47 protein-coding genes and 1 pseudogene (1 of these 48 running past the window's edge) are annotated in these 57671 nt (G+C 53.5%); 25 read left to right on the forward strand and 23 right to left on the reverse strand.

Features of this window, described 5'->3' with window-relative positions:
* Positions 1-158 precede the first annotated feature (158 nt).
* Positions 159-1382, forward strand: a complete 1224-nt coding sequence (locus BZK40_RS13260) for a phosphoadenosine phosphosulfate reductase (protein WP_079934785.1) — start codon at positions 159-161, stop codon at positions 1380-1382.
* Positions 1367-1984, forward strand: a complete 618-nt coding sequence (locus tag BZK40_RS13265) for an IbrB-like domain-containing protein (protein WP_079934786.1) — start codon at positions 1367-1369, stop codon at positions 1982-1984. The genes BZK40_RS13260 and BZK40_RS13265 overlap by 16 nt, the downstream gene beginning before the upstream one ends.
* Here the strand turns inward: BZK40_RS13265 and BZK40_RS13270 are convergent, their stop codons facing one another.
* On the reverse strand, positions 1985-3145 hold the full coding sequence (locus BZK40_RS13270; protein ID WP_079934787.1) for a pyridoxal phosphate-dependent aminotransferase: 1161 nt from the start codon (positions 3143-3145) through the stop codon (positions 1985-1987).
* A gap of 132 nt (positions 3146-3277) precedes the next feature.
* On the opposite strand from BZK40_RS13270, the gene BZK40_RS13275 reads away from it, so the two are divergent.
* Positions 3278-4366, forward strand: coding sequence for an oxidoreductase (locus tag BZK40_RS13275; protein ID WP_079934788.1), 1089 nt, complete (start codon positions 3278-3280; stop codon positions 4364-4366).
* Between the two features lie 109 nt (positions 4367-4475).
* Here the strand turns inward: BZK40_RS13275 and BZK40_RS13285 are convergent, their stop codons facing one another.
* Entirely contained in the window at positions 4476-4673 is a 198-nt protein-coding gene (locus tag BZK40_RS13285) for a YbdD/YjiX family protein (protein WP_008784064.1), read from the reverse strand.
* A gap of 63 nt (positions 4674-4736) precedes the next feature.
* Entirely contained in the window at positions 4737-6842 is a 2106-nt protein-coding gene (cstA, locus tag BZK40_RS13290; protein WP_008784063.1) for a pyruvate/proton symporter CstA, read from the reverse strand.
* Between the two features lie 497 nt (positions 6843-7339).
* On the opposite strand from cstA, the gene BZK40_RS24940 reads away from it, so the two are divergent.
* Complete coding sequence (locus BZK40_RS24940) at positions 7340-11749, forward strand: autotransporter outer membrane beta-barrel domain-containing protein (protein WP_079934789.1); 4410 nt, start codon at positions 7340-7342, stop codon at positions 11747-11749.
* 38 nt (positions 11750-11787) lie between these two features.
* Here BZK40_RS24940 and entH read toward each other — a convergent pair whose 3' ends face one another.
* The 5 genes from entH to entC are packed head-to-tail and all read right to left on the reverse strand — an operon-like array spanning position 11788 to position 16647.
* Positions 11788-12201, reverse strand: coding sequence for a proofreading thioesterase EntH (gene entH / locus BZK40_RS13300; RefSeq protein WP_032944336.1), 414 nt, complete (start codon positions 12199-12201; stop codon positions 11788-11790).
* 2 nt (positions 12202-12203) lie between these two features.
* On the reverse strand, positions 12204-12959 hold the full coding sequence (entA, locus tag BZK40_RS13305; RefSeq protein WP_032942661.1) for a 2,3-dihydro-2,3-dihydroxybenzoate dehydrogenase EntA: 756 nt from the start codon (positions 12957-12959) through the stop codon (positions 12204-12206).
* A complete protein-coding gene (locus BZK40_RS13310) occupies positions 12959-13816 on the reverse strand; it encodes an isochorismatase (RefSeq protein ID WP_003831197.1) in 858 nt (285 codons plus the stop codon). The genes entA and BZK40_RS13310 overlap by 1 nt, the downstream gene beginning before the upstream one ends.
* 13 nt (positions 13817-13829) lie before the next feature.
* Positions 13830-15440: a (2,3-dihydroxybenzoyl)adenylate synthase EntE gene (gene entE / locus BZK40_RS13315; protein WP_079934790.1), complete on the reverse strand. Its 1611-nt coding sequence runs from the start codon at positions 15438-15440 to the stop codon at positions 13830-13832.
* A gap of 31 nt (positions 15441-15471) precedes the next feature.
* Positions 15472-16647, reverse strand: coding sequence for an isochorismate synthase EntC (gene entC, locus BZK40_RS13320; RefSeq protein WP_079934791.1), 1176 nt, complete (start codon positions 16645-16647; stop codon positions 15472-15474).
* Between the two features lie 187 nt (positions 16648-16834).
* On the opposite strand from entC, the gene fepB reads away from it, so the two are divergent.
* Entirely contained in the window at positions 16835-17791 is a 957-nt protein-coding gene (gene fepB / locus BZK40_RS13325; protein ID WP_079934792.1) for a Fe2+-enterobactin ABC transporter substrate-binding protein, read from the forward strand.
* A 60-nt stretch (positions 17792-17851) separates the two neighbouring features.
* Here the strand turns inward: fepB and entS are convergent, their stop codons facing one another.
* Positions 17852-19087: an enterobactin transporter EntS gene (gene entS, locus BZK40_RS13330; RefSeq protein ID WP_079934793.1), complete on the reverse strand. Its 1236-nt coding sequence runs from the start codon at positions 19085-19087 to the stop codon at positions 17852-17854.
* 109 nt (positions 19088-19196) lie between these two features.
* Between entS and fepD the strand changes: the two genes are divergently transcribed.
* Genes fepD through fepC form a run of 3 tightly spaced genes read left to right on the forward strand, consistent with a single transcriptional unit; the run spans position 19197 to position 21987 of the window.
* Positions 19197-20204: a Fe(3+)-siderophore ABC transporter permease gene (fepD, locus tag BZK40_RS13335; protein WP_032942654.1), complete on the forward strand. Its 1008-nt coding sequence runs from the start codon at positions 19197-19199 to the stop codon at positions 20202-20204.
* Positions 20201-21193, forward strand: coding sequence for an iron-enterobactin ABC transporter permease (gene fepG, locus BZK40_RS13340; RefSeq protein WP_079934794.1), 993 nt, complete (start codon positions 20201-20203; stop codon positions 21191-21193). The genes fepD and fepG overlap by 4 nt, the downstream gene beginning before the upstream one ends.
* On the forward strand, positions 21190-21987 hold the full coding sequence (gene fepC, locus BZK40_RS13345; RefSeq protein WP_032941813.1) for an iron-enterobactin ABC transporter ATP-binding protein: 798 nt from the start codon (positions 21190-21192) through the stop codon (positions 21985-21987). The genes fepG and fepC overlap by 4 nt, the downstream gene beginning before the upstream one ends.
* Before the next feature lie 46 nt (positions 21988-22033).
* On the opposite strand, the gene wzz(fepE) is transcribed toward fepC, so the two are convergent.
* The 4 genes from wzz(fepE) to fes all read right to left on the reverse strand — a co-directional run bounded on the left by wzz(fepE) (position 22034) and on the right by fes (position 28750).
* The gene (gene wzz(fepE), locus BZK40_RS13350) at positions 22034-23167 is read right to left on the reverse strand and encodes an LPS O-antigen length regulator Wzz(fepE) (protein WP_079934795.1); all 1134 of its coding nucleotides are present in this window, start codon (positions 23165-23167) and stop codon (positions 22034-22036) included.
* 229 nt (positions 23168-23396) lie between these two features.
* The gene (gene entF, locus BZK40_RS13355) at positions 23397-27287 is read right to left on the reverse strand and encodes an enterobactin non-ribosomal peptide synthetase EntF (protein WP_079934796.1); all 3891 of its coding nucleotides are present in this window, start codon (positions 27285-27287) and stop codon (positions 23397-23399) included.
* The gene (locus BZK40_RS13360; RefSeq protein ID WP_032941816.1) at positions 27284-27502 is read right to left on the reverse strand and encodes an MbtH family protein; all 219 of its coding nucleotides are present in this window, start codon (positions 27500-27502) and stop codon (positions 27284-27286) included. Before BZK40_RS13360 ends, entF begins: the two co-directional genes overlap by 4 nt.
* A 30-nt stretch (positions 27503-27532) precedes the next feature.
* Positions 27533-28750 (reverse strand): enterochelin esterase, encoded by a 1218-nt coding sequence (fes, locus tag BZK40_RS13365; RefSeq protein ID WP_079934797.1) that lies wholly within the window; start codon positions 28748-28750, stop codon positions 27533-27535.
* 253 nt (positions 28751-29003) lie between these two features.
* Here fes and BZK40_RS13370 point away from each other — a divergent pair, with 253 nt between their 5' ends.
* The 6 genes from BZK40_RS13370 to BZK40_RS13395 all read left to right on the forward strand — a co-directional run bounded on the left by BZK40_RS13370 (position 29004) and on the right by BZK40_RS13395 (position 36304).
* Entirely contained in the window at positions 29004-31298 is a 2295-nt protein-coding gene (locus BZK40_RS13370; protein WP_079934798.1) for a TonB-dependent siderophore receptor, read from the forward strand.
* A gap of 48 nt (positions 31299-31346) precedes the next feature.
* Positions 31347-32009 (forward strand): enterobactin synthase subunit EntD, encoded by a 663-nt coding sequence (gene entD, locus BZK40_RS13375; protein ID WP_079934799.1) that lies wholly within the window; start codon positions 31347-31349, stop codon positions 32007-32009.
* 117 nt (positions 32010-32126) lie between these two features.
* Positions 32127-33068: a D-ribose ABC transporter substrate-binding protein gene (locus tag BZK40_RS13380; protein ID WP_079934800.1), complete on the forward strand. Its 942-nt coding sequence runs from the start codon at positions 32127-32129 to the stop codon at positions 33066-33068.
* An 11-nt stretch (positions 33069-33079) separates the two neighbouring features.
* Positions 33080-33688, forward strand: a complete 609-nt coding sequence (locus BZK40_RS13385) for a DUF2291 family protein (protein ID WP_079934801.1) — start codon at positions 33080-33082, stop codon at positions 33686-33688.
* A complete protein-coding gene (locus tag BZK40_RS13390) occupies positions 33688-35214 on the forward strand; it encodes a sugar ABC transporter ATP-binding protein (RefSeq protein WP_172111171.1) in 1527 nt (508 codons plus the stop codon). The genes BZK40_RS13385 and BZK40_RS13390 overlap by 1 nt, the downstream gene beginning before the upstream one ends.
* Position 35215: 1 nt before the next feature.
* Positions 35216-36304 (forward strand): ABC transporter permease, encoded by a 1089-nt coding sequence (locus BZK40_RS13395; protein WP_048214725.1) that lies wholly within the window; start codon positions 35216-35218, stop codon positions 36302-36304.
* Positions 36305-36401: 97 nt separating this feature from the next.
* On the opposite strand, the gene BZK40_RS13400 is transcribed toward BZK40_RS13395, so the two are convergent.
* Entirely contained in the window at positions 36402-37748 is a 1347-nt protein-coding gene (locus tag BZK40_RS13400; protein WP_079934802.1) for a glycoside-pentoside-hexuronide (GPH):cation symporter, read from the reverse strand.
* 404 nt (positions 37749-38152) lie between these two features.
* On the opposite strand from BZK40_RS13400, the gene BZK40_RS13405 reads away from it, so the two are divergent.
* Positions 38153-39625: an apiosidase-like domain-containing protein gene (locus BZK40_RS13405; protein ID WP_079934803.1), complete on the forward strand. Its 1473-nt coding sequence runs from the start codon at positions 38153-38155 to the stop codon at positions 39623-39625.
* A gap of 49 nt (positions 39626-39674) precedes the next feature.
* Here the strand turns inward: BZK40_RS13405 and BZK40_RS13410 are convergent, their stop codons facing one another.
* Complete coding sequence (locus BZK40_RS13410; protein WP_079934804.1) at positions 39675-40625, reverse strand: sugar-binding transcriptional regulator; 951 nt, start codon at positions 40623-40625, stop codon at positions 39675-39677.
* A 316-nt stretch (positions 40626-40941) separates the two neighbouring features.
* Between BZK40_RS13410 and BZK40_RS13415 the strand changes: the two genes are divergently transcribed.
* The 4 genes from BZK40_RS13415 to BZK40_RS13430 are packed head-to-tail and all read left to right on the forward strand — an operon-like array spanning position 40942 to position 45707.
* On the forward strand, positions 40942-41772 hold the full coding sequence (locus BZK40_RS13415; protein ID WP_032942640.1) for a transketolase: 831 nt from the start codon (positions 40942-40944) through the stop codon (positions 41770-41772).
* A complete protein-coding gene (locus BZK40_RS13420; RefSeq protein WP_079934805.1) occupies positions 41765-42721 on the forward strand; it encodes a transketolase family protein in 957 nt (318 codons plus the stop codon). Before BZK40_RS13415 ends, BZK40_RS13420 begins: the two co-directional genes overlap by 8 nt.
* 26 nt (positions 42722-42747) lie before the next feature.
* Positions 42748-44166, forward strand: a complete 1419-nt coding sequence (locus tag BZK40_RS13425; protein ID WP_079934806.1) for an L-fucose/L-arabinose isomerase family protein — start codon at positions 42748-42750, stop codon at positions 44164-44166.
* 32 nt (positions 44167-44198) lie between these two features.
* Positions 44199-45707, forward strand: coding sequence for an FGGY family carbohydrate kinase (locus BZK40_RS13430; RefSeq protein WP_079934807.1), 1509 nt, complete (start codon positions 44199-44201; stop codon positions 45705-45707).
* 51 nt (positions 45708-45758) lie between these two features.
* On the opposite strand, the gene BZK40_RS24815 is transcribed toward BZK40_RS13430, so the two are convergent.
* On the reverse strand, positions 45759-46775 hold the full coding sequence (locus BZK40_RS24815; RefSeq protein WP_354085875.1) for an alpha/beta hydrolase: 1017 nt from the start codon (positions 46773-46775) through the stop codon (positions 45759-45761).
* Positions 46767-47456: pseudogene (locus BZK40_RS24820) on the reverse strand (GNAT family N-acetyltransferase); the annotation flags it as partial. The gene BZK40_RS24815 and the pseudogene BZK40_RS24820, both read right to left, overlap by 9 nt.
* A gap of 142 nt (positions 47457-47598) precedes the next feature.
* Here BZK40_RS24820 and BZK40_RS13440 point away from each other — a divergent pair.
* Together BZK40_RS13440 and BZK40_RS13445 are read left to right on the forward strand one after the other, a co-directional pair.
* Entirely contained in the window at positions 47599-48717 is a 1119-nt protein-coding gene (locus tag BZK40_RS13440) for a YbdK family carboxylate-amine ligase (RefSeq protein WP_079934809.1), read from the forward strand.
* Between the two features lie 67 nt (positions 48718-48784).
* Positions 48785-49033 carry a DUF1158 domain-containing protein gene (locus BZK40_RS13445; protein WP_032942634.1) on the forward strand — a complete coding sequence of 83 codons (249 nt, stop codon included), beginning with the start codon at positions 48785-48787 and terminating at the stop codon, positions 49031-49033.
* Between the two features lie 21 nt (positions 49034-49054).
* On the opposite strand, the gene BZK40_RS13450 is transcribed toward BZK40_RS13445, so the two are convergent.
* Complete coding sequence (locus BZK40_RS13450) at positions 49055-49396, reverse strand: RamA family antibiotic efflux transcriptional regulator (protein ID WP_003021996.1); 342 nt, start codon at positions 49394-49396, stop codon at positions 49055-49057.
* 17 nt (positions 49397-49413) lie between these two features.
* Positions 49414-50526 carry an MBL fold metallo-hydrolase gene (locus BZK40_RS13455; protein ID WP_079934810.1) on the reverse strand — a complete coding sequence of 371 codons (1113 nt, stop codon included), beginning with the start codon at positions 50524-50526 and terminating at the stop codon, positions 49414-49416.
* A gap of 190 nt (positions 50527-50716) precedes the next feature.
* Here BZK40_RS13455 and BZK40_RS13460 point away from each other — a divergent pair, with 190 nt between their 5' ends.
* The 4 genes from BZK40_RS13460 (at position 50717) to BZK40_RS13475 (ending at position 53749) form a co-directional block, all read left to right on the forward strand.
* Complete coding sequence (locus BZK40_RS13460; RefSeq protein WP_032942632.1) at positions 50717-51298, forward strand: TetR/AcrR family transcriptional regulator; 582 nt, start codon at positions 50717-50719, stop codon at positions 51296-51298.
* Positions 51298-51666, forward strand: a complete 369-nt coding sequence (locus tag BZK40_RS13465; protein WP_008784040.1) for an MmcQ/YjbR family DNA-binding protein — start codon at positions 51298-51300, stop codon at positions 51664-51666. Before BZK40_RS13460 ends, BZK40_RS13465 begins: the two co-directional genes overlap by 1 nt.
* Positions 51667-51785: 119 nt before the next feature.
* Entirely contained in the window at positions 51786-52439 is a 654-nt protein-coding gene (gene nfsB, locus BZK40_RS13470; protein WP_003831162.1) for an oxygen-insensitive NAD(P)H nitroreductase, read from the forward strand.
* Positions 52440-52504: 65 nt separating this feature from the next.
* Positions 52505-53749, forward strand: coding sequence for a mechanosensitive ion channel family protein (locus BZK40_RS13475; protein WP_048235920.1), 1245 nt, complete (start codon positions 52505-52507; stop codon positions 53747-53749).
* Positions 53750-53752: 3 nt separating this feature from the next.
* Here BZK40_RS13475 and BZK40_RS13480 read toward each other — a convergent pair whose 3' ends face one another.
* From BZK40_RS13480 to BZK40_RS13495, 4 genes are all read right to left on the reverse strand, one after another.
* Positions 53753-54733 carry a LacI family DNA-binding transcriptional regulator gene (locus tag BZK40_RS13480; protein ID WP_003831159.1) on the reverse strand — a complete coding sequence of 327 codons (981 nt, stop codon included), beginning with the start codon at positions 54731-54733 and terminating at the stop codon, positions 53753-53755.
* Between the two features lie 77 nt (positions 54734-54810).
* Positions 54811-55962 carry a Gfo/Idh/MocA family protein gene (locus BZK40_RS13485; protein WP_079934811.1) on the reverse strand — a complete coding sequence of 384 codons (1152 nt, stop codon included), beginning with the start codon at positions 55960-55962 and terminating at the stop codon, positions 54811-54813.
* Entirely contained in the window at positions 55959-56987 is a 1029-nt protein-coding gene (locus BZK40_RS13490) for a sugar phosphate isomerase/epimerase family protein (RefSeq protein WP_079934812.1), read from the reverse strand. The genes BZK40_RS13485 and BZK40_RS13490 overlap by 4 nt, the downstream gene beginning before the upstream one ends.
* A 15-nt stretch (positions 56988-57002) precedes the next feature.
* Positions 57003-57671, reverse strand: the 3' portion of a protein-coding gene (locus BZK40_RS13495; RefSeq protein WP_079934813.1) for an MFS transporter. Its footprint extends 573 nt past the window's final position; the window shows 669 of its 1242 coding nt (coding positions 574-1242); the start codon falls outside the window, past its right edge — the gene reads right to left on this strand; its stop codon occupies positions 57003-57005.

Here is a 57671-nt window from a genome sequence, read left to right on the forward strand (position 1 = left end):
ATGATTAAAAGCACATTATAATTCATATAAAATATACAATAACAAAATAGCATGCAGATAATGAATATATTTAAATATTGCATGCTGCAAGAAAAAGCTTATCCTATTACGGACATTTATTATGGCTGCAAATAATAAAAATTCGATATGGATTTGATATGTCTGTTTATAAAATACCGTTGGATAAAAATGTTCTGCAAGCAGCACAGGAACGCATTACCTGGACGCTTGAAACTCTACCGCGTGTCTGCGTTTCTTTCTCTGGAGGTAAAGATTCGGGGTTGATGTTGCATCTGACCGCCGCCATTGCCCGCCAGTTACAGAAAAAAATAAACGTCTTATTTATCGACTGGGAGGCTCAGTTTTCCTGCACGATCGACTATGTCCAGGCGCTACGCGAGAATTATTCCGATGTCATCGAAGAATTTTATTGGGTTGCATTGCCGCTGACGACGCAAAATTCACTGTCACAATTTCAGCCTGAATGGCAATGCTGGGAGCCGGGTACTCAATGGGTTCGCCAACCGCCTGCAGATGCCATTACCGATCCCGAGTTTTTCTCTTTCTACCAACCCGGTATGACTTTCGAGCAATTTGTTCGTGAGTTCGCTGAATGGTTTTCGCAGAAACGACCGGCCGCCATGATGGTCGGGATACGCGCCGATGAGTCATATAATCGTTTCGTCGCCATTGCGAACTCGAAAAAACAGCGTTTTGCCGATGACAAACCCTGGACCACCAGCGCCCCCGGCGGGCATACCTGGTATATTTATCCGATTTATGACTGGAAAACTGCTGACATCTGGACGTGGTTTGCGAAGTCAACGCTCCCGTGTAATCCCCTGTACAACCTGATGTATCAGGCGGGAGTTCCCACGCGATACATGCGTATCTGCGAACCCTTTGGGCCTGAACAACGCCAGGGACTGTGGCTTTACCATGTTATTGAGCCTGAACGCTGGGCAATGATGTGCTCCCGCGTCAGCGGGGTAAAAAGTGGCGGGATATATGCTGGTCAGGACAACCATTTTTACGGTCACCGCAAAATATTAAAACCCGAACATTTAAGCTGGCAGGAATACGCCATGCTGTTATTGAAGAGTATGCCGGAAACGACCGCCGAACATTACCGCAATAAAATCGCCGTCTATTTACAGTGGTATAAGAAAAAAGGCATGGAGATTATCCCACAAACCCAGGAAAGAGATATTGGTTCAGTGGATATTCCGTCATGGCGGCGTATCTGTAAGGTCCTGCTGAATAACGACTATTGGTGCCGGGCTCTCTCATTTAGTCCAACGAAACCCAAAAACTATCAACGCTACAATGAGCGCATGAAAACAAAACGCCAGGAATGGGGACTCTTATGCAACAACGATTAACTCAGGAACTCCTCAGCTTTCTTTCTGGTTTATCAGAACCAGAAAGAATTGAAGCCATAAATGAATTCAGAAAGGCAATACACAGCGTCAGTCCCTTTCGCGAGGAGCCCGTAGATTGCGTACTTTGGGTTAAAAATGATCATATTTCACCCAATGACTACAACCCCAATAACGTTGCGCCACCGGAGAAAAAGCTGCTGCTGAAGTCCCTCGAAGCTGACGGGTTTACGCAGCCCATTGTAGTGGTTCACTCAACGGCTGAAGAGTACGAAATTGTCGACGGTTTCCACCGCCACGAGTTAGGTAAAGCCAAAGCCTCACTGAGGCCCAGGCTGAAAGGATATCTGCCGGTTGCCTGTTTAGAACGCGAACGCCATGAGCGTATGGCGGCAACCATTCGCCACAACCGCGCCCGCGGGCGTCATCAAATCCACGCCATGTCCGAGATTGTCCGCGAGCTATCGCAACTGGGATGGAGTGAAGAAAGAATTGGCAAGGATCTTGGTATGGACAGCGACGAGGTGTTACGCCTGAAGCAAATCAACGGCCTGCAAGCGTTGTTTGCTGACCGTCGATTCTCCAAAGCCTGGACTGTGAAATAGCTATAACGAAACCAGACGCTCGGCTGCCGCTAACAGCGTCGATTCTTGCTTGGCAAAACAGAGGCGAATCAGTTTATGCGGGAAAGGATCGGCGCAGAACACCGACAGCGGAATTGCCGCAACGCCCACTTCAGTGGTCAGCCACTGGCAAAACTCCACGTCGTTAAGCGAGGAAACGGCGCTGTAGTCGACCAGTAAAAAGTATGTGCCTTCACACGGCAGAATTTCCAATCGGCTGTCACGCAGCGCGTTCACTAACACGTCGCGTTTTTTCTGATAAAACGCGGGCAGTTCGCGATAGTGTGCCGGATCTTCTCGTAGCATATCCGCCAGTGCGAGCTGAGCCGGCGTGTTGACGGAAAACGTCAGATACTGGTGCACTTTTCGTAGCTCAGCGCTAATGGCGGCTGGCGCAACGCAGTATCCGACCTTCCAGCCGGTCATATGGTAGGTCTTACCAAACGATGAAACGGCAACAGCGCGTTCCCGCAGCTCTGAATGTGCCAGCACGCTGGCATGCCCCTGTTTGGCGAAACAGATATGCTCATAAACTTCGTCGCTGATGATAAAGATCTCGCGTTCTTTAATCGCCTGCCACAGCGCGTCAAAATCGGCGTGATGCCACACGGTGGCAGAAGGATTATGTGGCGTGTTCAGGATAACCAATCGGGTACGGTCGCTGAGTAAGGCACCAAACGCCTGCCAGTCGACGCGAAAAGACGGTGGTTGCAGGGCGATACGTTTAACCACACCGCCGGATAATTCAACCGCAGGCGCATAGCTGTCGTAGCTCGGGTCAAAACAAATCACCTCATCACCAGGGCGCACCAGCGCAGTGATCGCGGCATACAATGCTTCCGTTGCCCCCGCCGTGATAGTCACCTCACTATTCGCGTCAGGTTTATAGCCGTACAGGTCTGCCGTTTTATCCGCGATGGCTTCGCGCAGCGGCTGCACGCCGGTCATCGGCGCATACTGGTTTGCGCCATGCGCGACGTGATACGCCAGACGCTCTTGCAAAAAGAGTGGACCGTCAAAATCAGGAAACCCCTGCGAGAGGTTAATGGCCTGATGCTGCTGCGCCAGCGCACTCATTTGCGTGAAGATAGTGGTGCCCAGATTAGGCAGTTTGCTTTGCGGAATCAGCGGGTTATTACTCATTATTGTTATCCCAGCGTGAGATGTTGTGGTTGAAGCCACTATAGCACGATGCTAGTATTTGGCAATCAAGACGTTCAGACGTCTATATAAAAATAACCTGCCTGGACAGGACAGCCAAAAGGACAACACAACATGAGTAATACCGAAATTCGCGTCGTCACCGGCCCAGCCAACTATTTTTCCCATCCTGGCAGCCTGTCGAGACTGAACGATTTTTTCACTGCCGACCAACTTTCACGCGCCGTGTGGGTTTATGGTGAACACGCCATCGAAGCGGCCCGCCCTTACCTGCCAGAGGCTTTTCATCTTGCCGAGGCTAAACGCCTGCTGTTTACGGGACATTGCAGCGAAACCGATGTTGCCCAACTGGCAAAAGAGTCGGGAGAGGATCGCAGTGTGGTGATTGGCGTGGGTGGCGGTACATTGCTCGACACCGCTAAAGCGTTGGCCCGTCGTCTGGATCTGCCGTTTGTCGGTATTCCTACTATCGCGGCGACCTGCGCTGCCTGGACGCCGCTCTCTGTCTGGTATAACGATGCGGGCCAGGCACTACATTTCGAAATTTTCGCTGACGCGAACTTCCTCGTGCTGGTCGAACCCGGGATCGTTCTCAATGCGCCAGAAGAATACTTACTGGCGGGGATCGGCGACACGCTGGCAAAGTGGTATGAAGCCGTCGTGCTCGCACCTCAGCCGGAAACACTGCCATTGACAGTACGTCTGGGTATTCAAGCCGCGCAGACCATCCGCGACGTCCTGCTGGAAAGCAGCGAGCAGGCGCTGGCAGACAAACAACAAGGCACGCTAAGCCGCACGTTTTGCGATGTGGTGGATGCGATTATTGCCGGAGGCGGCATGGTTGGTGGTCTGGGTGAGCGCTACACACGCGTGGCGGCGGCGCATTCTGTTCACAATGGCCTGACCGTCCTCCCACAAACCGAGAAGTTTTTACACGGCACCAAAGTGGCGTACGGCATCCTGGTGCAGAGCGCGCTGCTGGGACAAGATGACGTGCTGGCGCAGTTAATTACCGCTTATCAGCGATTCAACCTGCCAACCCGATTAGCTCAACTGGAAGTGGACATCAATAACCGCGCCGAAATCGACAAAGTGATTGCGCACACTCTGCGCACGGTGGAGTCCATTCACGCCCTGCCGGTAACGTTAACGCCGGAGACACTGCGCGCAGCATTCGAAAAGGTAGAGTCGTTTACGGTGTGATTATGGTGCGGGTTGCCTGATGACGGCTTCGCCTTATCAGGCCTACGACGCAAATTACGCCAATACGATGTTGTAGGCCGGATAAGCGTCAGCGCCATCCGGCAAAAAATCAACAGCACTTCGCGCCACCTTTCCCGCCATATCGTGCATCCTGGCGCTCACGGAAAAATTCTTCATAGGTCATTGGCGTCTGGTCCGGATGCGTGACGCGCATATGTTCAACATAGTTGTCGTAATCCGGCATACCTATCATTAATCGGGCGGTTTGACCTAAATACTTCCCGGCTTTGGCGAGTGTTTCAAACATAGTGTTTCCCTGTCGTACAAACGCCCTCCCCGTTCAGGAGAGGGCTGGTTGGTTAAGAGAATATTAGTGCGCGCCTTTCGCCTGCGCCACGATCTCTTCGACATTCTCAGGCATCGGCTCGTACGGTGTCTCTTTCGAAGTTGGTTTGTCCTCTTTCAATGCTGCCAGCGCAGTTTTGATGGAGAACAGACCCAGCACCACAACGACGACCATGAAGAAGATGGTGAGACCCGCATCCAGGCGGTTGTTAAACACCAGTTGCGTCAGCTGCGACTGGGTGTACTGCGCCGGAATGTTACCGCTGTCGATCATCGCCTGGAACTTGTTGGCGATAGCCAGGAAGCCGATTTTCGCATCCGGGCTAAACGCTTTCTGCCAGCCAGCGGTCAGGGTACAAATCAGCAGCCAGGCGGTTGGGACCAGTGCCACCCACGCGTAGCGCTGGCGTTTCATCTTGAACAGCACCACAGCACAGAGCATCAACGCCATACCGGCCAGCATCTGGTTAGCGATACCAAACAGCGGCCACAGGGTATTAATACCACCCAGAGGATCCACCACGCCCTGGTGTAAGAAGTAACCCCAGGCCAGCACGCACAGCGCTGTAGCCAGCAGGTTTGCAGGCAGCGAATCGGTACGTTTCAGGCTCGGTGATACCACGCCCAGCAAGTCCTGCAGCATAAAGCGCGCGGCGCGTGTACCGGCATCTACCGCCGTCAGAATAAACAATGCTTCAAACAGAATGGCGAAGTGATACCAGAACGCCACATCCATCATGCCGCCCAGTGCGCCATGCAGAATGTACGCCATCCCGACGGCCAGCGTCGGCGCACCACCTGCGCGGGAGATGATGGATTGCTCACCCACTTCATTGGCGATTTGATGCAGGGTGTCTGGCGTAATGGCAAAGCCCCAACTGCTGACTACCTGCGCCGCAGAAGCCACTACGTCAACCGTGCCCGCAGGAGCCAGCACCGCCATCGGGCTGTTCATCGCAAAGTACACGCCCGGATCGATGATGCACGCGGAAACCAGCGCCATAATGGCGACAAAGGATTCCATCAGCATTCCGCCGTAGCCGATAAAGCAGGCCTGCCCTTCATTCGCCAGCATCTTCGGCGTGGTTCCGGAGGAGATCAGCGCATGGAAGCCAGAAACCGCACCACAGGCAATGGTAATAAACAGGAACGGGAACAAGTTACCGGTCCAGACCGGGCCAGTACCGTCAACAAACTTGGTCAGCGCTGGCATGGTCAGCGTCGGACGCATGATCAGAATCCCTACCGCCAGACCAACGATGGTGCCGATTTTCAGGAAGGTAGAGAGGTAATCACGCGGGGCCAGCAGCAGCCACACCGGCAGGACGGCGGCAACAAAACCGTAGCCCACCAGCATCCACGTCAGCTGTACGCCGGTAAAGTCAAAGTACGGTGCCCAGGTCGGGCTTTCAGCCACCCAGCCGCCGGAAATAATGGCAAACACCAGGAACACCAGACCGATGACCGACACTTCGCCAATGCGGCCCGGGCGCAGATAGCGCAGATAAATCCCCATGAAGATCGCCAGCGGGATGGTGAACGCCACGGTGTAGGTTCCCCACGGACTGTGGGTCAGCGCTTTCACGACGATCATCGCCAGTACCGCGAGAATAATCACCATGATCATAAAACAGGCCACCAGCGCAATAACGCCCGCCGTTGGGCCCATCTCTTCTTTCACCAGTTCGCCAAGGGAACGACCATCGCGACGGGTAGAAACAAACAGCACCATGAAGTCCTGCACCGCACCCGCCAGTACCACCCCGGCGAGAAGCCAGATCATCCCCGGCAGATAGCCCATTTGCGCCGCCAGCACCGGTCCAACTAACGGACCCGCTCCGGCAATTGCCGCAAAATGGTGACCAAACAGCACTTTTTTATCGGTGGGAACATAATCCAGACCGTCGTTATGGCGCACGGCTGGCGTCATACGCGTCGGGTCAAGCGCCAGTACATTTTTCGCGATGTACAGGCCGTAGAAACGGTAAGCGATAAGGTAGACACAGACCGACGCCACGACTATCCACAACGCGTTGATCTGTTCACCACGATTTAATGCGATATAGCCGAGGGCAAATGCTCCCATAACGGAGAGCACTGTCCAGACGAGGTACTTCCCTGATTTGTTCATAGTTGTTATCCGTTGTCCGATCCAGAGAGATGTTACATTTTGTTTCTATAACATCTTTTCTGAATTTAACAACCTGACAACCATGCAAAGCAGATATATCACTGATTTTTTACATTGTATTGTTAACTTGATCACTATCAACGCAGAGACAACTGAAAAAATTGCGCAGTATGTGCCAACACCTCTATGTTTTATCCAATTCTCCTCTCAGCATGATGCTGAGCGTGCCACTTAATATTTTTATTATTAATAAGGATATTAATTAACAATATTAACCTAACTTTCTCAGCTTAACGGTTATGGCTCTTAGAGATTCAGACCATCCTGATTTTGTATGCAGTAAGTGCTTTATTTCACCTTAATCACCAATTTCAAAACAAAGAATATACCTGCAGCACCAGTTTTAATGACAAAATACCCCACATAAAAAAATAAAATTAATTCAGCAGAATTTTCAGCGCCAGGTTGTTCAGGATGGCCGTATAAGGATATAAATTATGAATAAATGCTATCGCATCGTCTGGAATATCGCGAGAAATATGTTTGTGGTGACGTCAGAACTCTCGCAGGGCGATCAACGGGTTCGCGCAACCGTCGCAGGCCTGGTGTTATCGGCAGTTGGATTAATGGCAAACTGCGTTCATGCCAGCGACTACGGCCCGCTTAGCGGTGAAACCATCAACTTAAATGATGGCGATACCGTGACATCTGTCGATGGAACCACGGGTATCGAAAGTCTGTCCTCAGGGGGGCAAGGCGTACAGATTAATGGTAAAACCACCATTAACGTTACCGGTGATAGTGGTTCTATTGGGGTAAAACTTGATAACAGCGCCAATAATAATTTAGGTACCGGTACACAGATTAACGTTACAGACACAGGAACGGCGAAAGCAGCATCAACCACAGGTCTTTATATTAACAACACCAGTCCAGGCACAAATATAGACGCCGAGAATATATCAATTAACACCATCAGTAAAAAAGATGCTTACGGAATTAACGTTCATACAGAAAACACCACGCTGAACTTCGGCAACAAGAGTAAAATTATCACCGAATCCCAAAATGGTAATGCGACGGGTGTCTATTTCTATGACGACAATAATACGTTAACCATGAACGCTGGATTAATCCAGGTTAACACCGATGCAACCGGTAAGGCTGTAGGTATCGACACATACTGGGCAAATGGTACCACGCTCAATTTTGGGGATGACAGCCGCATAGAATTAACCAGCGGCACAGCCGGCGGCAGCGCGCTCTATCTTGGAAAAAACACCCAGGTTAACGCGAACGGGCTGAACATTGATTTCACCGTATCAGAGACAGGAACAGGCACCACGATTTATGGTATCCAGGAGGGGCAATACAGCCAAATTAATCTGGGCAAGAACAGCGCAATTACGCTCTCAACGCCTGGAGGTACGGCATATGGACTTGTTTCTGGTTCACAAAGTTATTTTACGGCAGATAACCTTGATATCACCCTTTCCACAACCTCTAACGAGCGCGCAAACGGTACAGGCGCGGACATCAGCGGCAGCGTGGATTTTGGCAATGATTCCACCATCACCGTGCACGGTTTCTCCGAAGGATACGGGATGATTGTTGAGGATTATTCGGCAACCAGTAAAGATGATGCCATCGGAACAGTAAAGGCCAACCACCTCACCATTGACGTCACCGGCCAGAAGACGGAAGGGCTTCGAATAGAAGGCGGCGTGGTTGATTTAGGGTCAGACAGCGCCATTAGCGCAAACGGGACTGCATCAACAATTTACCTGACCGGCCGAGGATACAGTGAATTCAATGCCAGAAATCTGACCGTCACGACCGCGCAGTCCACCGCTCTTACACTAATGAGCAGCATGCATGCCGCCGTCGCCAACATTGGTGAAGGCAGCAGCATTGATGGAAGAAATTCCACAGGCCACACGACCAACGGTATTGTGGCCAACACCCCTTACAGCGCACCGACAACCATAAATTTCAACGGTTCCGCAGAGCAGCGAAACACTATCTACGCGGTTAACGGCTATGGCGCATCAGCCCAATACAGTGGCGCGACGATCAATATATCCAATACGGATATCATCATGAGCGGTAAAAATCCTTACGGTCTTTGGGCCATCGGCGATGGGGATTTTACCCATGCAGGCATCATCAATGGTGAGAATCTGACCATTGATATGACCGGCGCTAACGGCAGTGGTTACGGCGTGGTGGTGCAAGAAGGCGGTATCGTGAATCTGACGGGCGATACCACCATTATCGCCGACGGCGGCGTTGCCATCTGGAATCCGAAAGTTTCCTCGGGCGGGTATGTTCTACCTGGCGGGACGGTAAGTGGCTCAGGAAAAATGACCATAACCGGCGACATCGTTAACAGCGGCTGGGGATATATCAACCTCAATATGGACGCGGATTCTTATTTCGCTGGGGCAACCTCGGTTAATGAAAGCTTCAACGACCAGGGTATTGATTCAATCCTCAATCTTAACCTTGCCGAGCAGAGCCAGTGGCGGGTTACCGATGATTCCACGCTCACGACGCTGACCAACGCAGGAACCCTTGAGCTGGCGGCAGACCACACAGCCGGAACTTACAGCACTGTGCATGCTGATGAGGTCACGCTGAAAGAAAGCAGTATTCTCAGCGTCGATTTAAGCGCCGCGGCGCTGGCCAGTCAGTCCGCTAACCCGCTAATTACCGGCGGACAGGTTAATCCTGGCGGCGATCTACACATCAGCAATTCGGGTAATGCGCTGGATCTCAACGCGCTGACCTCAGACAATCAACTGGCAGACATCGACACGGTTACGCTAATTGATGCCAACTCCGCAATCGTGAGCGATTTCGCTTCGATCTCAACCGATCCGGATACCCTGCCCGACTATATCGCGATTTCTGGTCAAGTTAATGCCCTTGATAATACCCAATATGAATTGGGCGTGGGGCTCAGTTGGTACGCCGGAGACTCCGCCGCGGTCTCTACGCCTGCACACGGTACGTTCACCCTGAACGCGGGCCAGACATTTACCGTCAATGGGTTGCTTGCAGATACCTCACCCAACGCCACCACGGGATGGGACGGTAAAAGTCTGACCAAAAAAGGAGACGGCACGCTCACCCTTACCGCAAAGAATACCTGGAGCGGAATCACAGACATTCAGCAGGGAACGCTGTGGTTGACTAGTTCTGGCGCTATTGGCTCTGAAGGGAGCAAGCAGAGCATCGATGTTGAAGCTGGAGCCACTCTCGGCGGTAACGGGGTAATCAACGGTGCTGTGAACAACATCGGCCTGCTAAGCTTTGGTGATCGTACAACGCCAGATAGCCAGTTTATCGTTAATGGTAACGTAACCAATCAAGGTGTAATCCGCAGCAGTAGCACGACTCCCGGGAATGCGTTAATCATCAACGGCGACTACACGGGCAACGGCGGTCAGCTCTCACTTAACGCCAGTTTAGGCGATGATAATTCACCAACCGACCAGCTCATTGTCTCGGGTAATGTTAACGGCAGCACCACGCTCTACATCAATAATGTGGATGGCGTGGGTGCATATACCGATCAAGGTATCGAGATTGTCGACGTCGGAGGGATATCATCGGATGACGCATTTTCTCTTGGCAATCAGATTCAAATCGGCCTGTATGAGTATCGTCTGTATGAAGATAACGAAAGCTGGTATTTGCGTTCCAAAGCAGAAACACCCGACGACCCGGATGATGACGTCACTCCGATCGATCCTGACGACAGCGACGTGACACCAGTTGATCCTGATGACGGCGGCAGCGACGTGACGCCAGTTGATCCTGACGATGGCGGTAGCGACGTGACGCCAGTTGATCCTGACGATGGCGGCAGCGACGTGACACCGGTTGATCCTGATGACGGCGGCAGCGACGTGACACCTGTCGACCCTGACGACAGCGGCAGCGACGTAATCCCATCGAATCCACAATATCGCGCCGACATCGGCGCTTATCTGGGCAACCAGTGGCTGGCGCGTAGCCTGCAGATGCAAACGCTGTTCGATCGTGAAGGGAGCCAGTACCGCTCGGCCGAAGGAAGCGTCTGGGCGCGAATGAAAGGCGGAAAAACGGACACATCGGCTGTAAATGGCAATATCGACATGGACAGCGATTACACCCAGTTTCAGCTTGGCAGCGATATTGCTATCTGGCGCGATGAACAACAAAGCATCACGTTTGGCCTGATGGCCAGTTACCTTGACGGCAGTACCGACAGCACCGGAAATCGTGGCGCGGATGGCAGTCAGTTTACAGCCACAGGCGATATCGACGGTTACAATCTTGGCGCGTATGCCACCTGGTTCTCTGATGCCCGGCAACATCGCGGCTGGTATGTTGATACGTGGTATCAGTATGGCTTCTACAATAACAGCGTCGAGAATGGCAATGCCGGTTCAACGCATTACGACTCCCTGGCTCACGCGATTTCGCTGGAAAGCGGTTATCGCTACGACATGAATATGAGCAGCGCTAACACAGTAAGCCTGACGCCACAGGCGCAGGTTATCTGGCAACGCTACGAGGCAGATAGCGTTGAGACAAATGGTACACGCATAGACGGGCAAAATGGCGATAGCTGGACCACACGTCTTGGTCTGCGAATTGATAGCCAGCTTTCATTCGTCGATGCAACCGTCCGGCCATTCGCAGAGATTAACTGGCTACACTCCACCGACGATCTGGCCGTATCATTTGATAACGCAACGGTAAAACAGGATCTTCCTGCCGATCGCAGCGAGCTAAAAGTGGGAATTCAGGCGAATCTCAATAGCCAGTGGAACGTCAGCGTCCAGGCGGCGGGTCAGAAAGGTAATAACGACTACCGCGATCTCAACGGGAGTTTTAATCTGCGCTATAGCTGGTAACTGGTGTCACGAAGCGCGTCTAAACGACGCGCTTATCTTCACCCCATCACTGCAGTGCCTAAACGACAGGTGCAACAGCGTCGTCCCTGTTCATCAAAGATAACGATTTCCCAGCTTTGGCTCTGACGCCCGAGGTGCAGCGGCTGGCAGACACCGCGCACTTTCCCTTGCGATACCGCCCGATGATGCGTGGCGTTGAGTTCCGTCCCCACCACGCACTGCCCGTCGCGGGTCATCAGATAACCCGCCATTGAACCCAGCGTTTCCGCCAGGGCCGCGGATGCGCCGCCGTGCAGAAGGCCAAATGGCTGATGCGTGCGGCTATCCACCGGCATTTCGGCTTCCAGCACATCATCACCCAGCCGGGTATAGACCATGCCTAAATGCGCCACCATCGTGTTCTGACTGGTGGCATTGAGTTCATCCAGCGTTAAATGACGCTTCCAGATCATCGTCATGCCCCCAGCGTGGAACCGCCGTCCACCACGATATCCTGTAACGTAATGTGGCTGGCCAGATCGGAAGCGAGGAATAAAATAGTGTTGGTGATCTCTTGCGGCCGGGCGATTTTCCCCAGCGGAATCCCGAGTTTAAACTGCTCGCCAAATCCACGAATGCGCTGTTGCTCCGCGTCATCGCTAACCCACAGCGTGCGCTGCATATCGGTGTCGGTCGAGCCTGGCGACACCACATTACAGCGCACACCGCTGCCCGCCAGTTCAAGTCCGACGGTCAGCGCCAGGCTTTTCAACGCGGCCTTTGACGCGCCGTAAGCACTCATGCCGATACGCGGCGTGTGCGCCGCATCCGACGCGACGGTCACGATCGCCCCGCCCTGCTGGCGACGAAACTGCGCCATCGTCTGCTGAAACAGATTGAACGCCCCACCAACGTTAACCGCAAACGTCTGCTGCCACTCCTCAGCGCTCAGCGCATCGGTGGCCCCCATACGCAAAATACCTGCGGCATTGACCAACACATCTAAACGCTCGCGCGCTTTGAGGACGCGCTGGCACACTTCAGCTACCTGTCCGGCATTCGCCACATCCAGCACTTCGGTCGCAAACGGGTAGTTATCCTGAGGAAATTCGCGATCGAATCCTGTCACCTCAGCACCAGCCTCCGCAAATGCCAACGCCGTGGTGTAGCCAATCCCTTTACCCGCGCCGGTTACCCAGACGGTTTTCCCGGCAAAATCAAATCCAGCCATTACTTCACCTCGCGGGAGAGCAGCGCCCACCATGCGTCAATGGTCGGTTTTTTCGCCAGCATCACGAAATCAATGTCACCATGAACCTTACGCCAGCGCGCCGCCAGCGCCATCATGCGCACGGAATCCAGCCCGTAGTCGATCAGGTTTTCGTCATCCATCGGCTCTTCAGACTCATCCAGCAACGGCAGAATAACGCTGCGCAACGCATCTTTACTGGTCGGGACCGGTGTCGGCAATAATTCCTGGGTCATTACCACACGCCCGGAACGTCCCGCCACGTATTTCAGCGACATCAGGTGTTCGTCACGGCTAAAGTCCGCCAGCGCATCGGCAACCATAAACGGCTTGATGTCACGCATGAAGGCGTCCGTTGCGGTGGTCATACAGCCGATATGCGCATACACCCCGGTAATGATCAGTTGATTACGCCCGGTTTCCTTGAGCATCTGTTCCAGCGGGGAACGATGAAATGCGCTATAACGCCATTTCACCAGAATGGTATCCGCTTCATCCGGCGCCAGCGCCTCAACGATCTTTTGTTGTTCCGGGGAACGCGTCAGGCCCGGTCCCCACATATCATTGAGCAGAGCGCGGTCTTCATCACTCTGTTCTTTCGGCTGAGCGGTGTAATACACCGGAATGTTATGCTCTTTGCAGTACTGGCGCAGCGCGGCGATGTTCGCGACGACCTGCTCCATCATCGGGCAGTTATCGCCCCAAAAGCCGATAAAATAATCCTGCATGTCGTGGATCAGCAGCGCGGCGCGTTCAGGGTCAAATGCCCAGTCGACTTTGTTCACCGGAACATCGAGCGCCGTTGGTAGCGCATAAGCCTGCAGTTTAGGAATTGCCATTTCTATTTCTCCTTCAGGCCAGTGAACGTGATGCCAGCCACTGACGTAATTGTTTTTTATCTACCTTCCCCACTGGAGTCAGCGGTAATGACTCAACGCACTCAACACGATCGGGTAATTTGAATTCCGCTATGCCCTGTTCGCGTAGAAAACGGCGCACCTGCACCGCGCGCAGCGGCTCTTTCACCACCAGCCAGGCACAGCTTTTCTCACCCATCAGTTCGTCATCCATACTGACCAGCGCGGCATGGATCACCATTGGATGGCGCAGTAGCAGGTTTTCAATCTCTTCAGCGGCGATCTTCTCCCCGCCGCGATTGATCTGATCCTTTTCACGCCCCTGAACGGTGATGTAACCATCCGGATCGATAGCGATCAGATCGCCGGAACAGTAAAAGCCGTCGGCGTCAAAGGCGCTGGCATTATGCTCAGGACTTTTGAAATAACCGCGGAAGGTGTACGGACCACGCGTCATCAGGCGTCCGGTCTCTCCCTGGGCTAAAGGGTTGCCGTCAGCGTCTGCTACCCAGACTTCATCATCGGGACACATCGGGCGACCTTGGGTATTGATGATGCGCTCAGGACTGTCGTCCAGACGGGTATAGTTCACCAGCCCTTCCGCCATGCCGAAGACCTGCTGCAACTGGCAGCCAATCTCGGCTGGAATACGTGCCGCAAGCGTGGCGGAAAGTCTCGCACCACCGACCTGAAGCAGTTTCAGCGAAGCCAGTTGCGCATTACTGCCCCACTCCGCAATCGCCTGCAACCACAGGCTCACCGCAGGCGGCACCAGCGCCGTGACGTTAACCTGATGCTGTTCAATCAACGGGAAACACAGAGTGGCACTCGGGTCAGCCGCCAGCACCACAGTGCCGCCGGCCAGGAATACGCCCAGCGCGCCTGGCGAACTCATGGCGTAGTTATGCGCCGCCGGGATCGCGCACAGATAACGCGTTTCCCCGGTGAAGCGGCAAATCTCATTGCTGCGACGCACGCTGTAGTAGTAATCGTTATGAGTGCGAGGAATCAGTTTTGGCGTCCCGGTCGTCCCGCCAGAAAGCTGGAAGTACGCCACCTCATCAGCAGGCGATGGCGTGGCGGAAAAATCTGTCGCAGGCTGGTTTATCGCCGTTTGCAGATTGTGTTCACCCTCATCATTACGCAGTTGCACCACGCGCACTGAATTGTGTTCGGCTACAAAAGCGTTAAGAAAATCGTCGCCGCTAAACAGCGTATGCTGGCGATCGGCAATCAGCAGTGCCGGCTCAATCTGTTTGGCATAGGCGTTGAGTTCGTTACGCTGATGGCTGAACAGCGCCAGCACTGGAGCTACGCCCAGCTTGAGCAGCGCAAAGAAGGTGATATACAGCTCAGCCACATTGCCCAGTTGTACCAGCGCGGTTTCGCCGGGTTTGATCCCCTGGCGACGCAAACTGCAGGCAAGGTTGTCAGCGGCCTGATTCAGCTGGCGATAGCTCAGATGGAATTCACCATCAATAATCGCCGTATGGTCGCTGTCGGCGTGACGGGTCAGAATGTCGGTCAGCGGCAAATCCTGCCAGTAACCTTTTTCACGATACCTGCGGGCAAACTCTTCCGGCCAGCGGGTGAAAGGAATACTCATTATTGCTCCTTAAAGCCAGTCCACAAGGCTCTTAATGCAGTCCAAAAACATTCAACATCGTGGAGAGCTTGGCCCCCGTTTCACGCCATTCCGCAACCGGGGAAGAGGCTGGAACAATTCCTGCTCCGGCAAAAAAACGCACCTGATTGCGCAGCAGCTTCGCACAGCGGATCGTCACCACCCACTCACCGTTACCTTCGGCATCACACCAGCCGACAATGCCGCCGAACAATTCGCGATCGAACGGCTCCAGCTCGGCAATAAGCTTGCGCGCAACCTGATGTGGGAAGCCGCTCAGCGCAGGCGTAGGATGCAGCAGGCACGCCAGCGTCAGGGCGTTTTCCTGCGGGTTGGCTTTACCTTCAAACGGCGTGCCGAGGTGCCAGAGCGTCGGCGTGGTAACCAGCTGCGGAGAAGAAGGCAGTTGCAATTCACGGCTGCGATCGCGCAATACCATTTTCATCGCCTGCGTCACAAGTTCGTGCTCATGGCGGTCCTTCTCAGACGCCAGCAGGCGGATCCCTGCTTCGCGATCCAGCACATCATCAGGCTGGCGACGTGCAGAGCCCGCCAGCGGCAGAGAACTGAAACGATCGCCTTCTTTGCGCAGTAGCAGTTCCGGACTGGCACCAATCAATACGCCGCCGTCTTCAATCGGTACATGGAAGTTGTAGCTCGCTGGATTTTGCGCCACCAGACGCTCCAGCAGCGCACCGCTGTCAATGTTGGCATCGGCGGTGATATCGATCAGGCGTGACAACACCACTTTGTCGACTTCCGGAGTGGACGTCAGCGCAGCCGCCCGGGCGACCATATCTTCAAAAAAGTCCTGTTCCGGGATCGATTTACGTTCAACGACGTTCAGCGACTGATGCGCGGTAAAGTAACGTGATGATTGCTGCTTCGCCGTACGAGAGAAGCTCTGCCATGATTGGGGAATAAACAGCGATGATGGCTGGCGGGTATCAAAGGGAATCGCCCCGACCATGACAGGGTTCACGATGCCCTGCGATTTGGCATCAGCAAACAGTGCGTTCATTTTCTGTTGGAAAGGGCTGTCTGGCGAATCGCCATCAATTGCCGGTTCCGCATAGCGGGCGAAGCATCCTGACGTCGTAAAACTACGGTACGGCGACATAAAGAAAAAACTGTCGGGAGCGAGCGTCGGCATAGTCTGCGTTTTTTCCTCGGCCAGTGACGTATCCATATCATCCTCCAAAAATGATAAAGGCTCTAATAATGATTATCATTTATATTTTTGGTCGCTAACCTAAAAGTAAAGCGACGGTATGTCAACTCTTGTGGTAGCACAATGTGCGACTTTGGCTTGCATCCTTGCTCGCTAACAATGAAAATGAGAAGCATTACTTATACTGATAACAGGAAGCCGATTCGTGAGTCTCCCCTCTTTTTGCCGCACCGTGCTCTTACTGGCAGGTTTATCTCTTTCAGGAATTTCTTCAGGTCACGCCGCCGACTGGCCGCGTCAGGTTACTGACAGTCGCGGCACGCATACGCTGGAGCATAAGCCACAGCGAATTGTCTCCACCAGCGTCACCCTCACCGGCTCGCTGCTGGCGATTGATGCCCCGGTCATTGCCAGCGGTGCCACTACGCCGAACAATCGCATCGGCGATGCGCAGGGCTTTTTACGTCAGTGGAGCGAAGTAGCAAAAGAACGCAAACTGAGCCGCCTGTATATCGGCGAACCGAGCGCCGAAGCCGTCGCAGCTCAAATGCCAGATCTGATTCTGGTAAGCGCTACTGGGGGAGATTCTGCCCTCGCGCTATACGATCAGCTGTCCACCATTGCGCCAACGCTCATCATTAATTACGACGATAAAAGCTGGCAGTCGCTGCTGACCCAGTTAGGTGAAATTACCGGTCAGGAGCAACAGGCAGCTGCGCGAATTGCCGAGTTTGATAAGCAACTTCAGGCGGTTAAGCAACATATTACCCTGCCACCACAGCCGGTCAGCGCGCTGGTATATACCGCCGCGGCGCACAGCGCCAACCTGTGGACGCCTGAGTCAGCGCAAGGCAAGCTGATGGAGCAGTTAGGGTTCACGCTGGCAACGCTGCCTGCCAACTTGCACACCAGCCAGAGTCAGGGCAAACGCCACGATATCATCCAGCTTGGCGGTGAGAACCTGGCAGCAGGCCTGAACGGCGAAGCGCTGTTCCTGTTTGCTGGCGACAGCAAAGATGCCGACGCTATTTACGCCAATCCGCTTCTGGCGCATCTGCCAGCCGTGCAGAATAAACGCGTTTACGCCCTGGGTACGGAAACCTTCCGTCTCGACTACTACAGCGCCACGCTGCTGCTGCAACGTCTGTCGGCTCTGTTTTAATGTTCAGCGCCGGATGCGGCTAACGCCTTATCCGGCCTACAACCGTAGAGCACAACGCGATCAGACATTCACGGGGACCTGCCGGAATCGGCGCACTTCTCCCAACAGCAGCAGCAGTAACAGACCGACAATCACCAGCCCAAATCCACTCACGCTTGCCGAAGCAACCGGCGTCATCATCGCGCCCAGACCACCTAACAACGCCGCGCCAATCGCATCGCCGGTGACGTTTTGCGCCGTCCACAAACCGTTAATTCGCCCGAGCATCGCTTCCGGCGTCTGCGTCTGTAACAGGGTGTACTGCAACAAAGAGCTGACCGCGCTCAACCAGCCAAACAGCGCCAGACAAACCACACCAAGCTGCCAGACGGGCATCAAGCCAAACAGGCCGATAGCCAGAAATGAAGCCACGGTCGATGCCAGCATAATCAGTCCCGGGCGAACGCTGTGCGCCAGTTGTCCGCTGGTCAATGCGCCCACGGCTGCCCCCAGCGGAATAGCCGCATACAGCAGGCCAATTTGCGCACTCGACATGTGCCAGTTAATAGCCAACGCCGGATACAGCACACGCACGGCGCTCGCCATGGTTAACAGACCACCGAGCAGCGCAATGCCGCCAATCAGCGGGCTGGCAAGCAGAAAGCGAAATGCTGCCAGCAGCGATTTCAGCGGATGCTCGCGCGGCTGCGGCGGAGGCGGCAACGCAGGAAGGCTCAGCAACGGTAGTAAGGTAATGAAGGTTCCCGCCGCCGCCAGTCCGTAGTTCCAGGCCACGCCGCCAGTCGCGAGCAGCCCCCCGCCAAGCATCGGTGAAATTACCGATCCCAGACGCACCGTCAGCATGGTAATCGCCCCGGCCTGCATCAAATTCTCGCGCCCAACCAGCGCTGGCGTCGCTGCCAGCAAAGCGGTCACGCCCAGCGAGGCAAAGAAACCGTCCCATAAGCCAAGCAGATAAATCGCCAGCAACGACGGTTCGGGCAGCAGCGCATTCAGACACAGGCCAATAAAGCCAATACCACAGGTTCCACGCGCCAGCAGGATCACTTTTTTACGCTCATAGCGGTCGGCCAGCACTCCGCCCACCATCAGGCCAATAAACATTGCGCTACCGGTCAACGTCACCGACAAACCCACCTGCCAGGTCGACTGGGTCATCATCTGGATTTGTACCGGAACCGCCACGCCGAGTAGCCCCAGAGAGACAATGGAAATAAAACGGGCGAGGAAGACAGCGCGAAATGCTGGGTGGGTCTTTAACAGGCTGAGATTGAGCAGCCAGGATTGTCGATTCATTACAGAGCCTTACCAGGTACTTTTTCAATATCCATTCGATGGCTGCACATGCTAACATATCCAAATAAGATCGATAACGATAATTACTATCATTATCAGGGAAGTTGATATGTCATGCTCTGTTTCCGCGACACGCGCCTTCGCCGTGCCCGGACTATTGTTATTACTTGTTCTCACCACGGTATTAAGTCTGGTTATTGGCGCCAAGTCGCTACCTGCCTCCGTGGTGCTGGATGCGCTCACCGGCAGTTGTCAAAGTGCTGATTGCACCATCGTGCTGGACGCGCGCTTGCCGCGCACGCTGGCGGGGCTGCTCGCCGGTGGTGCGCTGGGCCTGGCTGGCGCACTAATGCAAACGCTCACGCGTAACCCTCTCGCCGATCCCGGCATTCTGGGTGTCAACTCCGGCGCCAGCTTCGCTATTGTGCTGGGGGCCGCGCTGTTCGGCTTTTCCTCTGCGCAAGAACAGCTGCTGATGGCCTTTTGCGGTGCGCTGGCTGCATCTCTGATCGTAGCTTTTACCGGTAGTCAGGGCGGCGGGCAGTTAAGCCCGGTACGTCTGACCCTGGCGGGCGTCGCGCTGGGCGCGGTGCTGGAAGGATTATCCACCGGCATCGCCCTGCTCAACCCGGACGTTTACGATCAGCTGCGTTTCTGGCAAGCCGGCTCACTGGATATCCGCAGCCTGCAAACGCTGAAAGTTGTGCTGGTACCGGTACTGATTGCCGCGGCTGTCGCACTGTTTCTCAGTCGCGCTCTGAATAGCCTGAGTCTCGGCAGCGACACAGCTACCGCGCTTGGCAGTAAAGTCGCTCGCACGCAATTTATTGGCCTGCTGGTTATTACCGTACTGTGCGGCAGTGCGACCGCGATTGTTGGTCCTATCGCCTTTATTGGCCTAATGATGCCGCACATGGCGCGCTGGCTGGTGGGGGCGGATCACCGCTGGTCACTGCCCGTAACCCTACTGGCAACGCCTACTCTGTTACTGATTGCCGATATAATCGGTCGCCTGATTGTCCCCGGCGAGCTGCGCGTGTCGGTAGTCAGTGCTTTTATCGGTGCACCGGTGCTTATCTTTCTGGTACGCCGTAAATCGCGCGGGGGTGGCGCATGATGCACCTCTCCCGCCGCCTGATAATCAGCAGCCTGCTGCTGGTTGCAGGTTGTCTCGTCATTGGTTTGTGGAGCCTGCGTAGCGGCGTTGTTACGCTGGAAACCCAGCAAATTATTGCCGCCCTGCTCGGCGATGCGCCGCGCAGTATTACGCTGGTGGTGACCGAATGGCGCTTGCCACGCGTGCTCATGGCGCTATTGATTGGCGCGGCTCTCGGCGTGAGCGGCGCAATATTTCAGTCGCTGATGCGCAACCCGCTGGGCAGCCCGGATGTGATGGGTTTCAATACCGGAGCCTGGAGCGGTGTGCTGGTGGCAATGGTGCTGTTCGGACAGCATCTCACCGCTATCGCGCTGGCGGCCATGCTGGGTGGGATTCTGACTTCTCTGGTGGTCTGGGCGCTCGCCTGGCGCAATGGGATCGACACCTTCCGGCTTATTATTATCGGTATCGGCATTCGCGCCATGCTGGTGGCGTTCAACACCTGGCTACTGCTGAAAGCATCATTAGAAACCGCGCTGACGGCCGGGCTGTGGAACGCCGGATCGCTCAATGGCCTGACCTGGGCCAAAACCTGGCCTTCTGCCCCGCTGATTATCATCATGCTGGTGTGCGCCGCGCTGCTGGTACGCCGGATGCGTTTACTGGAAATGGGTGATGACAGCGCCTGTGCGCTTGGCGTCAGGGTTGAGCGCTCACGTCTGATGATGATGCTGGTTGCGGTGGTACTGACCGCTGCCGCCACCGCGCTGGCCGGTCCTATCTCGTTTATTGCTCTTGTCGCGCCGCATATCGCGCGACGTATAAGCGGTACATCGCGCTGGGGATTAACCCTGTCGGCGCTGTGCGGCGCGTTGCTGTTGCTGATGGCGGATTTATGCGCCCAACAGCTGTTTATGCCTTATCAGCTTCCGGTGGGCGTTGTCACCGTAAGCCTCGGCGGTATTTATCTTATCGTCTTGTTAATTCAGGAGTCCCGCAAAAAATGATCGAATCAGTAGCCCGTTTGCGTGGCGACCAGTTAACGCTGGGTTATGGCAAGTTTACCGTGGCGGAAAACCTCAATGTATCGATTCCCGACGGCCATTTCACCGCGATTATCGGGCCAAACGGCTGCGGGAAATCAACGCTACTGCGCACGCTGAGTCGTCTGATGACGCCCGCGCACGGCAAGGTCTGGCTCGATGGCGAGCATATTCAGCACTATGCCAGCAAAGAAGTCGCCCGCAGAATAGGTTTGCTGGCGCAAAACGCCACCACGCCGGGAGATATTACGGTACAGGAGCTGGTTGCTCGCGGACGCTACCCACACCAGCCGCTGTTTACCCGCTGGCGGCAAGAGGATGAAATTGCGGTCTCAAACGCCATGCAGGCGACGGGTATCACCCACCTGGCATCACAAAGTGTGGATACCCTTTCCGGCGGACAACGTCAGCGTGCATGGATTGCGATGGTGCTGGCGCAGGAAACGTCGATTATGCTGCTCGATGAACCCACCACCTGGCTGGATATCAGTCATCAGATCGATCTGCTGGAACTGCTGAGTGAGCTAAACCGGGAAAAAGGTTATACGCTGGCCGCCGTTTTGCACGACCTGAATCAGGCCTGTCGCTATGCAACGCATCTGATCGCGCTGCGTGACGGAAAAATTATTGCCGAGGGTGCACCGAAGGAGATCGTCACCGCGCAGCTTATTGAAAAAATCTATGGACTGCGCTGTATGATTATCGACGATCCGGTTGCCGGAACGCCGTTAGTGGTGCCGCTTGGACGCAACAAATAACACGCGTTACAGTATGGCGGCCAGCTTGCCGCCATACGACAATTCATCACACCAGTTGCTGATCAATAAACGTCATTTTTTGCTTACGTGACACCATGGCATAGTTCAGCAGAACGCCACCACACGCCACCATTCCCCCCAGTAATGCGGCCAGAATAACGATCATTGATTTAGCCGGACCGTCTTTTTTCACCGGCAGCGAAGGTGAAAGTTGATATTTAAACGGCGTAAATGTTACGTCACCCACATTCATCGCTAACAGTTGCTCTACGTGATACTGGCGATTACGTAATTCACCGTTAATTTCAGCAACATCCGTTACTGATTTTTCTATTTCTAATTTACGTTCGATGCCGTCAGCACCCAGTGAAATAGAGAAATCGGGGTCATCCTTCACGGCCTGGCCATTACTGTAGACCGGCTTTTTAATCCCGGCGGCATTGGCGATCTCCAGCGAGTAGTTCAGTCGCTGGATATTTGCTTCCAACTGGTTTTTGAGCCTGACGCGATCCATCTCCAGTCTTTCTTTTTCATAACTGGTTTTGATGGACAATTTATTGCGAATATCTTCCAGCGTTTCTTTCACCACAAGGGCAGAAATATACTGGATATATCCCTTCAGCACTGACTGGGCTTCTTCGGCCTGAGGCGCGGTAAAGCTCAACGTCCATGCGGTATACAGCGAAGTTTCGTTCTTCTTACCCTGGTTAGTATCAACCGCTTTCATTTTCTCACTAAGCCTGACAATTGCCTGATGCAACTCCATTTCGTCGATATCAGCGCCCTTCAGTTGCGCCATCACGTAAGGTGAAGAGCGCAGATACTCTTCTAACAATGAAGGCGACTGGAATTTTTTGATAAACAGGTTAAACACATCATCACGGCTAACGCTAATATCCATATCCAGCACGCGCAATTTGGTCAACGTATTCTCTAATCCCTGCCATTGAACCGCTTCCGCCGGCGTCACGACGGCCTGACTGGTCCATTTTTGTGGCAGCAGAAAAGAGACCAGAATACCCACACAAGCAAAGGCGAAAACGGTCGCTATAATTTTCGTTCTTGCACGCCATAAGATTTCGATTAGATTCACTAAATCGATTTCATTTTCGTTTGCCGTTGGCTGAGGATACCCAGTAAATTCCGAAACGTTATCTTGCTTTATATTTAATGATGACATGTTGCGTGACCTGAAAACTTTCCTAAAAGAAAAACATTCCTGTGGGAGAAGTCTACCAGCTAGTCAGAATTATCCGAAACAATCTTTGTGCTTGTCGCCCTACCAAAAATTATATTCGGAATTTATTCACCCCTTTCATCACCTTGCACCGCACAAAAATAAACAACTCCATAACATATTTTTTACATCATGGAATTGTTCGATCACCGCGATAGCAATATTCGTCTTGTTACACAGATTTATTAATCTGTGCATTTATTACAGGCCCTATCGCCTCAAATGAGGCAGGGGAAATAATATCAACATGCGCGCAATCCTGGCGGTAAACATCCAGACTGGATATCCACGGCGACCAGCTGCGTTCAGGACTGACACCCGGTACTAACGTGCGCTCAGCAACGAACAGCGTAGCGTGACCTGCAAACGGCACGCTGTGTGCCGTGGTGAGCAGGCGAACCGCATCGGCATAGTTGCCTTCGATTGCGTTAAATAAAGCCTCTGACGCATTCCCATGCTGCGCCGCCAGAAACGCTTCGCGTTCACGCTCGATCTCCGCCAGTACCGCTGGATCCAACCCATTAGCCTCTTTTTCTTGCCAGTTTTGCGTTTCCGGCGGCCAGGTATCCAACAGTCCGAGGAATGCAACCGTCTCTCCTCTGGCAAGTAAGCGTGCGGCAATCCCCTGTGCCAGCGTCCCACCCAGCGAATAACCTAATAAATAGTAAGGTCCGTGAGGCTGTTGACTGAGCAACGTTGCCAGATGATGTTCGCATACCGCGTCGAGGTTTTCCGCCGTCTGCATAGGCCCATCCGGTCGTGGCGACTGAAGACCTACAATCGACCACTGCGGGCTGAGATATCGCGACAGCACGCTAAACTGCCAGGCAAAACCCGACGCCGGATGGAAACAGAACAGCGTTGGGCCGTGACTTTCACGAAGCGGCAGCAGTGCCTCAAATCCCATATGTTGCGACTGCTCATCATCAGTGCTCTCCAGTAGAGCACTCAGTTGTTCAACGGTAGAGGCCACCATAATCTGCCCCGGCGTCACCTGACGCTCAAAAACCCGGCTCAACTGTGCCGCCAGCTTCATCGCCAGCAACGAATGTCCGCCAAGCGCAAAGAAGTCTGCCGCCACGTCATTCACCTCGCAACCCAGCAAAGCCGCAAAAGACTGCGCGATGGTGGTTTCAGTCCCTGCTCGCGGCGCACGCCCGGAAGTACGCGACGTCAACTGCGGCATCGGCAGCGCTTTACGATCCAGTTTACCGTTCGCGCTAAGCGGCAGCTCCGCCAGCTGCAACAATACCGTCGGCACCATATGCGCAGGCAGTTTTTCACGCAGCTTTTTCCGCAACGCTGACGTATCCAGCGGTAAACCCGATTGTGACACCAGATACCCCACCAGTTGACGCGCATCGCCGCCTGTCGCCGCCGCCTGGTTGAATACGCAGGCGTGGGCAACGGCATGCTCGACATCAGGCAACTGCTGCATCACCCGGTCAATCTCGCCGAGCTCAATGCGTTGTCCGCGAATTTTAAGCTGGTCATCGCTGCGTCCAAGGTACTCCACCGCGCCATTTTCCAGCCAGCGCGCCACATCTCCGGTACGATACATGCGTTCGCCAGCGTTAAACGGATCGGCGATAAAGCGGCTTGCGGTCAGATCCGGACGGCCCAGATAACCTTGCGCCAGTTGGATCCCTGTCAGATATAAGTCACCAGCCACGCCGAAAGGCACCGGGCGCATCATGGCATCCAGAATATGTAAACCGGTATTCCATACCGGATAGCCAATCGGCACGCTGTTGCCGGTTACAGCAGCAAGGTCTTCCCCCCAGGCCGGATACCAGCTCACATCAACCGCCGCTTCCGTTGGTCCGTACAAATTGTGCAGTGGCGCATGAGTTAACTGTTCCCACTCACGGCATAAATCTGCAGGCAAGGCTTCACCGCTGCAAAATACCCGTTTCAGCGAGGCACAACTCTCCCGCGCGGTTTCCGGCGTCAGTGAAGCGACAAAAGCGGCCAACATAGAGGGAACAAAGTGCGTGGTCGTCACCCCGTATTGGGCAAAGAATTGCTGCATCGCCAGCGGATCGCGGTGCGCCTCAGGTTCCGCCATTACCAGCTTTGCCCCGGCAATAAACGGCCAGAAAAACTCCCATACCGAGACATCAAAACTGCACGGTGTTTTTTGCGCCACCACATCATCCGCGGTCAGCGGATAGTGATTTTGCATCCACAGCAGACGGTTAACGATGGCGGTTTGCCCAACCATCACCCCTTTTGGTCTACCGGTAGAACCGGAAGTAAAAATGATATAGGCAGTATGATTGGGCTGAGATAGCGCCAGCGGATCAGCATCTACTGCTGGCAGTGGCGAGTCATAGCACAGACTTTCCAGCCCAGGAATATCGCTAAAGCGCGCCAGTTGCTCATCGGTCGCGATCAACAATTTTGGCTTCGCGTCTTCGAGCATCATCCGCAGGCGATCGTCCGGGTATCCGGTATCCAACGGCAGCCAGGCTGCACCGGCTTCAACGATACCGTGCAGCGCCAGCGTCAGGAACACGGAACGCGGTAATGCCACGGCGACGCTGTCGCCAGGCTTGACGCCGCGTGCACGCAAAAGGCTCGCCAGCGCCACGACCTGCTGGCGCATTTCGCGATAGCTAAACTGATAGCGGGCATCGGCCAACGCCGGGGCATCCGGCGTTTTATCGGCCTGCTGTACCACCAGCGCGCTCAGCGTAGTGGACGGGATCTCCACGGTGGTGTGATTAATCTTCGCCAGCCGCTCATGTTCTGTTGGCAACAGCATCCCGGCGTCGCCGCAGCATAGCGCCGGATTGTCGGCAAACTGCTCGATAAGCCCGATTAAACGCGAGGCATGCTGCGCCAGCGTTTCTGCATCGTAGCGCTGTTTATTGGCCAGAATTTCAATACTCAGCCCACCGTTTTCATCCGGGAATAACGCCAGTTCAAGATCGTTCACCGGCCCTGTCGCCAACGTGTGGGTTTGCGCCTGAACGCCGGGAATATTCAGCTGATAGTCGAATATTTTCACGTTCAGCACCGGGCCAAACAGCGGCTCGGCACCGGCTGCACGCCCGCTGTCGCGAACGATTTGTTCGGCATCATAACGTTGATGCCGACGCATTTTCTTCAACTGTCCGGCCAGTCGTTGTGCAAGCGCAGGCAAGCTTTCTGCCGCATCCAGCCTCACACCAAATGGCAGTACGTTTAAAACCGGTCCAGTGGAGGTCAACGCCGCCGACCCCATGCGCCGCATAAAGATAAACCCGGCGGCATAATCCATTCGGCTGCATAAACGTCCCAGCCACAATGCCACCAGCGCGAGGGCCAGATCCGCACGCTGAACGTCAGGCATACGTGCCGCAAGCCGACGAAACGCCCCTTCAGGCGCGGTTAACTTCATACGAATAATATCCGCGCTGGCCGATCGTCCCGGCAACGGATTATTCGACAGCGAAGCAGGAGGTGGAAGTTGCTTTCGCTGCTCGCTCCAGAAGGCCCCGTCGCGTTGCCAGGCATCGCTTTGACGGTACTGTTGATACTCTTCCACCACCTCGGCGAACGGCGTAAAAGGCGAGTCTGGCGTAGGCTCGCCGTGTAGCCATGCGCGATAAATTGCGGCTATCTGGCGGGTAATGGCCGGAAAACTGAAGCCATCGACCAGCAAATGATGGTAACGCTGATACCAATACCAACGCTTTTCTCCCACCTGTATAAGCAGGTGAAAAACCAGCGGTTTATTGCCATCAGCACGTATGTCCTGCTGCAGGTCTGCCTGCATCAACGCACGCGCCGCCTCATGTGGATTGGATTTTGCGCGCAAGTCGATAATTTCAGGTTGCGCAAAGGCGAGCGCAGAATCCACCCATTGCCAGATCTCACCGTTATCTTCGCTAAACCGCATCCGCAGGGTATCGGCCTGCTCCAGGCCCGCCACAACGGCTTTCGCCAGCAACGACGCGCCCAGTTCGCCAGTTAACTCTACGTAGTGCGCCACGCTCCACGCCGAGGGCAATGTGGAGAGTTTTTCCGCCATCCAGATCCCCGGCTGAGCCGCCACTAACGGTAAACGCTGAGTCATGGAGCCTCCTGCACATCGACGTAGTTCGCGGTCGTAAGCGTGGTCCAGTTTGCTTCCAGCCATTGCTGGCAGGCTTCCTGGGATTGGGGTTCGCAAGCAATTTGCCAGCCAGCAGGAAGCGAGCACTGCTGCGGCCAAAGGCTAAACTGACGCTGGGGATTTTGCAGAATGTAAAACTGGCCCTGCGGATTATCGAAGGGGTTACTGAATTCCATACTCAACTCCTGTCGTGGAACATCGTCCGGTTAAATCATGTCGGTAAGCGGTTGCCAGAGCGTCATTAGCCCTTGCATCAGACCGCCGCGCCAGCAAAGCGCATCGTGTCCGCCATCAACCTGACGCCAGAAAATAGACTGTGGTGCAGAAGGTAACTGGGCATATAGCGCCTGATTAGCGCGATAAATAATGGGCTCGCGGATCCCCGCTTCCAGGACAATACGCAGCCCCTGAGCACTGACGGTCCCGGTCTTCAGTTGTTCGACGATCGCCCCGTCCTGATGACCACCACGATGCGGCCACCAGTAAGAGCCCGACTGGCTAAGCACACAGCCAAAGCGCGCGGGCCAGTTCAGTCCAGCATACAGCGATGACAACCCGCCAAAACTTTGCCCAGCCACCACGGTGCGCTGCGGATCGTCACAAAATGCGGTCGTTGTCTTCACCAGTGGTAATAGCTCCTCCTGCACCGCCAACCAAAAATCCGCATTACACGGTAGCTCATGGCTGCGGTGAGCCGTATCAATGGCATCAATCAGGAGATAAACGGCAGAAGGAAGGTGTCCGCGATGCGTGAGTGAAGTCAACGCAGGCCAGACCGGCATACTCTGTGCCCAAAACTGTCCGTCCAGCAGGATAGCCAACGGACGCGTTTCGGGTTGAGCATCACCGGTGGTAAACACCCATACGCGACGCGTATTGCCGAGCCTGGCGCTATGCCATTGCAGGCACACTGCGGGGGATTTTGGGGGTTCAGGTCGATCCCATCCTGGCTGTACGGGTGCCTCCGGCATTTCCAGCGCAGACACCGCGTGGCCACGACCGCCCCGCCAGCTCTGCGGATTAAGGGGATCAGCAATGGCCTGTGGCAGCAATTGCCGCCAGCCTTCACGCAGCACGTTTCGGTCAGGCGCTTCGCCTGCCACAAGCGAGGAAAAGATATCGTTGCGCTCTGTTGGGATAAAACAGTAACTGCCACGCCAGTTGGCGCTGAGGGAAACACTCCAGCACCAAACATTTGTTCCATCAATACGTCGCATCGACTGAGGGGTGGCATTTTGATGGTGGTCGGTGACGCCGGTGATATAAACCCAAACGCGATGAATGGCTGACTCATTTTCCGTTCCCTGTGGGTCACGCCACCAGAAGGTTACCCGATAATTTCCGTTATCTTCACGCTCCCACTCCGGGCCTTTTTTCGACTGCCACCACGCCTCGCTTCCCATCTTTAACGTCGTCACAGCCATAACCCCATGTTTATTGTGAAATTTTATGATCTAGCGTGAAATATATTGATAATATTATTGATAACTATTTGCATTTGCAATAGCGTATTGTCGCGCTGTGGGAAGCGCGTACAGTTTTTCACCACTTATAAACCGACCTGGCACTGCGTACTTTTTCTGGAATGGATAGTTTACGCAGATGCGGGCGACATCAGGCCAAATGCCGCACCACGGCACATTGGTTCTCGTGGCTAAAAGAACAGCAGGACATACAATGAACAACAAGATTCATTCACTGGCCTTATTGGTCAATTTAGGGATTTACGGGGTAGCCCTGCCAGCAATGGCAGAAGATCAAACCGATAGCGTCGCTGTCTCTCATGAAGACACCATCGTCGTTACCGCCGCCCAGCAGAACCTGCAGGCGCCGGGCGTTTCAACCATTACCGCTGATGAAATTCGTAAGAACCCTCCCGCTCGCGATGTGTCGGAAATCATCCGTACCATGCCTGGCGTTAACCTGACCGGTAACTCAACCAGCGGTCAGCGCGGCAACAACCGCCAGATCGATATTCGCGGCATGGGGCCAGAAAACACCCTGATTTTGATCGACGGTAAACCGGTTACCAGCCGTAACTCCGTGCGTCAGGGCTGGCGCGGCGAGCGTGATACTCGTGGCGATACCGCCTGGGTTGCTCCGGAAATGATTGAACGTATTGAAGTGCTGCGCGGTCCTGCCGCAGCACGCTATGGCAATGGCGCAGCTGGCGGTGTGGTGAACATCATCACCAAGAAAGGCGGCGATGAGTGGCATGGTTCCTGGAATACCTATTTCAACGCCCCGGAACACAAAGAAGAAGGTTCAACCAAGCGTACCAACTTTAGTCTGAATGGACCGCTGGGCGGAGATTTCAGCTTCCGCCTGAACGGTAACCTCGACAAAACCCAGGCCGATGCCTGGGACATTAACGACGGTCACCAGTCAACACGTACGGGCGATTACGCAGATACGATGCCTGCGGGTCGTGAAGGGGTTAAAAACAAAGATATCAACGGCCTGCTGCGTTGGGATTTTGCCCCAATGCAATCGCTGGAGTTTGAAGCTGGCTACAGCCGTCAGGGCAACCTGTATGCGGGTGACACTCAAAACACCAACAACGATAACAAAACTAACGGGCTGGTAAAAAAATACTACGGTAAAGAAACCAACCGTATGTACCGCCAGAACTATGCGCTGACGTGGAACGGCGGCTGGGACAACGGCATTACCACCAGCAACTGGGCGCAATACGAACACACCCGTAACTCCCGTTTGGGTGAAGGTCTGGCAGGTGGCCTTGAAGGGTTATTTAACAGTAATCAATTTACCGACACTGACCTGGCGGATGTCACCCTGCACAGCGAAATTAGCATTCCATTCGACCTGTTAGTTAACCAGAACCTGACGCTCGGTACCGAATGGAACCAGCAGCGAATGAAAGACATGAGTTCCAATACCCAGACCTTTATGGGCGGGAACATACCTGGTGCCAGCAGCACCGATCGTAGCCCATATTCACAGGCTGAAATTTTCTCCCTGTTTGCTGAAAATAACATGGAGCTGACCGACAGCACCATGTTGACGCCGGGTCTGCGCTTCGACCACCACAGCGTCGTTGGCGACAACTGGAGCCCGTCCCTGAACCTGTCCCAAGGTCTGGGCGACGACTTTACGCTGAAAATGGGTATCGCACGGGCCTATAAAGCACCTAGCCTGTACCAGACTAACCCGAACTATATTCTGTACAGCAAAGGCCAGGGCTGCTATGCCACCGGATCTGCGACGGGCATTGGTTGCTACATGATGGGCAACGATGACCTGAAGGCCGAAACCAGTATCAACAAAGAGATTGGTCTGGAGTTCAAACGTGACGGTTGGCTGGCCGGCGTAACCTGGTTCCGCAATGATTACCGTAACAAGATCGAAGCGGGGACTGTACCGCTAAGCAGAACGTCAATTACCCAGAAAAACCCGACTACGGGTAAAGAAACAACAACCTACACCGATATCTATCAGTGGGAAAACGTACCTAAAGCTGTGGTGGAAGGCCTGGAAGGGACGTTGAACGTACCGGTTAGCGAAACCGTTACCTGGACCAACAACATCACTTACATGCTGCAAAGTAAGAATAAAGAGACCGGCGAACGCTTGTCGATTATTCCTGAATACACGCTGAACTCAACGCTGAGCTGGCAGGCACGCGAAGATTTGTCACTGCAATCCACCTTTACCTGGTACGGCAAACAGCAGCCGAAGAAATATGATTACCAGGGTAAACCAGTAACCGGCAGTTCAGCCCAGGAAGTTAGTCCGTACAGCATCGTCGGCCTGAGCGCGACCTGGGATGTGACGAAAAACGTCAGCCTGACCGGCGGCGTGGATAACGTCTTCGACAAACGTCTGTGGCGTGAAGGTAATGCCCAGACCACCAGCGACAACAAGACTGGCTATTATATGGCGGGCGCTGGCGCGTACACCTATAACGAACCGGGCCGGACGTGGTTCATGAGCGTAAACACCCACTTCTGATAACGCTTTCCCTCTCCTCGCTGCGGGGAGAGGGAAATTATAACTATCATGCACACCACGCACACACCGCTCACTTTCGCAGACCACACGCTGCACATGGTCGAGTTCGATCCCGACAGCTTCCATGAGCGCGACCTGCTATGGCTCCCCCACCACTCTCAGCTTCAATCCGGTGGACGTAAGCGTAAAGCTGAGCACTTAGCAGGGCGTATTGCCGCAGTACATGCATTACGTGAATACGGTATCAAAACTGTACCTGGCATCGGCAGGCAGCGACAACCGCTGTGGCCACAAAAGTTGTTTGGCAGCATCAGCCACAGTGCATTAACTGCGCTGGCGGTAGTATCGACGCATCCCGTTGGGCTGGATATAGAAGCTATTTTTACGCAACAAACCGCAGTTGAGCTGGCTGACGGTATTATCGATAACCACGAACGACCGATTTTGCATCATTCTGAATTGCCCTTTCCACTCGCCTTAACTCTGGCATTCAGCGCCAAGGAGAGCCTGTATAAGGCGTTTTCCACTCAGGCATCCGGGTTACCAGGTTTCACCAGCGCAAAAATTACCGCACTCACGAATCAGCAATTAACATTGCAAATCATGCCATCATTTTCGCCTAACCTCGCCAATCAGGAAATTAACGTGCATTGGTTTCAACGCGATAAAAACATCATTACCCTGTGTGCACCCACGCTGTCAGGATCGTGATCCTTTTCTCCTTTTAAGAAATTAGCTGCGCAAATCGTAGACAGTTCGATTATCTCGACTTATCGTTAACTTGAATAATAAATCATATTTGAATAAATATTCAAAGTGGAGAAAAAGATGAACAAGACCCTGATTAAATCCGTATTACTGGCCTCGATCCTTACCGCATCGGGTTCGCTGTATGCTGCCGACAACGGACTGATTGCGATTATCACCCCTTCACACGACAACCCGTTCTTTAAAGCCGAAGCCGACGGCGCGGTCGCCAAAGCGAAAGAGCTGGGATATACCACGCTGGTCGCCTCTCATGATGATGATGTCAATAAACAAAACCAACTGATTGAGACCGCCATAGCCCGAAAAGCGAAAGCCATCATTCTCGATAACGCGGGCGCCGATGCCACCGTTGGTCCACTGGAAAAAGCCAAAGCGGCGGGCGTGCCTGCATTCCTCATCGATCGTGAAATTAATAAGACCGGCATCGCAGTCGCGCAAATCGTGTCGAACAACTACCAGGGCGCGCAGCTCGGCGCAGAGAAATTCGCCAAACTACTGGATGGAAAAGGCAAGTACGTTGAGCTGCTGGGACGCCAGTCCGACACCAACGCGCATGTGCGCTCACAGGGATATCACGATGTGCTCGACGACTATCCGGATATGAAAATGGTCGCCCAGCAAACGGCGAACTGGAGCCAAACTGAAGCGTTTACCCGTATGGAAGCTATTTTACAAACCAACCCTGATATCGTCGGCGTCATTTCCGGCAACGACACCATGGCGCTGGGCGCAGAAGCTGCCCTGAAGGCTGCTGGGAAAAACAATGTCATCGTGGTGGGTTTTGACGGCAGCGACTACACCCGAGATTCCATCATCAACAAGAGCAACATTAAAGCGACCGTCCTTCAGCCCGGCTGGCAGCAGGCACAAATGGCGGTTGAGCAGGCTGATTACTACCTGAAAAACGGCAAAGCGCAGAAAGAAGAAAAACAGCTCATGGATTGCGTGCTGATTGATGAAAACAATGCCAGCAAGCTGAGTAAATTCAACCTGAGCCACTAAGCGGAGGCACTATGTCGTTAACACAATGGGGTGCTGCACTGGTTGGGTGCGCCACCCTGTTGCTGACGGCCTGCACGGTAGTTGACCTCGACGAAAACGGCAACCCCATCATCCCGGCCGACCCACAGGCCAAAGCCAGTTTCGACAATCAAACACCCGAGCAGATCGCGCAACAAACCTGGCAATCCCGCGTCCTGGATGCGGCAAAGCAACACGCTCTGGATGCGTCAGCGCTGAGCGCACGCCTGAAGACGCCCTCACCTACCGCCGAGAGCGTATTTGTGCGCCTGACCAGTCAGATTGAGAACGTCGATACCACCAATGCGCGCGAGAAAAGCATTGTGATGAGGGTCAATGACGCCCCTGTCACCATCCAAATAGGCCCGGTGATGCGCGGCAATGCCATTCGCGATGCGAGTGGGTTTAAGTTTGAAGACTTCACTAACCAGGTTCAGTTTGCCCAGCTTTCCCGGGCGTATAACCGCGAAGCGGTAAAACACTTGCCCGCAGTGGACAAAAGCTGGCAAGGGAAGCGTGCCACGGTACTGTTCGCCGTAACGCTGAATACAGGAAAAGCGGAAAACGCAGCAGCGTTAGCGCTGGAACAGGAGGCACACTGATGAATAATTCCTCAGCAGATGACATCATCCTGCGCACACATGCCATCTCAATGCTGTTTCCCGGCACGATTGCGCTGGACAGCGTGGATTATCAGGTGTGGCGCGGTAAGGTCAACGTGATTATTGGCGAAAACGGTGCGGGGAAATCCACGCTGATGAAGATCCTCGCCGGTGTTCAGCAGCCCAGCAGCGGCGAGATGACGCTCAATGGTAACCCTGTTCGCTTCGCCAATACCCGGGACGCCGCGGCGCACGGGATTGGTATGGTGCATCAGGAACTTAACCTGTTTGAGAATCTCACCGTCGCGGAAAATATTTTCCTTGGCCGGGAGATCCAAAAAGGCATGACCCCCATTGATGAGGCCGAACAGGAGAAGCGTACTGCGGAGCTGCTAACCCGACTCGATCAGCCCATTTCACCCCGCGATCTGGTCGGCAATCTCAAAGTTGGACAGCAACAGCTGGTTGAAATCGCCAAAGCGTTGGCGGAGGACGCTGACATTCTAATCCTCGACGAACCCACCTCGGCGCTGAGTAAAACCGAAGTCGAGATCCTGTTTCGCGTGATTCGCGAACTGACTCGCCAGGGCGTTTCGATAATCTACATCTCTCATCGACTCGAAGAATTGATGGCGATTGGCGATGTGATCACCATTTTACGCGATGGCAAATTCCAGGCCGAAGCCAGAGTTAGCGATATCGATGTGCCGTGGATTGTGCGTGAAATGCTGGGCAGCGACCCGGTGAGTAATTTTCTTGAGCCAGGTCGCACGTTCGGCGCGCCGGTTCTCGAAGCGGAACATATTACCTGCGTCAATGCCGCTGGCAATGCGGTGGTCAACGACGTCACCTTTAACGTTCACGCGGGCGAAATTGTCGGTATCTATGGACTGATGGGGGCCGGAAGAACCGAATTGTTCGAGTGCTTGCTGGGTACTGAGCGCAACTACCTCGGTAAACTGTGGCTCGACAGCAAGCCAGTTCCACAACGCTTAACCACCGCCGACCGCATTCGTATGGGAATGAGTCTGGTACCGGAAGATCGCAAGCGCACAGGCATTTTTCCCATTTCTTCGGTTGCCAGCAATCTGACTATTGCCAGCCTGTGGCGTCGCCTGCAGCGCGGTTTTGCCATCGCCCGCAAAGATGAGGAGGCAGTCGTCGCCAGCACAATTGGTAATCTGTCGATCAAAGTGTCCTCACCGGATGTTGAAATCCAGGCTCTGAGCGGGGGTAACCAGCAGAAAGTGGTGATTGGCCGCTCCCTACTTACCAATCCCAAAATTCTGTTCCTTGATGAGCCCACACGCGGCATTGACGTTGGCGCGAAAGCCGATGTGTTTCGCATGATGGTACAGCTCTCACAACAGGGTATTGCCGTTGTCTTCTCCACCTCGGATTTAAAAGAAATTATGGCGGTATCTGACCGCATTCTGGTGATGTCTGGCGGCAAGCTCACGGCCGATATTATTCGCGATCGTGCCGAAGAATCGGCGCTGGTCACCGCAAGTGCTCAGGGGTTCTGACATGAAAACACTACAATCTGCCGTCGTCGCACCGCGAGCCGGCGTCACCTTCTCGCGGGAAAATATCCTGCTGCTGATCCTGAAATTACGTACCTTTATTGCGCTGTTTCTGATCGTCGGATTTTTTGCCTTCACCGTCCCCGGTTTCCTCTCTGGCGGCAGCATGGTCATTATGATCAAGCACATCGCCATTAACGCGTTTCTGGCGTTGGGAATCACTTTCGTCATTATTACTGCCGGCATTGATCTCTCGATTGGCGCTACGCTTGGGCTATGCGGCATGATTGCCGGATGGCTGATCACCAAAGGCATTGTATTACCCATGTTTGGCATCGCTATCTTCCCCAGCGTCTGGGTGATTGTACCTGTCGTACTGCTGATTGGCGGATTGATTGGCGCAGCAAATGGCTGGATTATTACGCGCTATAACGTCGCACCTTTTATTTGTACGCTGGGCACCATGTACGTATTGCGCGGCGCGGCGATGCTGACCTCTGACGGACAAACATTCCCCGGGCTTTCCGGCAATCCACAGTTGGGTAACACCGGTTTTGATGAAATTGGCGCGGGAACTCTGTTTGGTATTCCGTGGGCCATCTGGATGATGATTGTGCTGGCGCTGGTTATTGCCTACGTTGCCCGCCGTCTGCCCTTTGGCCGCCACGTGTACGCCATCGGCGATAACGAACGCGCTGCTGAACTGTCCGGGGTAAAAGTGAGGCAGGTAAAAATCTGGGTGTACACCCTGTCCGGACTATGCGCTGCAATTGCCGGAATAGTTGTTTCAGCACAACTTTCCGCTAGTCATCCGGCCAACGGTACAGCATTTGAGATGAACGCCATTGCCGCCGTTGTACTTGGTGGTACGTCGCTGGCCGGTGGTCGAGGCACCATCTTAGGCACGTTGATTGGCGCTTTCGTTATCGGTTTTCTGGCCGATGGTCTGGTGATGATGGGCGTCAGCGAATTCTGGCAAATGGTGATTAAGGGCATCGTGATTATTGTCGCGGTCATTATCGACCAGATGCAAAACCGGATGCAGCAAAAAGCCGCAGTGGTTGCGCAAAAGGCGGCGATGGAAAGTCAGTAGCCCTGAAATTACGCCTGATGGCGCTGCGCTTATCAGGCCTACGTCGTGTATGACATATGGGCCTGATAATGCGCCGCCATCCGGCAGTGGGGAAATTTTATTTCATGACGGCTTCAGCCTGCCCTGCCGAAACCTTATCATCCAGTTTAAACATCATCAGCAATCCCAAACTAATGGCATGGAAAATGGCAGGGATCCCGGCAATTAAGAACATAATCGCCGTCATCGTTTCCGATGACACCGCCTCACCCGCTTTGTAACCGCTAAGGGAGAGCACTAGCCCAACCATCCCACCCGCCAGTGCCAGACCAACCTTCATCGAAAAAAGCGTACCGGCAGCGACAGCCCCAGACATTCTGACGCCGGATTTGTCTTCACAATAGTCGGCACAATCAGAAGGCAGCGCCCAGGCAGTAATCGAGCCAAGTTCAGCCATCAATACCGACAGCACCAGTAGAACACATGCCAGTGAGATTTGTTCAGGGTTAACGAAATAGAGACATAATGCCGCCACGCCACCGCCCAGTTGCGCCACCTTCAGCGTACCTAATTTCGAGAGCTTGTTGCGCTTAATCAGTTGAATAGCAATCATCGGCGCAATGATCCCCGCAATCGCTGTGGCCGAAAGCAGACCAGAAACAAAGCCATCCCCACGATTCAGGAAATACTTCACAAAATAAATAGTCACACTGCCTTTAATTACAAAAGCAATGGAGCTGGTAATTTTGAACAGATAGAAAACAACCACCGGTTTCGCTTTCAGCATAATTCCCAGTTGTTTGGTAAACGGGACTTTATCGGTCTCCACGCTAACCTGATATCGCTCCTTTGTTCCCCAGAAACAGAGCAGCATAAACGCCGTGGCCAGCACGGCAATAAAGCTCATCGCCATCATGTAGGCGCGTGCTTCATCGGTTTTTCCATACCAGGCGACGAAAATCGGCACTACCATTGAGCAGATAAGAAAGGCCATTTTAGCCAGTGGGAAACGCCAGGAGTTGGCGCTTAAACGATCCATGGGATCGGCGGTGAGTGTCGTCAACAACGCCACATACGGCACCACCGTGGAGGCATACATCAGGATCAGAAATAGATAGGTAATCACTGCATAGACTAGCTTTCCAGTGGGTGAAAAGTCCGGCGCCAGAAAGACTAAAAAACAGGAAATACCGTAAGGGATCGCCAACCAGAGCAAAAAAGGACGATACGAGCCGTGCTTTGTCCGCGTGCGATCGGAGATATTACCGATAAATGGATCATAGAAGGCATCAACCAGACGGGCAACAATAAACAATATCCCCATCGCCGCTGCCGAAATCCCTAAAACATCGGTATAAAAATAGGGCAAAAACATCATCGTCATCCCAAGAAAAATGTTCGCTGACGAATCACCTAACCCATAACAGATCTTCTCTTTGATACTCAATTTATGCTGTTGACTCATGAGAAACCCTCTTTATGAATATATATTCATTATCGAATTACTATTCACACAAAGGTTAAGCCCACGAATTTAGCGCTGGCAAGTGGTTAGTCGTGACATTGTTACCAGTATCACAATTAACCTCATTCTTTTGCTCCTAAGCGCGCCGTCATCTAGTGGCGAAATGTCATCTTATTAATAAACAAGACGTTTATGCTGGCTGGCCGTTTCTCTCGTCATTCAGATAACGCTTACTCCTTTCAGTCTCACAGTAAAAACCTCACAGTAATCAGCAGAAATGGCGGCGTTTTTGTGATCGCATGCTCATTTTTTCGCCTTGACAGTGGAATGTTAACGGTAACCTCCCTTACTCTCATCGTGAATATAAAATCACAATGGAATATATATTCCAAAGGAGAGGTGCTATGAGCGAACAAAGTATTGCCCTGTGGGGGCGGTTTGAGTATCAAGTCACGGACGTTGACGATCCTCGCCATTTTACCGACACCGAGCTATCAGCCACCTTTACCTGCGGCGAAGAATCCCGCACGGTTTGGGGCTTTTACAACGGTAACGGTCAGTTCATACTGCGCTTTATGCCGGATATCCCCGGCGTCTGGCACTATCGCATCAGCTCAAATATTCCTTCGCAGTCCCCTGTCGAAGGAACGTTTACCTGCGTCCCTGAAACACAGTTAACCGGCCCGGTACAGCGTGATGGCGACGGGCACTTCCGCTATGCCAATGGCAACGCGTTTTATCCTTTTGGCACCACGGCCTACGTCTGGAACTACCAACCGGACGATATACAGCAAAAAACGCTGGCATCGCTGGCGGCGAGTCCGTTCAATAAAATCCGCATGTGCGTATTTCCTAAACACTATCGCTACAATCTGCAGGAACCGATGCGCTTCCCCTTTCCGGGTACCCTCGACCAGGGATTTGATTTTACCCGCTTCGATACCACCTTTTTTGCCCAGTTGGAGAGTCAAATACAAAAGCTGGATGAACTGAATATTGAGGTGGATTTGATCCTCTTTCATCCGTACGACCGCTGGGGATTTTCCGCCATGTCGCAGGAGACCGATCGCCGCTATCTCCGCTACGTGGTGGCACGCCTCGCATCGTTTAAAAATATTTGGTGGTCGCTGGCCAATGAGTTCGACCTGCTGAAAGAAAAACCGATGTCATTCTGGGATGCCGCCATAGCGCAAATCAAACGCGAGGATCCCTCTTCGCACATGATCTCCATTCATAACTGGCACAACCCGCCGATCCACTACCGCTCAAATGCGCACTGGTACGATCATCACAATCCCGCGCTCACCCACGCCAGCATCCAGCACCACGATATGCACTTTGTCCCGGAATGGCGGCAGACATTTGCCAAACCCATTGTCATTGACGAATGCTGCTATGAAGGCAATGTCGATCTCGGCTGGGGCAATATCACCGGAGAAAAAATGACTGCATTGTTCTGGCATGGCGTAATACTCGGCGGCTATGTCACTCACGGCGAAACATACCTGAATGAAGATGAGATTATTTGGTGGTCACATGGCGGCACGCTCAAAGGAACAAGCATCCCGCGCATCGCTTTTTTGCGCAACATCCTTGAGGAAGGACAAGCCAAACGCCTGACACCGCTCCCGTGGGGTAGCCACTGGGATACGTCGATGGGGATAAGCTGCGAGGGCAACTGGGGACTGTTCTATTTTGGCGATCATTGCCCTGCCTACAAGATGATGACTATGTTGCCGGAGAATACGGCGTGGAAGGTCGATATTATTGATACCTGGGCCATGACGATCACGCCGGTTGCGGGGGTTATCCAACACGGTGACAAGCTGGATCTACCGGCTAAGCCATGGATTGCTCTACGCTTAATAAAACTCTGATAACTACAGCCAGCCCCAGGGGCTGGCGATAACTTGACTCACCGCGGCGTCACCCTTTGACCAGATTGCGCGCTGTCGGGTAGTCGGTGATCAGTACGTCGATATAATTCCCCTGCAGCGCGCCACGGATCGCATTCTGTTTTTCTACCCCGCCCGCCAACGCTATCACATGGTTGCAGTCGCGGATCTGCGCCAGCTCCATGCCGATAACCGGGTCTTCCTCATGGCTGAGTACCGGATTGCCCGCCGCGTCGTAATAATGCAGACAGATATCCCCGACCGCGCCGCGTTCGGCCAGCAGTCGCAGCATCTCTTCGTTGTAATAGTTGCCTGAATTTTTCAGCAATTGAGAAGGTTCCAGCTCCCCGATGCCGACAATCGCCACATCCACTTCAGCAAATTTTTCGACGACCGCCGCCACGTCCGGGCTGTTAACCAGCCGAGAACGTTCTTCCACCGAATGCTCAATACTTTGCGAAGGCAACAGCCAGGCCGGGCAGCCGAGGTGTGCCGCCAGTTGTTGCGTCAGAATCGTGGCCTGCACGTTGCCGTTTGGCCCCACGCCACCCAGTAATTGGATCACGCCTGCCGCCCGGATATTTTGCGGGTGCATTTCATCAACCATGCAGCGAATGGTACTACTCCAGGAGGAAATACCGACCAGGTCTTCGGCACGCAGACGAGTTTCAACGTAATGTGCCGCCGCACTGCCAATGGCATGCTTAATTTGCGTACTACTGGGGCTGTCGCCAACATCCACGACAATCGCCTGGCGCAGACCAAACCGCTCTTCAATGGCTTTTTCCAGCTCGACAAAGATATTAGTCGGCTGTACGACGGTGATTTTCACCAGCCCTTCTTTCTGACAACGCGTCAAGGCACGGGAGACAAAGGACTGCGACAAATGCAGCAGCGTGGCGATTTCAGACTGTTTTTTATTTTCGGCGTAGTAAAGTGTGGCAATCTTAACCAGCAACCGCTGTTCATCCTGCTTTGACATAACATTCCCCCTGGTAAACTGCCTGTTATTTTTATTCATACCTGAATAGATAACAAGTCGTCTGCGCCTTTCCGGTTATCGCGTTAGTGTGATCCTTTTCTCTTTTCGCCAAAATTTGCTGCTATAAGGCGTAGACAAACCCTCAGACAAGGCATATCTTTAATCATGAATAATAAATCAGTAGTGAATATTTATTCTAACCGATAACGACCAACTGTTTTAGCTGCATATTACGCAGTGGATAGCGAGACAGTTGCACTACTGCACCCACATGGAATATTTATTCACTAAGGATTAAACATTCAAGAGGTGTCTTATGAATCCGTTTTCGCTCTCAATACCAGAGCTAGTCAAGAAAGCACGTGCGGTACGTCGTCGCATTATCGTGTTGAATGCAGAAAGCCCGGCGGGGGGACATACCGGCGCTGACCTGTCGCAGGTCGAACTGCTGACAGCACTCTATTTTCGCATCCTGAATTGCTCACCAGAGCTTATAGCAAGCGATGAGCGCGACATCTACATCCAGTCGAAAGGTCATGCAGTGGGCGGTTACTACTGCGTGCTGGCTGAGGCTGGTTTTATTCCCGTGGACTGGCTGGCGACCTATCAGCACGCCGATTCACACCTGCCGGGCCATCCGGTGAAACACAAAACGCCAGGGATCGAACTGAATACCGGAGCGCTCGGTCACGGTCTGCCGGTCGCCGTGGGCATTGCGCTGGCAGCTAAACGTAACAACAGCAAGCGCCGGGTGTTTGTCGTTACCGGTGATGGTGAACTGGCAGAAGGAAGCAACTGGGAAGCCGCACTGGTCGCCGCCCACTACAAGCTGGATAACCTGATTATCATCAACGACAAAAATAACCTCCAACTTGCCGGCGCAACCAAAGAGATCATGAACACCGATCCACTGGATGAGAAATGGCGCGCCTTCGGTATGCAGGTCACAGAGTGCCGCGGTAATGATATGAGTGATGTGGTGCGCACGCTGGAAGGGTTAACCCCGGAAGGTAAACCGCACGTCGTCATTGCCCACACCACCAAAGGGGCCGGGATCTCCTTTATTCAAGGCCGCCCGGAATGGCACCACCGCGTGCCAAAAGGGGAAGAAGTTGAACTGGCGCTGGAGGAACTGAAAGATGCGTAATAGTGAACACCTCGCCACCGTGATGGTGAATACCTTAATTGCCGCGGTCGAGCGCGGAATGGACGTTGTACCCGTCGTTGCTGACTCAACGTCTACGGCGAAAATCGCCCCGTTTATGAAGGAATTTCCCGGTCGTCTGGTCAACGTGGGTATCGCCGAACAGACGCTGGTTGGCGCCGCCGCCGGCCTGGCGCTGGGGGGCAAAATCGCTGTCACATGTAATGCCGCTCCGTTCCTTATTTCGCGGGCCAATGAGCAAATCAAAGTCGACATTTGCTACAACAACACCAACGTGAAGCTGATCGGCCTGAACGCGGGCGCCAGCTACGGCCCCCTCGCCAGCACACATCACAGTATTGATGACATTTCCGTTCTGCGCGGTTTTGGCAATATTGAAATTTACGCCCCGTCCTGCCCAGTGGAATGCCGGCAGATTATCGACTATGCCTTAAGCCACGTCGGCCCGGTTTATGTTCGCCTCGACGGAAAAGCCTTACCGGAACTACACGACGAAAATTACCAGTTCACTCCGGGTAATATCGATATTCTGCGGAAAGGAAAAGATGTCGCTCTGGTCGCGATGGGCTCAACCGTCCATGAAATTGTCGAGGCTGCCACAGTGCTGAAACAGGCGGGTATTGATGCAAGCGTAATCAGTGTACCGTCAATTCGTCCCTGCAATACCCAACAACTGTTGGCGGCATTAGCCCACTGCAAGGCCGTGGTCAGTGTGGAAGAGCATAACATTAATGGCGGCGTGGGAAGCCTGGTGGCCGAGGTACTGGCAGAAGCTGGCTGTGCCATTCCGCTGCGCCGACTCGGCATTGGCGATGGTCAATATGCTATCGCGGCCGATCGCGCGGCAACGCGTGCCCGCCACGAAATTGACGCCGCTGGCGTCGTGAAAAACGCCGCCGCGCTGTTGCAGCAACACACGATAAAACAATAACAACAGAACACTTACTGGAGAAAGCGATGTCACGAATTCCTCAACAGTTGACCATGGCGGTGATTATTGGCAATCGGGGATTTTTCCCAAGCTATCTGGTTGCTGAAGCCCGCGAACAAGCCAGCGTACTCTTTGCGCGACTGGGCATTAAAACCATTATGCTCGACGATACGCAAACGGAACTCGGTGGGGTAGAAACCCGCCAGGATGCGAAAGTGTGCGCCGAACTTTTCCGCGCTCACCGCGACGACATTCACGGCGTGGTCGTGCTGTTGCCGAACTTTGGCGATGAAAAAGCAATAGCGGAAACGCTGCGCCTGTCTGGCCTGAATGTCCCGGTACTGGTTCAGGCGCAGGAAGATAACCTTGATAAAATGGGGCTTGCCACCCGCCGTGACAGCTTCTGTGGAAAAATCTCCCTGTGCAATAACCTGCGTCAGTACGGCATTCCATTTACGCTCACCACCCAGCATGTCTGCGATCTGGCCGGTGAGGTTTTTGCTCAAGATCTGAAACGTTTCGAACAGATTTGCCGTGTTGTCAGCAGTATGCATGGCGTACGCGTCGGCGCTATCGGTGCTCGCCCGGCTGGATTCAATACCGTTCGCTACAGCGAAAAATTACTCGAAAGACTGGGTATCGCCGTTGAAACGCTGGATCTGTCTGAAGTCTTTACCCGCATCAAATGTCTGCGCGATGACGATATCCGCGTGGATGAAAAACGTCGTCTGCTGCTGGATAACGCCGATGCCAGCGCCATTCCCGCCGACAAACTCGTCACAATGGCAAAACTGTTTGTCGTCATCAGCGAATGGGTCATCGCTAACGATATAGATACCACTGCGATCCAGTGCTGGACTTCGCTGCAGGAAAATTTAGGCATCAACGTATGCTCAATCATGAGCGTGATGTCCGGGCAGTTAATGCCCAGCGCATGCGAAGTCGATGTGATGGGCGCGCTGTCAATGTACGCCCTCGCCAGCAGTAATTTAAGCCCGGCTTCCATTGCCGACTGGAATAACAATTTCGGCGACGATCGTGATAAATGTGTGCTTTTTCACTGCGGAAACTTTGCATCAGCCAGTTTGGAGAGCCCCAAAATGGGCACAGCGGACATCATCGGTACCACCGTTGGGAAAGAGAACACCTGCGGTGCAGTACATGGACGCATGAAAAGCGGCACACTGACCTATTTCCGCCTGAGCACCGACGATTTAACCGGTGAAATCAAAGCGTATGTCGGAGAAGGCCAATCGGTAGACGATCCGCTGGATACGGTTGGCTGTCGTGCAGTAATCCAGGTGCCGCATCTGGAGAATTTACTGGCGTGGATCTGTCGTAACGGTTTTGAACATCACGTGGCAATGAACCATTCCGCCAGCGCCGAGGTGCTGCATGAAGCCTTCACCCGCTATCTCGGGGTGGATACGTTGTTCCATCGCTAATACTCAGGGAAACAGAGAGGCTGGAGAAAACGATGTCAGCAACGAAAGACATTATTATTGCGCTTGATGAAGGCACCACCAATGCCAAAGCCGTTGCGCTGGACGGTCAGGGAAATGTGGTCGCGAAGTTCTCCCGCGCGCTGGCGATCCACACGCCTCGCGAAGGCTGGGTTGAACAGTCCGGCGACGCGCTGCTGGAGGCCTCTCTGGCTGTAATGGCGCAAGCAGTTGCCGCCGTAGGTACGCAGCGGGTGGCGGCGCTGGCGATCAGTAATCAGCGAGAAACGGCAATCGGCTGGTATCGCGCAAGCGGGCGTCCGCTCGGCCCCGCCATTACCTGGCAATGCTCGCGCACGGCTGACTTTTGCCGGGCTTTGCGCGAGCAAGGTCATGAGGCGAAAATAAAATCCACCACCGGATTGCCCGTCGCCCCGCTCTTTTCTGCCTCTAAAATGCGCTGGCTTCTGGAGTCCGTCCCCAACGGCATGGCGCTCGCGCAGCAAGGCGAAATTTGCCTCGGCACTATCGATAGCTGGTTACTGTGGAATCTTACCGGCGGTGCGGCGTTTCGTTGTGACGCCTCCAACGCTTCGCGCACGCAGTTACTCAATCTACATAGCGGCCAATGGGATAGCGAGATGCTGGCGCTGTTTGGTATCCCGCAACAGGCGCTGCCAGAAGTTTGCCCTTCCAGTCATCATTTTGGCGTGACGAAAGGTCTGGCGACCATCCCCGATGGGATCCCCATTCTGGCGATGATTGGCGATTCTCATGCCGCGCTCTTTGCCCACGGGCTAGGTGCTGAAGGTTGTGTTAAAGCGACCTATGGCACCGGCTCATCGGTGATGGCTCCGGTATCTTCAACGCAGTCTGCGGTGAATGCGCTGGCAACAACTATTGCCTGGCATGATGGCGATACCCGGGTCTATGGTCTGGAAGGCAATATTCCCCATACCGGCGATGCTGTGGCCTGGATGGCCGACAGTACCGGCTTAAGCGAACTGCCGGAGGAGCAACTGTTACATGCACTCAATACTCTGCCCGCCACGGTCGACTCGACGCTGGGCGTCTATTTTGTTCCGGCACTTACCGGGCTGGGCGCACCCTGGTGGGATGAAAGCGCCCGGGGGTTAATTCATGGCCTCAGCCGCGGCGTGAAACGCGCGCATCTGGTGCGCGCCGCGCTGGAGTCTATTACCTATCAAATTGCCGATGTGGTGCAAGCGATGCACCAGCACAGCGGTTTCAGCCTCAGCGCGCTGATGGTTGATGGCGGGCCAACAAAAAATGATTGGCTGATGCAGTACCAGTCCGATCTGCTGGGTTGCCCGGTAATGCGCAGCGACATTCCCGAGCTTTCAGCCATTGGCGCCGGGCTGCTGGCACGCAAGGCGCTGCTCGGTACAGAAACCGCTCAGCTACGCCATTTTTTGCCCGACCGCATATCATTTCAGCCAAACGCAGAGCGTCACGGTCGATTGCAAAAACGCTGGCACGAGTGGCAAAGCGCCGTTGAGCGTACGCGCTGGCAAACACCTTAGCGAGTCAGCAATCATGATAAATCCGCCCGCAGCCACGACTGAGTGCGGGCGCTAATCGCGAACAAAGTCACCAATCGCCAGATAGGTGGCTTTTGCTTCCTGCGGGACTTTATCCTCCAGCATCAGATAAGCATGCGTCATCCCAGGAAAGTGAACATGCTGTACGGGTATCCCCTCAGCTTGCAGTCTGGCGACAAAAGCAAAATTCTCATCCCGTAAAGGATCCAACCCACCACTGACTACCAGAGTGGGTGGAAAATCCTGGCTCAACGGCAGGTAAAGCGGAGACGTCTGTTTACGATCTTCTTCATTGCGGAAATATTGCTGAAAATACCAGCGTATTTTGCTTTCATCCAGTAGCTTTCCGGTACCGTTCTCCTGCATCGATGGCCAGTTCAGCGTGTAGTCCAGGCTCGGATAAATCAGCACCAGGCGATGAATAAATCCTGGCTGCTCGCGGGAAAAGTAGGCCGCCAACGTCGCACTAAATGCGCCGCCACCGCTGTCGCCGATAAGCGTGAGTTGGCGAGTGTAAGGAATATGCTGACTTTCGAGCAGCGACCAGACGTTTTCTATTACTGCTTTTGCATCAGAAAGACCAGCCGGATACGGGTTTTCTGGCGCAAGTCGATAATCAACCGACACAACGATATTTCCTGTCGCCATCGCCAGATGACGGGCAACCGGGTCATACACTTCCACCGAACCGCTCAGATGCCCACCGCCATGGATAAACACCACCACCTTCGGCTCTCCGGTCAGTGCCGGGAGATAAATCCGTACCGGGATGCGACGCTCTCCGGTATCCACTTCCGTATTGATAATTGCCGCCATCGGTTCTGAGGTGGACACATTTGCTTTTGTCAGTGCTGCTAACCCTGCTCTTGAGCAGAGCGTGTCGTAGCAAAGGTTGGGATTGCGAGGTTGTGCTGCGAGTAAATCAGCCAGAAGCGCAGGCGGTGTTTGCGTCAGCGAGCCGTGTTCCTGTTGCCAGCGCTGTTGATAACCTTGCTGTTGCGTCTGCACAGTCTCAACGTTGGCAGTCTCACAGGAAAAGCACTCTGCCATCGACTGGCGTTGCCGCCCGTGTTCATCAAAGTTATCTGCGGCCAACCAGCGCTGTAACACGGCGTCACACTGGGGCCATTCGCTATCAATCATTGATAACCAGTCGCTGTCGCGATTACGCCCCTTGCGCACAATCTTCTGGCGAAAGCGACCTTCGAAGATAAACCCAAGGCGTTCCGCTGCCCGTCGAGAAGCGGTGTTCAGAGAATCGCATTTCCACTCCACGCGACGATAGCCCAACGCAAATGCCTGGCGTAACAGCAGCCAGATGCTTTCGGTGCCGAGAACCGTATTTTTCATACGCGGTGACCAGGTCACATGACCAATTTCGACCGAACCGTGCTCTCGTTCAATCGCCATAAAGCACACCAGTCCGACAGCTCGTCCTGAACGCTGTTCAATGACGGCATAGGGAACCAGAGATGCATCAGTAACTTTCCCCTGCACCCAGCAAGCTGCGGCCTCGACGCTTGTGGGGCGAGAGCTTGCAAGCCAGGTCCAGTCGCGATCGTCCGGCGCCTGCGCGTAGGCATCAAACAGATCGGCGGCATGGCTGTCGGCATCCAGGGGAACCAGTCGACAATATTGCCCTATCAGCGTTTCCCGTGGCAGTACGGCAGCGCCATTCCAGTCCGGCACGACATCGCCGACGGTCTGCCCATAAAGATTTATTTCCGGCACGATTCAACCCCAGTTGCGAAGAAAAAAATAGTTATAACACCGGCCATTACACCTTCAAAGCGTCACCAGGGCGATTTTGACAACAAACAGAAAATCAGCAGTCCTTCTATACTGATTAAAAATCAACGCGGAAGAGAGCCTTATGCCACTACCTGATTTTCATGTTTCCGACCCTTTTACGTTAGGCATTGAACTGGAAATGCAGGTGGTCAATCCGCCAGGTTACGACCTGAGTCAGGATTCTTCCCGGCTGATTGATGCCGTAAAACCGCAGCTCACCGCCGGAGAAGTGAAGCACGATATCACCGAAAGTATGCTGGAGATGGCGACCGGAGTTTGCCGCAATATCGACCAGGCTGATGCTGAATTGTCCGCTATGCAGCAGATAATTATGCGAGTTGCTGCAAAGCATCACCTCGCCATTTGTGGCGGTGGCACACATCCATTTCAAAAATGGCAACGTCAGGAAGTTTGCGATGACGAACGCTATCGGCGCAACCTGGAAAATTTTGGCTATCTTATCCAGCAGGCGACGGTGTTTGGCCAGCATGTGCATATCGGCTGCGCAAACGGCGATGATGCCATTTACCTGCTACACGGCCTGTCGCGATTTGTTCCCCATTTTATTGCGCTCTCGGCCGCCTCACCTTATATGCAGACCTCCGACACGCGGTTTGCCTGCGCACGGCTGAATATTTTCTCCGGATTTCCCGATAATGGCCCGATGCCATGGGTGAATAACTGGCAGGAATTCGAGGGGCTATTCCGTCGACTGGCTTACACCAGCATGATTGATAGCATTAAAGATTTACACTGGGATATCCGCCCCAGCCCGCACTTTGGCACGGTAGAGGTTCGGGTCATGGATACGCCGCTGACCCTTGATCATGCGGTCAATATAGCAGGACTTATTCAGGCTACCGCCCACTGGTTACTCACCAAACGCCCGTTCAAGCACCAGGAGCGTGATTACCTGTTGTATAAATTCAATCGTTTTCAGGCCTGTCGCTTTGGTATGGCGGGAATCGTCACCGACGTCAATACCGGCGACGGCTGCCGCCTGTCAGAAGACACATTGCGACTCCTGGAGAATATCGCTACCTCTGCAGATAAAGTAGGCGCAACCAGCGCGATTGAAGCTATACATCTGCAGGTTAAAAATGGTCATGATGAAGCACAAAACATGCGTGACTTTGTCGCCGAAGGCGGGTCACTAAGTGGTCTGGTGAAAAAACATTGTGAGATTTGGGCGGGGTTGTAAGCGTGGGAATTTGCGTTGCCCGCTGAGATCCCGGACAATAGCTTTTTAACTCAAGTTTAACAATGTCATGAAACACCCGCTTGAATCACTGATGACTGTCGCAGGGATCCTGCTACTGGCTTTTTTGTCTTGCCTGCTGCTACCTGCCCCCTCACTTGGCCTGATGCTGGCACAAAAACTCGTCGCCATTTTTCATCTGATGGATCTCAATCAGTTTTATACTTTACTGTTTTGCCTGTGGTTTTTACTGCTGGGCGTGATTGAATATTTGGTGCTGCGCTTCATCTGGCGGCGCTGGTTCTCGCTGGCGGATTAGGCCCGCGAGAACCCTCTGCTGTTAATGCGTTCGGCTATGATTTTCTTTGCGATAAGCTCCCGGCGGCTGGCTGAACGTACGGGTGAAAATACGCGTAAAGGTCTGCTGCGAATCGAATCCGTATTTCAAACAGATGTCGTACACTTTCTGGTCGGTATCGCGTAGATCGCGCGCCGCCAGCAGCAGCTTGCGCTCGCGGATGTAACGCCCAAGACTTTCGCCTTTGTACTGCATAAAAAGACGCTGCAGGTGCCATTTGGAATATCCCGCATGGCGTGCAATATCATCAATGCGCAATGGCTGATTCAAATTATCATCAATCCATTCAACAATCGTATCAATTACCTGAGCAGAAATCGTCATCATGCTCTCCCCTGTATTCATTGAGTCACCTGTTGCCACCAGGCCGTAAACGGTTGGTCCGGTTCGGACAGTATTACCGGTTCACCCAGCATTGGCGTCAGCAGTCGGTAATCCTGATGACGGCTGGCAAGCGCCAGTCGTTTGTAAGGATCATCCCAGGTATGTTTCGCCAGAACGAAACGGCCGGCATGCCCTGGCAACACGGCTTTCGCATGCAGATCTGCCGCAGCCTGCGCCGTTTCTTCCGGCATCATGTGAATAAACTTCCAGTCCTGGTCATACTGACCGTTCTCCATAATCGCCAAATCGACAGAGCCAAATTGCTCGCCGATGGCTTTAAAATGCGGTCCATAGCCGGAATCGCCGCTGTAATAAACGTTCTGCTCCGGCGTTTCGAACATGAAGCTCGCCCATAGCGTTTGGTTGCGTTTGATACCACGTCCCGAGAAATGACGAGCAGGCAGCACATGAACGATCAGAGAATCCGTCACTCTGACGGACTGATTCCAGTCCCGTTCTTCGATTATCTCGCTGCGCATCCCCCAGTAACGCAAATGCGATCCCACGCCGAGCGGCGTAATCACCCGCTTAATTTTCGGCATTAGCGCCTTGATAGTGGCGAGATCCAGATGGTCATAGTGATCGTGCGAGATGATGAGCAGGTCTATCTCCGGCATCGTCTGTGCGGTCCACGGATAATCACCGGCAAAGGCCTTGTTCAGGAACGAGAACGGTGCGGCATAATTGCTGAACACCGGATCAATCAGGATACGCTGACCCGCCAGCTGTAAATACCACGAAGAATGGCCCAGCCAGACCAGGGTATCCTGCAGCGGCGCAAGCCCGGCGAGATCGGTCGCCACCATAGGTAACGGTTGTGCTGGTCGTGCATTTTCACGCTTAGCGACCAGAAACTCCCACCAGGCCGCCAGCATGCCTTTGTTGCCGGTATAGCCCGGTGTCGGCACCTGGTTATGAAACTGTCCATCACGATAGTGCGGTGACTGTTCAACCTGACTCAGTTGTGCCCCTTGCGGCGCCTGACCAAACCCGGCATTGAGTACAAACGGTAAACTTGCAGCTGCAGCAATAAGCATAATAACAACCACACAAACTGTGAGACGCTTCATATCCTGACCTTAAACGCGCCCCCTTTCCGCTGGTTTGCGCGACTGACTCTTGATTATGAGTGAGTAAGCACTCATTATAGAAATCGAAAGTTCTCCGTCAAGATGATTTTCAATCTTTGACATTCGCCGTTGCGGCGCAGCAAACGCCGTGATTCAATCATGTTTTTTACAGACTTAAGGGTAAAGTGTAGTGGCTCGTCCGAAGAGTGAAGACAAAAAACTGGCATTACTGGAAGCTGCAACCACAGCATTTGCACAATCAGGTGTTGCGGCTTCGACCGCCGTGATAGCCCGTAATGCAGGGGTTGCGGAGGGAACGTTGTTTCGCTATTTCGCGACCAAAGATGATTTGATCAACGAGCTTTACCTCTTTTTGAAGCAAGACCTTTGTCAGTCGATGATGGCAAACCTGGATCGTTCAGTGACCGATGCCAAAACCATGACTCACTACATCTGGAACAGCTACATTAGCTGGGGCCTGAACCACACCTGCGGGCATCGCACGATTCGTCAGTTGGCCGTCAGCGAGAAAATAAGCAAAGAAACCGAACAACAGGCTGACGATATGTTCCCGGAACTGCGCGATCTTTGTCATCGTTCCGTACGACCCGAGTTTATGTCTGACGAATATCGCGCCTTTGGCGACGCGCTATTCCTTTCTCTGGCAGAAACCACCATGGAGTTCGCCGCCCGCGACGCTGCCCGCGCAAATGAATATATTTCGATGGGGTTTGAAGCCATGTGGCGCGCCCTGACCCGCGAGGAACAATAATGGACGGCCAGACCCTACCTGCCTGTGCGAAACGCCTTGCGCTTGAATTGCCTTTTACCGAACACTGCTGGCCATTTGGCCCGGAATACGATGTCTTCAAGGTTGGCGGTAAAATTTTTATGCTGGTCACGGAGCTTCGCGGACGGCCGCTTATTAACCTGAAATCCGATCCGCAAAAATCACTGTTAAACCAGCAGATCTACCCCAGCATTAAGCCCGGCTATCACATGAATAAAAAGCACTGGATCTCGGTCTATCCTGGTGACGATATTACCGAGTCATTACTGGCAGAGCTGGTGAATGATTCCTGGCACCGCGTCGTCGACGGCTTGCCGAAGCGGGATCAAAAACGCCTGCGTCCAGGTTGATTTATCGCTAACCCCGATAAGTGTTTTTGCATTTTCCTGTCTTATCTTTTTCCTGCTAACCCTGTACCCTGCTGAAACAAAACGCACCCGCAGGGTATGGAAAATCACCAGGAGTAGTTATGGATATTGTTTCTGTCGCCTTAAAACGTTACTCCACTAAGGCATTCGATCCGAATAAAAAACTGACCGCTGAGCAGGCCGAAAAATTAAAAACGCTGCTGCAGTTTAGCCCGTCCAGCACCAACTCTCAGCCATGGCACTTTATTGTCGCCAGCACTGACGAAGGTAAGGCGCGTGTGGCTAAATCCGCAGCCGGCGGCTTTGTATTCAACGAACGTAAAATGCTGGATGCTTCCCACGTCGTGGTGTTCTGCGCCAAAACGGCGATGGACGATGCGTGGCTGGAACGCGTGGTGGATCAAGAAGAAAGCGATGGTCGTTTCGCCACGCCTGAAGCGAAAGCCGCAAACCACAAAGGCCGCACCTTCTTTGCCGACATGCATCGCAAAGAACTGAAAGATGACAACCACTGGATGGCAAAACAGGTGTACCTGAACGTCGGTAACTTCCTGCTGGGCGTTGCGGCGATGGGCCTGGATGCTGTGCCGATCGAAGGCTTTGATTCAGCTGTCATGGATGCAGAATTTGGCCTGAAAGAAAAAGGTTTCACCAGCGTAGTGGTGGTTCCTGTGGGTCATCACAGCGTAGAAGATTTCAACGCCGCGCTGCCGAAATCTCGTCTGCCGTTGGAAACGACGCTGACGGAAGTCTAATCCTCCGCATTTGCATAAGCTCCGCACAGCGGTCATCATAGACCGCTGTTTATTAAGGAGACGTTATGCAGGAATTGATATCTCAGGTAGAAGAACTCGGCATTGAAATAAATCACACCACCTCATTGGTGATGATTTTTGGCATTATTTTTATCACCGCCATTATTGTTCACGTTATTTTGCACTGGGTGGTATTACGCGCATTTGAAAAGCGCGCCAGCGCCAGCTCCCGCCTGTGGCTACAAATCATCACGCAGAACAAGTTATTTCACCGGCTGGCATTCACCCTGCAGGGTATCATTGTCAATATACAGGCCGCACTCTGGCTACAGAAAGGCAGCGAAGCAGCAGAAATATTAGTGACCTGCGCACAGTTGTGGATCATGATGTACGCCCTGCTGTCCCTGTTTTCCCTGCTGGACGTTATTCTCAATCTGTCGCAAAAACTCCCTGCCGCATCGCAATTACCGCTAAAAGGCATATTCCAGGGCATCAAACTCATCAGCGCAATTCTCGTCGGAATATTGATGATTTCCCTGCTGATTGGTCAGTCACCGGCAATACTGATAAGCGGTCTGGGCGCCATGGCCGCCGTGTTAATGCTGGTGTTTAAAGATCCAATCCTCGGACTGGTTGCCGGAATACAACTTTCAGCCAACGATATGTTGAAGTTGGGTGACTGGCTGGAAATGCCGAAATATGGTGCAGATGGCGCGGTTATCGATATTGGCTTAACCACCGTGAAAGTGCGCAACTGGGATAACACCATCACCACTATCCCAACCTGGTCACTGGTCTCAGACTCTTTTAAAAACTGGAGTGGAATGTCGGCTTCCGGTGGGCGGAGAATAAAACGCAGCATCAGCATCGATGCCACCAGCATCCATTTTCTTGATGAGGATGAGCGCCAGCGTCTGCATAAAGCCCACCTGCTGAAACCGTATTTAACAACACGTCACCAGGAAATTGACGAGTGGAATCAGCAGTTAGATGCGCCTGAATCGGTGTTGAATCACCGCCGGATGACCAATATTGGTACCTTCCGCGCTTATCTGAACGAGTATTTGCGTCATCATCCGCGTATTCGCAAAGATATGACGTTAATGGTGCGCCAGCTTGCGCCAGACGATCATGGTTTACCGATCGAAATTTATGCCTTTACCAATACGGTGGTCTGGCTGGAATATGAAAGTATTCAGGCTGATATCTTCGACCATATATTTGCCGTAGTCGAAGAGTTTGGCTTGCGCATTCATCAGTCGCCTACCGGAAACGATATTCGTGCGCTGTCTGGCGCGTTTCAGCGATAAAGCTCAGGTACTGGCGCGTGAAATATAGCGCCAGTCCATCATCACCCTTTCCGTCTGCGCGTCAGGATTTTCTATTTTATTCAGCAATAATCCTACCGCTTTGCGGCCTATATCCCGTGAGGGCTGCTCAATGGTCGAAAGCTGTGGAGAAACCATTTCTGCCAGTTCCGTACCGTCGAAACCAACAACGGCGATATCCTGCGGGATCTGTAATCCGGCATCGAAAATAGCGCGCATCGCACCAGCGGCTAGCGTGTCCGATACGGCAAACACCGCGTCGGGTTTCACCTCTGCGGCAAGTAGTGTTTTCATCGCCGCAATTCCTGCACTGGAACTTAATTCACTGGCATATTCCACAGCCTGATATTCAAGCGACAGCGCATGCAGCGCCGCTTTATAGCCGCGTTCGCGCAAACGAGCATATTTATAACTCAGGTCATGATTGATTAAGGCAATTCGTCGGTAGCCCTTATCCACCAGGTGAGATATTACCGACTGCGCAGCGTCAACATCGTTAATCCCCACGCAGGAAACCGCGCCTTTGTCAGCATATTCCGCGCACTGAACCCAGGGCGCGTCGCCAATCAGCGTAGTCAGTTCCGGTAATTTGGAGAATGCATCCATGGTGATAATGCCATCGACGATTTTCCCCGACAGGAGCTTCAACGCTGATTTTGAGCGGGCTGTATCCGAGCCGGAATTACACAGTAAAATGCGATAGCCATTCTTCTCCGCCTCTTCTTCAATGCCTTTAACAACCTCTGCACAAAAAGGATTGGCGATGTTGGAAACCATCACCAGAATCATCGAACTACGTGCCGTACGCAGCTGACGCGCCAGCAGGTTGGGCTGATAATTGCTTTCTTTAATAGCCTGTAGCACGCGCTCACGATTTTTGGCTTTGACGGTATCACTGTGATTCAGTACACGCGATACCGTCGCCACCGACACACCGGCAAGCTGGGCGATTTTTTGAATAGACATAACGACGACACATCCTGCGGTTTACGCTTTGCGTTGAGGCTACCATAAAATCGCCGACTGGCGAACCGGATGCGTGTTTAGCGCTGTACTGATATCCAATGCTGCTGCTGATGGCTTTTTATAATTGCATCAATAATATACATCACATCCGCACCGTCAGAAAAAGACGCAAATCGACGCTCCGCCGTCGCGGGCATTTTGCCTGCCAACACCGCCTGATAAAACTGCTGCATCATATTCTTGAACGCATCCGGCCAGCCCTCAATATGCCCACCCGGAAAGTGCGCACTGGCAGCAACATCAGCATTCATCAATCCAGGGTCGTCCGTCAGGATCTGGTTCGCCTGCTGACGGTGCCCGACCCAAAGCTGTTGCGGCGTTTCCTGATCCCAGTGCAGTGAACAGTGGCTACCGTTAATTTCAAAGCTCAGGTGATTCTTGCGCCCGGCACTCACCTGCGAAACGCTAAAGCAGCCTTTGCTGCCATCATCAAAACGTACCAGCACCGACCCACGATCTTCCGTCGTAACCGCTTTATCCTCAAATTGCACATCAGCCGTTTGCTGGCCAAACGTAGCGTTACTGGCAATGCTGGCTTTACGTACCGGCCAGACGATAGCCAAATCGGCCATCACCTCGACAATACGTTTTCCAGTCACGAATTGCACCGTATCGCACCAGTGCGAACCGATATCCGCTACCGCCCGTGAATCGCCGCCCTGTGCGGCATCGACCCGCCAGTTGTAGTCAGTCTCCAGCAGCATCCAGTCCTGCAGATAGCTCCCCTGTACGGCAAACAGACTACCCACGCTGCCGCTTCTGACCATACTGGCCGCCTGCTGCACCATTGCAAACTGGCGATAGACAAAGCTCACGCCGTGCACCACTCCAGCCTGCTGCGCCAGCGTTTCCAGTTCACGAGCCTCATCCGGCGTCATACACAGCGGCTTTTCTGAAAACACGTGCATACCCGCGCGTAAAATCTGCCGATTGATATCGGCATGCAGATGATTCGGTGTACAGTTATGCACTACCTGTAGTCCGGGATGCGCCAGCAGCGCTTCAACGCTACCGTACGCATGAGGAATATGAAGAGCATCTGCGCGTTCCTGGGCAACCGCCAGCGAGCTATCACAGAGCGCCACCACGTTCACACCGCCGAGTCGACGCAACGCCTCAATATGTGCAGGCCCAATAAATCCGCTGCCAATAATGCCAACCTGTATCATTTGCGTACCTCATCGCCAGCGGCGAAATCATCAAATGCACGTGCAGAAACCGGAATAATATGGCGCCGTATAAAATCACTCCCCTCACGCGCCCCGGTTTGCGCGTCTTTCAAGCAACACTCCCATTCCAGCACCGCCCAGCCAGGGAAATCATATTGTGTGAGCTTGCTGAAGATCGTTTTGAAATCGACCTGCCCGTCCCCCAAAGAACGGAAGCGCCCGGCGCGATCGAGCCACGGCTGATAACCGCCATAGACACCGCTGCGGCTACTGGCATGGTACTCAGCGTCCTTGACGTGGAACGCTTTAATACGCGAGTGATAGACATCGATAAACCCAAGATAATCCATCTGCTGCAATAACAGATGGCTCGGGTCATAGAGAATGTTGCAGCGAGGATGATTATCAACCAGCGCAAGAAAACGCTCGAACGTCACGCCATCGTGCAGATCTTCGCCGGGATGGATCTCAAAGCAAACATCCACCCCATGCTGATCAAAGCGATCGAGAATCGGTCTCCAGCGGCGCGCCAGCTCCAGAAAAGCCTCTTCAAAACGCTGACGATTATGCGGTGGCCACGGATAAAAGAAAGGCCAGGCGAGCGAACCTGAAAACGTGGCATGTGCCGTCAGCCCCAGTCTTTGCGAAGCCGCAGCAGCCAGGTGTAAGATTTCGATGGCCCACGCCTGTCTGGCCTGAGGATTAGCGCGTACAGACGGCGGAGCAAATCCGTCAAAAGCGTCATCGTAAGCCGGATGGACGGCAACCAGTTGACCTTCAAGATGGGTAGATAATTCGCTAATCACTAACCCATATCCGGCCAGCATCCCGCGAATATCATCACAATAGGCCTGACTTACAGCAGCTTGTTCGACATCAAACAGCGACTTGTGATTACACGGGATTTGTAATGCCTTATAGCCCAGCTCCGCCGCCCATTTTGCCACGCCTTCCAGGGTGTTAAATAGCGGATGCTCCCCGATAAATTGCGCCAGAAAAATGCCAGGCCCCTTGATGGTTTTCATAACCCCTCCTGAAAATTACGCCTGCTCTTTGTCGTCATACTTGAAAGAGAAAAGGAAAATCACGGCAATCACTGCGGCAGCGACTGCCGGGATCCACCAGAATGTGGTCCACGCCTGAGGCACGGTTTGCCCTGCCACCAGCCGGTTGTAAAGTGCGCCTGAAATTTGCGAGCCCAGCAGCATACCGATCCCATAGGTAAACATGACGATCATGCTTTGCGCCTGACCTTTTACTTTTTCCCCGGCGATACGATCGGTGTAAATAAAGCCGACTACGAAGAAGAAGTCGTAGCACACGCCGTGCAGCAGAATGCCGAGATACAGCAGGAATCGGCCCTCTTCGCTGATGCCGAGGGCAAAGAAGGCATAACGCACGAACCAGGCGCACATCCCGATTAACAGCATGTATTTCACGCCCAAACGTCTGAACAGGAACGGGATCACCAGCATGAAGAATATTTCAGACATCTGACCAAACGACATCGCCGTACTGACGTCGCCGACGCCCGCATCAGCAAGAAACGACGCGGTATACGCGTAATAGGTTCCCAACGGTACAGAGATAAGCGTCGCGCAGAGCGAGAAGACAAAAAAGTGACGGACCTTGAGTAAAGCAAAAGCATCCGCACAAAACAGATCGCGAACTTTTACCGGCAGTCCTTTCGCCGGTGCTGGCGTGTTGGG

This window comes from Citrobacter portucalensis, assembly GCF_002042885.1.
In the GTDB taxonomy this organism is placed as follows: Bacteria; Pseudomonadota; Gammaproteobacteria; order Enterobacterales; family Enterobacteriaceae; genus Citrobacter; species Citrobacter portucalensis.

What these genes read in the sequence shown, in the direction of transcription:
- fepD (WP_032942654.1), top strand. Translation starts at nt 19,197, where the DNA reads ATGTCATGCTCTGTTTCCGCGACACGCGCCTTCGCCGTGCCCGGACTA.
- BZK40_RS13490 (WP_079934812.1), bottom strand. Translation starts at nt 56,987, where the DNA reads ATGAAAACCATCAAGGGGCCTGGCATTTTTCTGGCGCAATTTATCGGG.
- entF (WP_079934796.1), bottom strand. Translation starts at nt 27,287, where the DNA reads ATGACTCAGCGTTTACCGTTAGTGGCGGCTCAGCCGGGGATCTGGATG.
- BZK40_RS24815 (WP_354085875.1), bottom strand. Translation starts at nt 46,775, where the DNA reads ATGGCAGAGTGCTTTTCCTGTGAGACTGCCAACGTTGAGACTGTGCAG.
- fepC (WP_032941813.1), top strand. Translation starts at nt 21,190, where the DNA reads ATGATCGAATCAGTAGCCCGTTTGCGTGGCGACCAGTTAACGCTGGGT.
- cstA (WP_008784063.1), bottom strand. Translation starts at nt 6,842, where the DNA reads ATGAACAAATCAGGGAAGTACCTCGTCTGGACAGTGCTCTCCGTTATG.
- BZK40_RS13260 (WP_079934785.1), top strand. Translation starts at nt 159, where the DNA reads ATGTCTGTTTATAAAATACCGTTGGATAAAAATGTTCTGCAAGCAGCA.
- entA (WP_032942661.1), bottom strand. Translation starts at nt 12,959, where the DNA reads ATGGCTGGATTTGATTTTGCCGGGAAAACCGTCTGGGTAACCGGCGCG.
- BZK40_RS13275 (WP_079934788.1), top strand. Translation starts at nt 3,278, where the DNA reads ATGAGTAATACCGAAATTCGCGTCGTCACCGGCCCAGCCAACTATTTT.
- BZK40_RS13465 (WP_008784040.1), top strand. Translation starts at nt 51,298, where the DNA reads ATGGACGGCCAGACCCTACCTGCCTGTGCGAAACGCCTTGCGCTTGAA.
- BZK40_RS13440 (WP_079934809.1), top strand. Translation starts at nt 47,599, where the DNA reads ATGCCACTACCTGATTTTCATGTTTCCGACCCTTTTACGTTAGGCATT.
- BZK40_RS13445 (WP_032942634.1), top strand. Translation starts at nt 48,785, where the DNA reads ATGAAACACCCGCTTGAATCACTGATGACTGTCGCAGGGATCCTGCTA.
- BZK40_RS24940 (WP_079934789.1), top strand. Translation starts at nt 7,340, where the DNA reads ATGAATAAATGCTATCGCATCGTCTGGAATATCGCGAGAAATATGTTT.
- BZK40_RS13455 (WP_079934810.1), bottom strand. Translation starts at nt 50,526, where the DNA reads ATGAAGCGTCTCACAGTTTGTGTGGTTGTTATTATGCTTATTGCTGCA.
- BZK40_RS13425 (WP_079934806.1), top strand. Translation starts at nt 42,748, where the DNA reads ATGTCACGAATTCCTCAACAGTTGACCATGGCGGTGATTATTGGCAAT.
- BZK40_RS13420 (WP_079934805.1), top strand. Translation starts at nt 41,765, where the DNA reads ATGCGTAATAGTGAACACCTCGCCACCGTGATGGTGAATACCTTAATT.
- entC (WP_079934791.1), bottom strand. Translation starts at nt 16,647, where the DNA reads ATGGATACGTCACTGGCCGAGGAAAAAACGCAGACTATGCCGACGCTC.
- fes (WP_079934797.1), bottom strand. Translation starts at nt 28,750, where the DNA reads ATGGCTGTGACGACGTTAAAGATGGGAAGCGAGGCGTGGTGGCAGTCG.
- BZK40_RS13410 (WP_079934804.1), bottom strand. Translation starts at nt 40,625, where the DNA reads ATGTCAAAGCAGGATGAACAGCGGTTGCTGGTTAAGATTGCCACACTT.
- BZK40_RS13395 (WP_048214725.1), top strand. Translation starts at nt 35,216, where the DNA reads ATGAAAACACTACAATCTGCCGTCGTCGCACCGCGAGCCGGCGTCACC.
- BZK40_RS13430 (WP_079934807.1), top strand. Translation starts at nt 44,199, where the DNA reads ATGTCAGCAACGAAAGACATTATTATTGCGCTTGATGAAGGCACCACC.
- BZK40_RS13385 (WP_079934801.1), top strand. Translation starts at nt 33,080, where the DNA reads ATGTCGTTAACACAATGGGGTGCTGCACTGGTTGGGTGCGCCACCCTG.
- BZK40_RS13400 (WP_079934802.1), bottom strand. Translation starts at nt 37,748, where the DNA reads ATGAGTCAACAGCATAAATTGAGTATCAAAGAGAAGATCTGTTATGGG.
- BZK40_RS13405 (WP_079934803.1), top strand. Translation starts at nt 38,153, where the DNA reads ATGAGCGAACAAAGTATTGCCCTGTGGGGGCGGTTTGAGTATCAAGTC.
- entH (WP_032944336.1), bottom strand. Translation starts at nt 12,201, where the DNA reads ATGATCTGGAAGCGTCATTTAACGCTGGATGAACTCAATGCCACCAGT.
- BZK40_RS13285 (WP_008784064.1), bottom strand. Translation starts at nt 4,673, where the DNA reads ATGTTTGAAACACTCGCCAAAGCCGGGAAGTATTTAGGTCAAACCGCC.
- entD (WP_079934799.1), top strand. Translation starts at nt 31,347, where the DNA reads ATGCACACCACGCACACACCGCTCACTTTCGCAGACCACACGCTGCAC.
- BZK40_RS13480 (WP_003831159.1), bottom strand. Translation starts at nt 54,733, where the DNA reads ATGTCTATTCAAAAAATCGCCCAGCTTGCCGGTGTGTCGGTGGCGACG.
- BZK40_RS13450 (WP_003021996.1), bottom strand. Translation starts at nt 49,396, where the DNA reads ATGACGATTTCTGCTCAGGTAATTGATACGATTGTTGAATGGATTGAT.
- BZK40_RS13390 (WP_172111171.1), top strand. Translation starts at nt 33,688, where the DNA reads ATGAATAATTCCTCAGCAGATGACATCATCCTGCGCACACATGCCATC.
- BZK40_RS13370 (WP_079934798.1), top strand. Translation starts at nt 29,004, where the DNA reads ATGAACAACAAGATTCATTCACTGGCCTTATTGGTCAATTTAGGGATT.
- BZK40_RS13485 (WP_079934811.1), bottom strand. Translation starts at nt 55,962, where the DNA reads ATGATACAGGTTGGCATTATTGGCAGCGGATTTATTGGGCCTGCACAT.
- BZK40_RS13310 (WP_003831197.1), bottom strand. Translation starts at nt 13,816, where the DNA reads ATGGCAATTCCTAAACTGCAGGCTTATGCGCTACCAACGGCGCTCGAT.
- BZK40_RS13415 (WP_032942640.1), top strand. Translation starts at nt 40,942, where the DNA reads ATGAATCCGTTTTCGCTCTCAATACCAGAGCTAGTCAAGAAAGCACGT.
- BZK40_RS13380 (WP_079934800.1), top strand. Translation starts at nt 32,127, where the DNA reads ATGAACAAGACCCTGATTAAATCCGTATTACTGGCCTCGATCCTTACC.
- entE (WP_079934790.1), bottom strand. Translation starts at nt 15,440, where the DNA reads ATGAGTATTCCTTTCACCCGCTGGCCGGAAGAGTTTGCCCGCAGGTAT.
- BZK40_RS13475 (WP_048235920.1), top strand. Translation starts at nt 52,505, where the DNA reads ATGCAGGAATTGATATCTCAGGTAGAAGAACTCGGCATTGAAATAAAT.
- fepG (WP_079934794.1), top strand. Translation starts at nt 20,201, where the DNA reads ATGATGCACCTCTCCCGCCGCCTGATAATCAGCAGCCTGCTGCTGGTT.
- BZK40_RS13265 (WP_079934786.1), top strand. Translation starts at nt 1,367, where the DNA reads ATGCAACAACGATTAACTCAGGAACTCCTCAGCTTTCTTTCTGGTTTA.
- BZK40_RS13360 (WP_032941816.1), bottom strand. Translation starts at nt 27,502, where the DNA reads ATGGAATTCAGTAACCCCTTCGATAATCCGCAGGGCCAGTTTTACATT.
- BZK40_RS13270 (WP_079934787.1), bottom strand. Translation starts at nt 3,145, where the DNA reads ATGAGTAATAACCCGCTGATTCCGCAAAGCAAACTGCCTAATCTGGGC.
- entS (WP_079934793.1), bottom strand. Translation starts at nt 19,087, where the DNA reads ATGAATCGACAATCCTGGCTGCTCAATCTCAGCCTGTTAAAGACCCAC.
- nfsB (WP_003831162.1), top strand. Translation starts at nt 51,786, where the DNA reads ATGGATATTGTTTCTGTCGCCTTAAAACGTTACTCCACTAAGGCATTC.